This is a genomic window from Streptomyces sp. NPDC104202 (genome assembly GCF_055584185.1).
On sequence record NZ_JBVJMN010000057.1, the window covers coordinates 1 to 55,395 of the forward strand.

General features: G+C 73.7%; 52 protein-coding genes. 25 read left to right on the forward strand and 27 right to left on the reverse strand.

Features of this window, described 5'->3' with window-relative positions:
* Window positions 1–114 precede the first annotated feature (114 nt).
* The 3 genes from ACZ60W_RS29060 (at window position 115) to ACZ60W_RS29070 (ending at window position 5,243) form a co-directional block, all read left to right on the forward strand.
* Window positions 115–2,427, forward strand: coding sequence for an FG-GAP repeat domain-containing protein (locus ACZ60W_RS29060; RefSeq protein WP_469758353.1), 2,313 nt, complete (start codon window positions 115–117; stop codon window positions 2,425–2,427).
* Between the two features lie 58 nt (window positions 2,428–2,485).
* Window positions 2,486–3,136 (forward strand): HAD family hydrolase, encoded by a 651-nt coding sequence (locus ACZ60W_RS29065; RefSeq protein ID WP_469758402.1) that lies wholly within the window; start codon window positions 2,486–2,488, stop codon window positions 3,134–3,136.
* 100 nt (window positions 3,137–3,236) lie between these two features.
* Window positions 3,237–5,243 (forward strand): serine/threonine-protein kinase, encoded by a 2,007-nt coding sequence (locus ACZ60W_RS29070; RefSeq protein WP_469758354.1) that lies wholly within the window; start codon window positions 3,237–3,239, stop codon window positions 5,241–5,243.
* Here ACZ60W_RS29070 and ACZ60W_RS29075 read toward each other — a convergent pair.
* Together ACZ60W_RS29075 and ACZ60W_RS29080 are read right to left on the reverse strand one after the other, a co-directional pair.
* On the reverse strand, window positions 5,232–5,636 hold the full coding sequence (locus ACZ60W_RS29075; protein WP_469758355.1) for a Zn-ribbon domain-containing OB-fold protein: 405 nt from the start codon (window positions 5,634–5,636) through the stop codon (window positions 5,232–5,234). The two genes, ACZ60W_RS29070 and ACZ60W_RS29075, sit on opposite strands and share 12 nt — an antisense overlap.
* Window positions 5,633–6,085 (reverse strand): DoxX family protein, encoded by a 453-nt coding sequence (locus ACZ60W_RS29080; RefSeq protein ID WP_469758356.1) that lies wholly within the window; start codon window positions 6,083–6,085, stop codon window positions 5,633–5,635. The genes ACZ60W_RS29075 and ACZ60W_RS29080 overlap by 4 nt, the downstream gene beginning before the upstream one ends.
* 201 nt (window positions 6,086–6,286) lie before the next feature.
* Between ACZ60W_RS29080 and ACZ60W_RS29085 the strand changes: the two genes are divergently transcribed.
* The 7 genes from ACZ60W_RS29085 to ACZ60W_RS29115 all read left to right on the forward strand — a co-directional run bounded on the left by ACZ60W_RS29085 (window position 6,287) and on the right by ACZ60W_RS29115 (window position 14,279).
* Window positions 6,287–6,643, forward strand: coding sequence for a PadR family transcriptional regulator (locus ACZ60W_RS29085; RefSeq protein WP_393639864.1), 357 nt, complete (start codon window positions 6,287–6,289; stop codon window positions 6,641–6,643).
* Entirely contained in the window at window positions 6,640–7,413 is a 774-nt protein-coding gene (locus tag ACZ60W_RS29090) for an HAAS signaling domain-containing protein (RefSeq protein ID WP_469758357.1), read from the forward strand. Before ACZ60W_RS29085 ends, ACZ60W_RS29090 begins: the two co-directional genes overlap by 4 nt.
* A 197-nt stretch (window positions 7,414–7,610) precedes the next feature.
* Entirely contained in the window at window positions 7,611–8,852 is a 1,242-nt protein-coding gene (locus ACZ60W_RS29095) for a flavin-containing monooxygenase (RefSeq protein WP_469758358.1), read from the forward strand.
* A 147-nt stretch (window positions 8,853–8,999) separates the two neighbouring features.
* Window positions 9,000–10,343 carry an alpha/beta hydrolase gene (locus ACZ60W_RS29100; protein WP_469758359.1) on the forward strand — a complete coding sequence of 448 codons (1,344 nt, stop codon included), beginning with the start codon at window positions 9,000–9,002 and terminating at the stop codon, window positions 10,341–10,343.
* 160 nt (window positions 10,344–10,503) lie between these two features.
* The gene (locus ACZ60W_RS29105; RefSeq protein ID WP_469758360.1) at window positions 10,504–12,726 is read left to right on the forward strand and encodes an acetate--CoA ligase family protein; all 2,223 of its coding nucleotides are present in this window, start codon (window positions 10,504–10,506) and stop codon (window positions 12,724–12,726) included.
* A gap of 12 nt (window positions 12,727–12,738) precedes the next feature.
* Complete coding sequence (locus ACZ60W_RS29110) at window positions 12,739–13,527, forward strand: enoyl-CoA hydratase/isomerase family protein (RefSeq protein ID WP_469758361.1); 789 nt, start codon at window positions 12,739–12,741, stop codon at window positions 13,525–13,527.
* Window positions 13,528–13,670: 143 nt separating this feature from the next.
* Window positions 13,671–14,279: a flavin reductase family protein gene (locus ACZ60W_RS29115; RefSeq protein WP_469758362.1), complete on the forward strand. Its 609-nt coding sequence runs from the start codon at window positions 13,671–13,673 to the stop codon at window positions 14,277–14,279.
* Between the two features lie 19 nt (window positions 14,280–14,298).
* On the opposite strand, the gene ACZ60W_RS29120 is transcribed toward ACZ60W_RS29115, so the two are convergent.
* The 3 genes from ACZ60W_RS29120 to ACZ60W_RS29130 all read right to left on the reverse strand — a co-directional run bounded on the left by ACZ60W_RS29120 (window position 14,299) and on the right by ACZ60W_RS29130 (window position 17,518).
* Window positions 14,299–14,787, reverse strand: a complete 489-nt coding sequence (locus ACZ60W_RS29120) for a hypothetical protein (protein ID WP_469758363.1) — start codon at window positions 14,785–14,787, stop codon at window positions 14,299–14,301.
* Window positions 14,788–14,825: 38 nt separating this feature from the next.
* Window positions 14,826–16,136, reverse strand: coding sequence for an MFS transporter (locus tag ACZ60W_RS29125; RefSeq protein WP_469758364.1), 1,311 nt, complete (start codon window positions 16,134–16,136; stop codon window positions 14,826–14,828).
* A gap of 128 nt (window positions 16,137–16,264) precedes the next feature.
* Window positions 16,265–17,518: an MFS transporter gene (locus ACZ60W_RS29130; RefSeq protein WP_469758365.1), complete on the reverse strand. Its 1,254-nt coding sequence runs from the start codon at window positions 17,516–17,518 to the stop codon at window positions 16,265–16,267.
* A gap of 56 nt (window positions 17,519–17,574) precedes the next feature.
* Here ACZ60W_RS29130 and ACZ60W_RS29135 point away from each other — a divergent pair, with 56 nt between their 5' ends.
* Window positions 17,575–18,555 (forward strand): GlxA family transcriptional regulator, encoded by a 981-nt coding sequence (locus tag ACZ60W_RS29135; protein ID WP_469758366.1) that lies wholly within the window; start codon window positions 17,575–17,577, stop codon window positions 18,553–18,555.
* Here ACZ60W_RS29135 and ACZ60W_RS29140 read toward each other — a convergent pair.
* From ACZ60W_RS29140 to ACZ60W_RS29150, 3 genes are all read right to left on the reverse strand, one after another.
* On the reverse strand, window positions 18,516–19,730 hold the full coding sequence (locus tag ACZ60W_RS29140; protein ID WP_469758367.1) for an MFS transporter: 1,215 nt from the start codon (window positions 19,728–19,730) through the stop codon (window positions 18,516–18,518). The genes ACZ60W_RS29135 and ACZ60W_RS29140 overlap by 40 nt on opposite strands.
* Before the next feature lie 102 nt (window positions 19,731–19,832).
* Window positions 19,833–20,882, reverse strand: a complete 1,050-nt coding sequence (locus ACZ60W_RS29145; RefSeq protein WP_469758368.1) for a Zn-dependent alcohol dehydrogenase — start codon at window positions 20,880–20,882, stop codon at window positions 19,833–19,835.
* On the reverse strand, window positions 20,879–21,811 hold the full coding sequence (locus tag ACZ60W_RS29150) for an SDR family NAD(P)-dependent oxidoreductase (protein WP_469758369.1): 933 nt from the start codon (window positions 21,809–21,811) through the stop codon (window positions 20,879–20,881). The genes ACZ60W_RS29145 and ACZ60W_RS29150 overlap by 4 nt, the downstream gene beginning before the upstream one ends.
* 101 nt (window positions 21,812–21,912) lie before the next feature.
* Between ACZ60W_RS29150 and ACZ60W_RS29155 the strand changes: the two genes are divergently transcribed.
* The gene (locus ACZ60W_RS29155) at window positions 21,913–22,839 is read left to right on the forward strand and encodes a cyclase family protein (RefSeq protein WP_469758370.1); all 927 of its coding nucleotides are present in this window, start codon (window positions 21,913–21,915) and stop codon (window positions 22,837–22,839) included.
* Between the two features lie 171 nt (window positions 22,840–23,010).
* Here the strand turns inward: ACZ60W_RS29155 and ACZ60W_RS29160 are convergent, their stop codons facing one another.
* The 4 genes from ACZ60W_RS29160 to ACZ60W_RS29175 all read right to left on the reverse strand — a co-directional run bounded on the left by ACZ60W_RS29160 (window position 23,011) and on the right by ACZ60W_RS29175 (window position 27,033).
* Window positions 23,011–23,454, reverse strand: coding sequence for an ATP-binding protein (locus tag ACZ60W_RS29160; RefSeq protein WP_469758371.1), 444 nt, complete (start codon window positions 23,452–23,454; stop codon window positions 23,011–23,013).
* A gap of 355 nt (window positions 23,455–23,809) precedes the next feature.
* Entirely contained in the window at window positions 23,810–24,688 is an 879-nt protein-coding gene (locus tag ACZ60W_RS29165; protein ID WP_469758372.1) for an acyl-CoA dehydrogenase family protein, read from the reverse strand.
* 6 nt (window positions 24,689–24,694) lie between these two features.
* Window positions 24,695–25,831, reverse strand: coding sequence for an acyl-CoA dehydrogenase (locus ACZ60W_RS29170; RefSeq protein ID WP_469758373.1), 1,137 nt, complete (start codon window positions 25,829–25,831; stop codon window positions 24,695–24,697).
* Window positions 25,831–27,033 (reverse strand): amidohydrolase family protein, encoded by a 1,203-nt coding sequence (locus ACZ60W_RS29175; RefSeq protein WP_469758374.1) that lies wholly within the window; start codon window positions 27,031–27,033, stop codon window positions 25,831–25,833. Before ACZ60W_RS29175 ends, ACZ60W_RS29170 begins: the two co-directional genes overlap by 1 nt.
* A 134-nt stretch (window positions 27,034–27,167) precedes the next feature.
* On the opposite strand from ACZ60W_RS29175, the gene ACZ60W_RS29180 reads away from it, so the two are divergent.
* On the forward strand, window positions 27,168–28,679 hold the full coding sequence (locus tag ACZ60W_RS29180) for a class I adenylate-forming enzyme family protein (protein WP_469758375.1): 1,512 nt from the start codon (window positions 27,168–27,170) through the stop codon (window positions 28,677–28,679).
* Here ACZ60W_RS29180 and ACZ60W_RS29185 read toward each other — a convergent pair.
* Entirely contained in the window at window positions 28,648–29,028 is a 381-nt protein-coding gene (locus ACZ60W_RS29185) for an STAS domain-containing protein (RefSeq protein WP_469758376.1), read from the reverse strand. The two genes, ACZ60W_RS29180 and ACZ60W_RS29185, sit on opposite strands and share 32 nt — an antisense overlap.
* A 181-nt stretch (window positions 29,029–29,209) precedes the next feature.
* Between ACZ60W_RS29185 and ACZ60W_RS29190 the strand changes: the two genes are divergently transcribed.
* Both ACZ60W_RS29190 and ACZ60W_RS29195 read left to right on the forward strand, forming a co-directional pair.
* The gene (locus tag ACZ60W_RS29190) at window positions 29,210–29,791 is read left to right on the forward strand and encodes a sigma-70 family RNA polymerase sigma factor (protein WP_469758377.1); all 582 of its coding nucleotides are present in this window, start codon (window positions 29,210–29,212) and stop codon (window positions 29,789–29,791) included.
* Window positions 29,788–31,101, forward strand: coding sequence for a maleylpyruvate isomerase N-terminal domain-containing protein (locus ACZ60W_RS29195; protein ID WP_469758378.1), 1,314 nt, complete (start codon window positions 29,788–29,790; stop codon window positions 31,099–31,101). Before ACZ60W_RS29190 ends, ACZ60W_RS29195 begins: the two co-directional genes overlap by 4 nt.
* A gap of 77 nt (window positions 31,102–31,178) precedes the next feature.
* Here the strand turns inward: ACZ60W_RS29195 and purU are convergent, their stop codons facing one another.
* Window positions 31,179–32,030, reverse strand: a complete 852-nt coding sequence (gene purU, locus ACZ60W_RS29200) for a formyltetrahydrofolate deformylase (RefSeq protein WP_469758379.1) — start codon at window positions 32,028–32,030, stop codon at window positions 31,179–31,181.
* Window positions 32,031–32,157: 127 nt separating this feature from the next.
* Entirely contained in the window at window positions 32,158–32,601 is a 444-nt protein-coding gene (locus ACZ60W_RS29205; protein WP_393640118.1) for an SCO4402 family protein, read from the reverse strand.
* A 203-nt stretch (window positions 32,602–32,804) separates the two neighbouring features.
* Between ACZ60W_RS29205 and ACZ60W_RS29210 the strand changes: the two genes are divergently transcribed.
* Complete coding sequence (locus ACZ60W_RS29210; RefSeq protein WP_469758380.1) at window positions 32,805–34,106, forward strand: ABC transporter substrate-binding protein; 1,302 nt, start codon at window positions 32,805–32,807, stop codon at window positions 34,104–34,106.
* 8 nt (window positions 34,107–34,114) lie between these two features.
* On the opposite strand, the gene ACZ60W_RS29215 is transcribed toward ACZ60W_RS29210, so the two are convergent.
* Both ACZ60W_RS29215 and ACZ60W_RS29220 read right to left on the reverse strand, forming a co-directional pair.
* Entirely contained in the window at window positions 34,115–35,563 is a 1,449-nt protein-coding gene (locus ACZ60W_RS29215; protein ID WP_469758381.1) for a hypothetical protein, read from the reverse strand.
* A gap of 134 nt (window positions 35,564–35,697) precedes the next feature.
* Window positions 35,698–37,080, reverse strand: coding sequence for a transcriptional regulator (locus ACZ60W_RS29220; protein WP_469758382.1), 1,383 nt, complete (start codon window positions 37,078–37,080; stop codon window positions 35,698–35,700).
* Between the two features lie 276 nt (window positions 37,081–37,356).
* Between ACZ60W_RS29220 and ACZ60W_RS29225 the strand changes: the two genes are divergently transcribed.
* From ACZ60W_RS29225 to ACZ60W_RS29240, 4 genes are all read left to right on the forward strand, one after another.
* A complete protein-coding gene (locus ACZ60W_RS29225; RefSeq protein ID WP_469758383.1) occupies window positions 37,357–38,022 on the forward strand; it encodes a bifunctional DNA primase/polymerase in 666 nt (221 codons plus the stop codon).
* Window positions 38,023–38,096: 74 nt separating this feature from the next.
* Window positions 38,097–38,987, forward strand: a complete 891-nt coding sequence (locus ACZ60W_RS29230) for an ABC transporter ATP-binding protein (RefSeq protein ID WP_469758384.1) — start codon at window positions 38,097–38,099, stop codon at window positions 38,985–38,987.
* On the forward strand, window positions 38,984–40,633 hold the full coding sequence (locus ACZ60W_RS29235; protein WP_469758385.1) for a transporter: 1,650 nt from the start codon (window positions 38,984–38,986) through the stop codon (window positions 40,631–40,633). The genes ACZ60W_RS29230 and ACZ60W_RS29235 overlap by 4 nt, the downstream gene beginning before the upstream one ends.
* Before the next feature lie 281 nt (window positions 40,634–40,914).
* Entirely contained in the window at window positions 40,915–41,469 is a 555-nt protein-coding gene (locus ACZ60W_RS29240; protein WP_469758386.1) for a GNAT family N-acetyltransferase, read from the forward strand.
* A gap of 37 nt (window positions 41,470–41,506) precedes the next feature.
* On the opposite strand, the gene ACZ60W_RS29245 is transcribed toward ACZ60W_RS29240, so the two are convergent.
* From ACZ60W_RS29245 to ACZ60W_RS29260, 4 genes are all read right to left on the reverse strand, one after another.
* Window positions 41,507–42,046 (reverse strand): GNAT family N-acetyltransferase, encoded by a 540-nt coding sequence (locus tag ACZ60W_RS29245; protein WP_469758387.1) that lies wholly within the window; start codon window positions 42,044–42,046, stop codon window positions 41,507–41,509.
* A gap of 79 nt (window positions 42,047–42,125) precedes the next feature.
* Window positions 42,126–42,698, reverse strand: coding sequence for a dihydrofolate reductase family protein (locus tag ACZ60W_RS29250; RefSeq protein WP_469758388.1), 573 nt, complete (start codon window positions 42,696–42,698; stop codon window positions 42,126–42,128).
* 170 nt (window positions 42,699–42,868) lie between these two features.
* On the reverse strand, window positions 42,869–43,864 hold the full coding sequence (locus tag ACZ60W_RS29255) for a hypothetical protein (protein WP_469758389.1): 996 nt from the start codon (window positions 43,862–43,864) through the stop codon (window positions 42,869–42,871).
* A 158-nt stretch (window positions 43,865–44,022) separates the two neighbouring features.
* Window positions 44,023–44,436: a hypothetical protein gene (locus tag ACZ60W_RS29260; protein WP_469758390.1), complete on the reverse strand. Its 414-nt coding sequence runs from the start codon at window positions 44,434–44,436 to the stop codon at window positions 44,023–44,025.
* Window positions 44,437–44,517: 81 nt separating this feature from the next.
* Here ACZ60W_RS29260 and ACZ60W_RS29265 point away from each other — a divergent pair, with 81 nt between their 5' ends.
* Together ACZ60W_RS29265 and ACZ60W_RS29270 are read left to right on the forward strand one after the other, a co-directional pair.
* On the forward strand, window positions 44,518–45,333 hold the full coding sequence (locus ACZ60W_RS29265; protein ID WP_469758391.1) for a helix-turn-helix domain-containing protein: 816 nt from the start codon (window positions 44,518–44,520) through the stop codon (window positions 45,331–45,333).
* Window positions 45,330–45,563 (forward strand): DUF397 domain-containing protein, encoded by a 234-nt coding sequence (locus ACZ60W_RS29270; RefSeq protein ID WP_469758392.1) that lies wholly within the window; start codon window positions 45,330–45,332, stop codon window positions 45,561–45,563. The genes ACZ60W_RS29265 and ACZ60W_RS29270 overlap by 4 nt, the downstream gene beginning before the upstream one ends.
* Before the next feature lie 64 nt (window positions 45,564–45,627).
* Here the strand turns inward: ACZ60W_RS29270 and ACZ60W_RS29275 are convergent, their stop codons facing one another.
* Window positions 45,628–46,851: an FG-GAP-like repeat-containing protein gene (locus tag ACZ60W_RS29275; protein WP_469758393.1), complete on the reverse strand. Its 1,224-nt coding sequence runs from the start codon at window positions 46,849–46,851 to the stop codon at window positions 45,628–45,630.
* Between the two features lie 187 nt (window positions 46,852–47,038).
* On the opposite strand from ACZ60W_RS29275, the gene ACZ60W_RS29280 reads away from it, so the two are divergent.
* Window positions 47,039–48,244, forward strand: coding sequence for a phage baseplate protein (locus ACZ60W_RS29280; RefSeq protein ID WP_469758394.1), 1,206 nt, complete (start codon window positions 47,039–47,041; stop codon window positions 48,242–48,244).
* Here ACZ60W_RS29280 and ACZ60W_RS29285 read toward each other — a convergent pair.
* From ACZ60W_RS29285 to ACZ60W_RS29295, 3 genes are all read right to left on the reverse strand, one after another.
* On the reverse strand, window positions 48,225–49,034 hold the full coding sequence (locus ACZ60W_RS29285; protein WP_469758395.1) for a N,N-dimethylformamidase beta subunit family domain-containing protein: 810 nt from the start codon (window positions 49,032–49,034) through the stop codon (window positions 48,225–48,227). The two genes, ACZ60W_RS29280 and ACZ60W_RS29285, sit on opposite strands and share 20 nt — an antisense overlap.
* A gap of 94 nt (window positions 49,035–49,128) precedes the next feature.
* Window positions 49,129–50,202 (reverse strand): alpha/beta fold hydrolase, encoded by a 1,074-nt coding sequence (locus ACZ60W_RS29290; protein ID WP_469758396.1) that lies wholly within the window; start codon window positions 50,200–50,202, stop codon window positions 49,129–49,131.
* Between the two features lie 455 nt (window positions 50,203–50,657).
* Window positions 50,658–51,347, reverse strand: coding sequence for a metal-dependent transcriptional regulator (locus ACZ60W_RS29295; RefSeq protein ID WP_053644941.1), 690 nt, complete (start codon window positions 51,345–51,347; stop codon window positions 50,658–50,660).
* Between the two features lie 150 nt (window positions 51,348–51,497).
* On the opposite strand from ACZ60W_RS29295, the gene ACZ60W_RS29300 reads away from it, so the two are divergent.
* Window positions 51,498–52,253, forward strand: a complete 756-nt coding sequence (locus ACZ60W_RS29300; RefSeq protein ID WP_469758397.1) for an SIS domain-containing protein — start codon at window positions 51,498–51,500, stop codon at window positions 52,251–52,253.
* An 87-nt stretch (window positions 52,254–52,340) separates the two neighbouring features.
* Here the strand turns inward: ACZ60W_RS29300 and ACZ60W_RS29305 are convergent, their stop codons facing one another.
* Complete coding sequence (locus ACZ60W_RS29305; RefSeq protein ID WP_469758398.1) at window positions 52,341–53,234, reverse strand: NAD(P)-dependent oxidoreductase; 894 nt, start codon at window positions 53,232–53,234, stop codon at window positions 52,341–52,343.
* Between the two features lie 61 nt (window positions 53,235–53,295).
* Between ACZ60W_RS29305 and ACZ60W_RS29310 the strand changes: the two genes are divergently transcribed.
* On the forward strand, window positions 53,296–53,646 hold the full coding sequence (locus tag ACZ60W_RS29310) for a winged helix-turn-helix transcriptional regulator (RefSeq protein ID WP_469758399.1): 351 nt from the start codon (window positions 53,296–53,298) through the stop codon (window positions 53,644–53,646).
* Between the two features lie 112 nt (window positions 53,647–53,758).
* On the opposite strand, the gene ACZ60W_RS29315 is transcribed toward ACZ60W_RS29310, so the two are convergent.
* Window positions 53,759–55,087 (reverse strand): PAS domain-containing protein, encoded by a 1,329-nt coding sequence (locus ACZ60W_RS29315; RefSeq protein WP_469758400.1) that lies wholly within the window; start codon window positions 55,085–55,087, stop codon window positions 53,759–53,761.
* Window positions 55,088–55,395: the final 308 nt, after the last annotated feature.

Genomic DNA, 55,395 nt, shown 5'->3' on the forward strand with positions numbered 1-55,395 from the left:
TGTGTGGCGAGACGCCTCCACACCCCTCCCTCCCCCCCCCCCCCTCCTCCCCCCCCCTCCTCCCCCCCCCCCCCCCCCCCCCCCCCCCCCCACCTCTGGGGGAGGAACCTCACGTTGTCCGGAGCACGTACGTCCCGCCACCGGCTCGCCGCCGCCGTCACCGTCGCACTCGCCGTCACCGTCGGCACGCTCTCGGCCGTCCCGACGGCCGTGGCCACGACCGGCACCGCCGCCGCGTCCGCCGACGAGGCGGCGCCCGGCGGCGCGGCGGTCGAGCAGGCCCCGCTCACCATGCCGGCCGGGGCGCAGGTCTCCGGCAGCGGCCCCTCGGGGTTCCTGGCGTCGTACATGGAGGGCGCGACGCGCGTCTACGACTGGACGCGGCACGAGGACGGGACCCGGACGCGGCTGCCCGGTTCGCGCTACGGGGTGAGCCCCGGCACGGACATCGTCGTGCGCATCGAGGGGACGACGTACTCGTACGTCGACATGTCCACGGGTACGGAAGTGGTCTCCTTCGACACCAGCACGTTCGGCGGGGTCTACTCGGCGATCAAGTTCACGGGCACCACGTTCGTCGCGTCCACCTACGTGAACAGCCGGCGCGAGGTGCACCTCTTCAGCAAGGACGCACAGGGGCAGCTGGTCGACCGCAAGGTGACCGGCATCCCCGACGGCGTCTCCTACATGAAGTTCGAGACCGGCTCGCGGTCGGACGGCGCTGCGCCGGACACGCTCCTCGTCCACTACGGCGGCCGCATGGACGGCGTGATCCGGTACCGGGTGGCGCTCGTGGACGTGGCCACGGCCGCGGCCGTGGAGACCTACGACGTCATCGAGGCCGATTCGACGTCCGCCTCCGCCGTGTCGCCGACCCACGTGGCCTGGACCGAATGGCACAGCCCGAACCAGGCGACCCTCGCCGTCGCCCGCCGGGGCAGCACGGAGACCGAGCGGATGCCGCTGGGCCAGGCATACGGCATGACCGTGAAGCTGATGGGCGACTGGGTCGTCTACGGCGCGCCCGGCGGTGGCACCTCCACCCTCTCCAGCCCGTCCTACAGGATGACCGCGCGCTCGCTGAAGACCGGCGAGACGATCGGCCTCCTGGACCACGCGTCCTTCGTCACGCAGTCCGCCGACGGCTCCCTGATGGCCACGGCCGGCACCGTCGCCCAGGGCGAGGGCATCTACCGGATCGCCCTGGACGGGACCGGCAGGCCCGCCGCGGCCCAGCGGGTCGCCACCGGCGTCCCGACGGCTCTCACCCTCAAGGACGAGACCGCGCCTCCGAGCGGCGTGGTCGACCTCGACCGCAACGGCGGTTCGCTGAGGGCGTCGTGGACGTTCAGCCGCCACAACGCGAAGGTGCGCCTGGTCATCCGGCACACCGGGACCGGCAGGCAGTGGGACTCGCTCCCCCAGGCGCCGCGCACGGCGGACGAGCCCTTCGACATCACCTGGGACGGCACCTTCAACGGCACCGGCGCCGGCCTTCCCGCCCACAACGGCGACTACACCTGGACGATGACGGCGCAGCCCGCCAACGGCATCGGCCCGGACGTCGTCCGGAACGGCGCCTTCACGGTGGCCCGCGCGGTGCGTCCGCACGATTTCAACGACAACGGATCGCCGGACCTGCTGATCCGCAGCCGCCAGGGCCTCCTGAACGCCTTCGACGGCAAGCACGTCCTGAACACCGCGGAAACCAACGTCTTCCAGCCTCACGCCCTCGGCTCCGGCTGGGGCGTGTACGACGAGATCCTCACCCCCGGCGACGCCGCCGGCACCCCGTACCCCGACCTCCTCGGCCGCGACAAGGCCGGCGTCCTCTGGCTGTACCAGGGCACCGGGCGGGGTTTCTCCACGCGCGCCCGCATCGGCGGCGGGTGGCAGATCTACGACAAGCTCGCCGCCGGCAGCGACGTCACCGGAGACGGCCGAACCGACCTCCTCGCCACCGACACGGCAGGCGTCATGTGGCTCTACAAGGGCACGGGATCGACCTCCACCCCGTACGCGAACCGCGTCCGCGTCGGCGCCGGCTGGAACATCTACGACCGGGTCACCGCCACCGGCAACCTCGCCGGAGCCCCCGCGGGCGACCTCGTCGCCCGCGACAAGGCCGGCGTGCTCTGGACGTACCTCGGCAAGGGGGACGGCACCTTCGACACCCGCATCCGCGTCAGCGGCGGCTGGAGCAGGTTCGACACCCTCGTCGCCGCGGGCGACACCGACGGCGACGGCAGGAACGACCTCGTCGCCTACGACCGTGACACCGACTCCGTCACCTCCGTCATCCTGTACCGGGGAACGGGCGGCTGGAAGGCCCCCTTCGCGTCCGGCGCCTCCCTGTACAACTACCCCCTGCACACCATGGACCCGTCGGGTATCGCCCTCGGCGGATACGGCGAGACCGTCCACTGACGGGTTCCCGAAGCGGCCGGCGCCCCGGATGCGAGGACGACGTAGCATCCGGGGCGTGATCACCGAGAATCCCGCTCCCCCGCGCCCCCACTCCCACGTCCTCTTCGACGTCGACGGCACCCTCATGGACGCCGTCGCCAACCAGCGCCGCATGTGGCACGCGTGGGCCGGGCGGCACGGGCTCGACGGGGAGGAGGTGTACGCCGTGGCGCTGCGGACGCGTCCGGTGGAGACGTTCGCGGCCGTCGCCCCGGGGCTCGACCCGGACGCCTGCCTCGCCCTGATCCACGAGCTGGAGGACGAGGACGTCCGCACGGGCACGTACGCGGCGTTCGACGGGGCGGCCGAGCTGCTCGGCGCGCTTCCCGCCGGCCGCTGGGCCCTGGTGACGTCCAACTACGAGCACCGCGTCCGCGGCCGTTTCGAGCGGACGGGGCTGCCCCTTCCCGGGCTGGTCGTGGACGCGGCCTCGGTGACGGAGGGGAAGCCGTCCCCCGTCCCGTACCTGCTCGCGGCGGAGAGGCTCGGCGTCGACCCGGCCGACTGCCTGGTCGTCGAGGACGCGCCGTCCGGGGTCCGCTCGGGACGCGCCGCCGGCATGACGGTCTGGTCGGTGAACGGCCCGGAGCCGGTGGCCGGCGCTCACCGGCACTTCGCCACCCTCGCCGAGGCGGTCGGCCCGATCCTGGCGCCGCTGATCCGGACCTGACTCCTCCGCCCGGCCCTCACCGTGTGACCTCAACAACGGTGCCGCAACGAGGACTTGAGTTCCATTCAGATGGCAATCACCCTCGGCTAGGGTGTGGCCCATGCAGGGGGAACCGGAGAATCGTTCTACTTTCGAGCGCCTGAAGGGCAGCGGGGCCATGCCGCTGGAGCCGGGGGATCCCCGGCGGATCGGGGCGTTCAGGCTGCTCGGGGTGCTGGGGTCCGGCGGCATGGGCCGGGTCTACCTCGGCGCGGTGGAGGGGAAGTTCGCCGCGGTGAAGCGGGTCCTGCCCGTGCTCGCCGAGGACGTCGACTTCCTGAACCACTTCGGGCACGAGCTGGACAACCTCGCCCGGCTGCCCGCGGGCGCCAACACCCGGCTGCTCGCCAGCGACCGCACGGCGAAACCCCCGTGGTTCGCCACCGAGTTCATCCCCGGGATCACCCTCAACGAGGCGGTCCGGCTGCACGGCGGCCCCCTGCCCGGCGACGCGCTCTGGCGCCTCCTGCGCGGCGCGGCGGCGGGCCTGCGGGTGGTGCACGGCGCCGACATGGTGCACCGCGACCTCAAGCCGTCCAACGTGATGCTGACCGGGGACGGCCTCTCCCTCATCGACTTCGGCGTCGCCCGCGCGGCCGACCAGAGCCGGCTGACCAGGACCGGCATGGTGATCGGGACGCCCGCCTACATGGCGCCCGAGCAGGCCGTCGCGGACCGTCGGCTGAGCGGCGCGGCGGACGTCTTCGCGCTCGGCAGCCTCGTCCTCTACGCGGCCAACGGCCGGCCTCCCTTCGGTGACGGTTCGGGTCCGGACCTGCTCTACCGGATCGTCCACGCGGAACCCGATTTCGGGCGGCTGGCCGAGACCGAGCCCGCGCTGGCGGAGCTCGTACGGCAGTGTCTGGCGAAGGACCCCTCGGACCGGCCGACCGCCGACGACCTGGTGCGTCAGGCCGAGGGGCGGGCGGCGGACGCCGTCTGGCCCGCGGCGGTGGCCGAGCGGATCGGGGAGCGGGCGGCGTTCGCCGCGGAGGCGCCGACGGCCGCGGGGCTGGCGGCGCTGGAGGAGGCGGAGCCCGCCGAGGACGTCGCGACGGCGTCCCTGACCCCGCAGGCCGGCCGGGAGCCGGCGACGGCCTCGCCCGATCCGCTCGCCGTCACCGGCGGCCGGGACGCGCCCGACGGGCGGCGGCAGCGGCGGAACCGTTTCGTCATGCTCGCCGTGCCCGTCGTCGTGGCGACCGGCACCACCCTCACCGTCGCCCTCGGCCCGTACGAGATGGGCCGCCTGGGCGCGGGTCCGGGCACCTCCCCCACGCCCTCCGCGGTCGTCTCGCAGCCGGCGGCCGTGCCGTCCTCGGGCGGCTCCGGCACCCCGTCCGCCTCGGCCACCGCCTCGAAGCCCCCGGCCTCCACTCCGCCGGGCACCTCCCCCGGCGTCCCCGTCCCGCCTCCCGCCGACGGGGGCGGGGCCGGCGGCGCGGGAGGCGGCGGCGCCGCCGGGGGCGGTGCGGGAGGCACGGCGCCCGGCGGGTCGGGGTCCGGGTCGGGCTCGGGGTCGGGGTCCGCCTCCGGGTCGGGGGCGGGTTCGGGGTCGGGTTCGGGTTCGGCTTCCGGTGGGACGGTGACCCGTCAGCCCGCTCCCCCGCCGGCCCAGCCGACGACGAAGCCGGCGCCGCCGCCGTCCACCGGCAGCTCGACGCCGTCGGGGACGTACGCGCTGGAGAACGGATCGTCCGGCAACTGCCTGGCGGAGTACAACGCCGGCTTCGGCGACATCGTGACCGCCGCCGAGTGCGGCGCGCCGGGCAACAGCGGCGCGACCTACTGGTACTCCTGGACGTACGCGCCGGGCGCGAACGGCACCTTCCGGCTGATCAACCGGCACTCCGGCCGCTGCCTCCAGCCCGCCGGCAACACCGCCGTCACCACCGCCGCCTGCAACGGCGCCGGTCTCCAGTCCTGGAAGGTCTTCTCCAGCTCGTCGTCCGGGCGGAGCTACCAGAACGTGAGTGACGGCCGCTGCCTGACGTCCGGCTCGTTCGCCATGACCTACACCTGCGGCTCCGGCTCCGCCCAGCTCTGGCGGAACATCTCAGCCCTGTGACCGGGGCGGCCCGAACACGGGGACGGTGACCTCGCCCTCCGGGCGGAAGGCGACCGCCAGGTCCATGCCGATCCGCAGGTCGTCGTGGGGCACGCCGACGACCTGCGTCATCATGCGGGGGCCCTCGGCGAGGTCCACGACGGCGGCGACGTAGGGGACGCGGTCGCCGAACGGCGGCAGGTCGTTCCGGTGCACGACGGACCACGTGTAGAGCGTGGCGCGGCCGCTCGCCGCCTCCCACCGGACCTCCTCGCTCCAGCAGTACGGGCAGAACTCGCGCGGATAGTGATGCGCGCGGGCGCAGGCCGCGCAGCGCCGGACGAGGAGGCGCCCCTCGGCGGCGGCGTCCCAGTACGGGCGGGTGAAGGCGTCGACGTCGGGGGTGGCCGTCATCGGAAGAGTCCGATCGCGGAGTCGAGGGACCAGGTCTGCCAGGACACGGCGAAGAGCGCGACGACGGAGACGAGCGCCATCATCGCGTTCTGCCCCTGCTCGGCCCAGTCGTGGATCATCAGGACGAGGTAGAGGAGGTTGAGGAGCAGGCCGCCGACGAGGGCGACGGGTGTGAGCAGGCCCGTCACCAGGCCGAGCCCCAGTGCGAGTTCGGCGTAGACGACGACGTACGCCATCAGCCTGGGCCGCGGCGCGACGACCGCGTCGAAGCCCTTCCTCACCTGAGGCCAACGGTGCCTGCCCGCGACGTCGGCGGCCCACGCGATGCCGGTGCCGCGCTCGAACCAGCCCTTCTTGTCCTTGTGCCGCCAGCTCTCCAGCCACCACAGGCCGAGGCCGATGCGGAGGACGGCGAGCCATTCGGCGCCGGTGAGCCAGAGGGTCTGCATGGGCGTCCTCTCGACGGAGCCCGACGGACCGCGGTGGGCTCCCGAACGTATCTGACGGTACGTCAGTTCAGCGCAGGGCGGGCTCGGAGCGCAAGGGGCACGCAGGAAGGAAGGCGGGGAGGGGGCAGGGCGACGGAGAGGGGCGGCGGGGGCGGCCGCGAGGCTTGCAGGAATCATTCGTCAGCAGGTACCTTGCGACACATGGTACTGCCGGGTGGGTCGCGATCAGGAGTGAGTCAACTCCGCCGAGGAATCCTGCAGTTCTGCGTCCTGGCGCTGCTGCGCGACGGCGAGCGGTACGCCTTCGACCTGGTGCGGGAGCTCTGCGACGCGCACGGCCTCGTCACCAGCGAGGGCACCATCTACCCGCTGCTCTCCCGCCTCCGCAAGGAAGGCTGGGTCGACACGGCCTGGCGGGAGTCCGACTCCGGCCCCCCGCGCCGCTACTACACGCTGACGCCCACCGGGCGGGCGGCGCTGGACGAGTTCTCCGGCGAGTGGGGCACCTTCAAGACCACCGTCGACAACCTCCTCAACAGTGAAGGGAGCCACGGGTGACCTCGAGGCGAGACCATCTCATCGACGAGTACCTGCGCCGGTTCGACAACGCGGCCGTGTTCCTCCCCGCCGACCGCCGGGAGGAGCTCAGGCAGGAGATCGTCGAGCACATCGACGCCGGCCTGGAAGAGGCCGACGCCGTCCACTCCGCGGTGGTCCGCAGCGTCCTCGAACGCCTCGGACCCCCCGCCGACATCGTCGCGGCCGAGGTGGGCGGTCCGCGCTCGACCGGGTCCACCCCCGTGGTGATACCCGGCGCCCCGGCCGTCCCGCCGATCCCGGAGGTCCGACCGACGGCTCCCCCGGGCGCCCCGTCCGCCTCACCCGCCCCGTCGCCGGACAAGGCCGAGGGCCGGGACGGGGGCGAGGGGGCGACCGCGTCGTTCGCGTCGGCCTCCGCGCCCCCGACGACCGGGGCGTTCCCGACGGCCGGGGCGCTTCCGCCGCCGGCCTCTCCTCTCCCGCCGTCCGCCCCGGTCCCGTCCTCCGCGCGGCGCAGGACGGCCGTCCTGGTCGGGGCCGCGGCGGCCGTGGTCGTCTTCGGCGTGCTGACCCTCGGCGTCGCCCTGTCGAGCAACGACGCGGGGACGGCGCCCTCGTACGAGGCCCCCGTCGCCACCGCCACCGCGAACGAGGGCCCCGGCGACACCCCGACCTACGCGCCCACGGAGGAGGGCGCCGAGCCGACCGCCGCGCCGTCGCCGTCGTCCTCCGAGCCCACGCCGCCGCCGTCCCCGACCTCCGTCGAACCCACGGCGTCGCCCTCCTGACCTTCGCGGCCCGGGGGGGGTGTCGCGTCGATCGAGCCCGGCGCGACCGGCAGGACACCCCCGGGCCCGGGCGGCGGGTGCCGAAACCCGCCGCCGGGTCCGGTACCAGGGGTTCCGGTCGGTACGTGACCGATTCGCAACCGAAATCCCTCTTGACCGAGACCCACTACGTGTACACGTCATTACGCTCAGCGTTCATGGCCACCACCCCCCGTTCACCGCACGTCGAACCGCCCGCCCACCCCGTGTACGTCATCGGGGGCGGCCCCGGCGGGCTCGCCGTCGCCGCCGCCCTGGGCGCGCGGGGCGTCCGGGCCGTCGTGCTGGAGAAGTCCGACGCCGTCGGCGCCTCCTGGCGCGGCCACTACGACCGGCTGCGGCTCCACACCACCCGTCGGCTCTCCGCCCTCCCCGGCCTGAGGATGCCCCGTTCCTTCGGGCGCTGGGTGGCCCGCGCCGACGTCGTCCGCTATCTGGAGAAGTACACCGAGCGGCACGAGCTGGAGGTCGTCACCGGCGTCGAGGTCTTCCGCGTCGAACGGGTCGGCACCGAGTGGATCCTCCACGCCACCGGCGGCCGCCGCCTCACCGCCCGCGCGGTCGTCGTGGCCACGGGGTACAACCACACGCCCCGGATACCCGAGTGGCCGGGACTGAAGGAGTACGCGGCCGGTTCCGACGCCGCCCAGGACGCCGGTTCCGACGCCGGGACCGGCACCGAGCCCGCCGCCCCGCGGCTGGTGCACGCGCGGGAGTACCGCAACCCCGAGCCCTACCGGGGCAAGGACGTCCTCGTCGTCGGAGCCGGGAACACCGGGGCCGAGATCGCCGCCGACCTCGCCGGGGGCGGCGCCGCACGGGTACGCCTCGCCATCCGCACCGTGCCGCACATCGTGCGCCGCACCACCGCCGGCTGGCCCGCCCAGCGGACCGGCATCCTCGTCCGGCGCCTGCCCGTCCCCCTCGTCGACCGGATGGGCGGCCTCATGGCCCGCATCGCGGTCCCCGACCTCTCCGCGCAGGGGCTGCCCCGGCCCACCACCGGCCTCGCCACCCGCCAGCGCCAGGGCGCCGTCCCCGTCCAGGACGTCGGCCTCCTCGACGCAGTCAAGGCCGGCACCGTCGAGATCGTCGCCGCCGTCGACGGCTTCGACGCCGGCGAGGTCCTCCTCGCCGACGGCACCCGCATCGCCCCCGACGCCGTCATCGCCGCCACCGGCTACCGCCGCGGCCTCGAACCCCTCCTCGGCCACCTCGACGTCCTCGACGCCACCGGGCGCCCCACGGTCCACGGCGCCCGCACCGCCCGCACCGCCCCCGGCCTCCACTTCACCGGCTTCACGAACCCCATCAGCGGCATGTTCCGCGAACTCGCCCTCGACGCCGAACGCATCGCCCGCCGCATCTCGAAGACCTCGCGCCACACGACCACCACCTGACCATCCGGCCCCCCGACGGCCCCTCACCGCACCCTTCGCGCCCGTCCGTCCGGGGGGATTCCCCGGTTCCGGGGTGGGGCCGGCCACCCTCCTCGCCGGGGGGCCGTCGGATGTCCTGGCGATCGCCGGCTCCGTAGCGTCGTCGTCATGACCCAGACGACAGACCGGACGACAGACCGCACCACGGCCCGCACCACGAGCCAGGCCACATCCCGCGCCACGACGCCCGCCCGCGCGGGTCTGCCCGTGCGGTGGCGCGGTGCCCGCCGGGCACTCGCCGCCGCGACGGCCGTCGTCGTCACGGCCCTGGCCGTCGCCCCGGCGTCGGCCGCGTCCGGACCCCGTCCCGCACCGGTCCCGGCCTCCGCACACCAGGCTCTCGGGCGCGGCACCCTGCTCGGCGTCACCCTCGTGGACGACCGGAGCCGGGACGAGGTGGCGGCGTTCCTCGCGGGTGCGGGCGTCGACACGTCGACCGTGCGCCATGGCCTGCGGGGCTACCGGCTCACCTACCGGACGGTGACGCCGCAGGGAGCGCCGACGATCGCCACCGGGCTGCTGGTGCTTCCCGAGGGCGGCGGGCGACGGCTCGATCTGGTGGCGGACACGCACGGCACGATGGTCCACCGCGACTACGCACCGTCCGTGGCGGAGGACTTCGGCCGCTACGCGCCCTACCTGCACGCCGCGGCGGGCCGCGCCGTCGCCGCCCCGGACTATCTCGGGCTCGGCAAGGGCCCCGGTCTCCACCCGTACATGGACACCGCCTCCTCCGTCTCCGCCTCGCTCGACATGCTGCGGGCCTCCCGGTCCGCCGCGGCCTCCCTCGGCAGGCCGCTCACCGGGGACGTGTACGGCACCGGGTTCTCGCAGGGCGGCCAGGTCGCCATGGCGCTCGGCCGCGAGCTGGCGCGGGGCGCGGACCGGCACTTCAGGCTGCGGGCCCTCGCGCCGGTGGCCGGACCGTACGACCTCCGGGGCGCCGAGGTCCCCGCCCTGCTCGACGGCCGGGTCAACGACATCAGCGGCGTCTTCTACATGGCGTACTTCCTCACCGCGCAGAACCGTCTCCACCCCGTCTACGCCGACGCGGCCGAGGCGTTCCGGCAGCCGTACGCGGGGTACGTGGAGCAGCTCTTCGACACCCGGCACACCGAGGAGGAGATCGTCACCGAGCTGCCCGGCTCCGTGAGGGAGCTGCTGACCGACGAGTTCCTCCGCCGACTGGGCCACCCGACCGGCGGTCTCCTGTCCGCGCTCACGGCGCAGGACGGCACCTGCGACTGGAAGCCCGACGTCCCGGTGCGCCTGCACGCCGCGACCGGTGACACGGACGTGGTGATCGCCAACTCCGTCGGCTGCGCGGCCGACCTGGCCCGCAACGGCGTGAAGGCCCCCGTGATCGACCATGGGAAGGCGGACCACAACGGTTCCTTCAAGCTGGCGGGTCCGCAGATCGTGCGCTGGTTCGACCGGGTGGCCCGCGGCTAGGAGCCGCCCGGCGCCACCGACGGGTCCGCGGAGCGAGGGGGGCGGGGAGGAGGGGCTGACGCGAAGAGACCTGCGCACGAGCATTCCTGACTGAGTGTCAGTTAGGTAATCTGATGATGCGTCAGGTCAGTTGGCAGGGGCGGAAAGGTGGAGCGGAACGATGCTCGGATCGACTCACGGCACCTTCACCACCGATCTCCGCGCACGGGTGGACGCGTGCGGGGAGGGGCCAAGGGCGGCGGTGCACGGCGTGGCGGCGGCACCGGGGGACGTGGATGTCAGCGGGAGGCCGCTGCACGCGCAGGTGCCGGATCTGGACCGGTTCTTCCGGCCGGAGTCGGTGGCGGTGGTGGGGGCGTCGGACGCCGAGGGGCGCCCGAACACGGGGATCACCCGGCAGTTGATGGGGTGGGCCGAGCGGGTGGGGGCGCGGATCGTGCCGGTGCACCCGACGCGGGAGAGCGTGTTCGGGGTCGCGTGCGTGCCGTCGGTGGGCGCGCTGGCGGACCCGGTGGACCTGGCGGTGCTGCTGGTGGCCGATCCGCTGCCGGTGATCGAGGAGCTGGCCGCGTCGAAGGTGAGGTTCGCGGTGGCGTTCGCCTCGGGATTCGCCGAGACGGGGGAGGCGGGGGCGGCCGCGCAGGAACGTCTCGCCGCCGCCGTGCGCGGCTCGGGGCTGCGGCTGCTCGGCCCGAACACGAACCTGAACGCGTTCGAGCGGTTCCGGGAGGACCTGGAGGGTCCGGCGGTGGCGCTCATCACCCAGTCCGGGCACCAGGGGCGGCCGGTGTTCACGCTGCAGGAGCTGGGCGTGCGGCTCTCGCACTGGGCGCCGACGGGGAACGAGGCGGATCTGGAGACGGCGGACTTCCTGTCGTACTTCGCGGGGCGGCCCGAGGTGGGGGCGATCGCCTGTTACGTGGAGGGGCTGAAGGACGGCCGGTCGTTCCTGCTGGCGGCGGACCGGGCCGCGCGCCAGGGGGTGCCCGTGGTGGCCGTGAAGGTGGGCCGGACGGAGACGGGGGCGCGCACGGCGGCCTCGCACACGGGGAAGATGACGGGGGCGGACCGGGTCGTCGACGCGGCCATGCGCCAGTTCGGGGTGATCAGGGTCGACGGGCTCGACCAGCTCCAGGACACGGCGACGCTGCTCGCCCGGGCGCGCCGGCCGCTGGCGGACGGGGTGGTCGTGTACTCGATCTCCGGGGGCACCGGCGCCCACTTCGCGGACCTCGCGACGGCGGCCGGGCTGCGGCTGCCCGCGCTGGGGCAGGCCAGGCAGGACGAGCTGCACCAGTGGATCCCGGAGTACCTGAACGTCGCCAACCCGGTCGACAACGGCGGTCACCCGGTGGGTGACTGGCGCGGCCGCAAGATCATCGACGCGATCCTGGCGGACCCGTCGGTCGGCGTCCTCATCTGTCCGATCACCGGTCCCTTCCCGCCGATGAGCGACAAGCTCGCGCAGGACCTGGTCGACGCGGCCGAGGCGACGGACAAGCTGGTGTGCGTGGTGTGGGGATCGCCGCTCGGGACGGAGGAGGCGTACCGCACGACGCTGCTGGGGTCCTCGCGCGTGGCCACCTTCCGAACCTTCGGCAACTGCATCGGCGCGGTGAAGGCGTATCTGGACCACCACGCCTTCACCACCGGCTACCGCTCACCGTTCGACGAGGCCCCGCGCACCCCGTCGCCGTCGTTCCGCAAGGCCCAGGCGCTGATGCGGCCGGGCCGGCGGCTGAGCGAGCACGCGGCGAAGCAGCTGCTGCGGGCGTACGGGATACGGGTGCCGCGCGAGCAGCTCGTGACGAGCGCGGCGGCGGCGGTGCGGGCGGCCGGGCTCGTGGGCTATCCGGTGGTGATGAAGGCGTCGGGGGCGCAGCTGGCGCACAAGACGGAGCTCGGGCTGGTGAAGGTGGGGCTGACGTCGGCGAGCCAGGTGCGGGACGCGTACCGCGAGCTCACGGACATCGCCCGGTTCGAGTCGATCGACCTCGACGGCATCCTGGTCTGCCAGATGGTGGGGCGCGGGGTGGAGATGGTGGTGGGCGTGACCCGGGACGAGCTGTTCGGCCCGACGGTGACGGTGGGTCTCGGCGGCGTCCTGGTCGAGGTGCTGGGCGACACGGCGGTGCGGGTGCCGCCGTTCGGCGAGCCCGAGGCGCGGTCGATGCTGGACGAGCTGCGCGGGCGCGCCCTTCTGGACGGTGTCCGCGGCGCGCCGCCGGCCGATGTCGACGCGCTGGTCGAGGTCGTCCTGCGCGTGCAGCGGATGGCCCTGGAGCTGGACGGCGACCTCGCCGAGCTCGACATCAACCCCCTGATGGTGCTGCCGCGCGGCCAGGGCGCGGTCGCCCTGGACGCCCTCGCGGTCTGCCGATAGGAGTGTTCCCCGATGGCCGACGTCCTGCACAGCGTCGAGAACGGCGTCCTCTGGATCACCCTCAACCGCCCCGAGGCGATGAACGCCGTGACCTGGGACCAGCGGGAGCGGATCATCTCCCTCCTCGCCGGCGCCTCGGCCGACGCCGCCGTCCGGGCGGTGGTGGTGACCGCGACGGGCCGCGGCTTCTGCGCGGGCGCGGACCTGCGGGGCGGCCCGGCGGCGGACGGCGAGCGGGTGGCGGGGGACGTGGCCCGGATGATCCGGCTGGGCGCGCAGCGGTTCGTCGGGGCCGTGCTGGACTGCGAGAAGCCGGTGGTCGCGGCCGTCAACGGCACCGCGGCGGGCATCGGGGCGCACCTGGCCTTCGCCTGCGACCTGGTGATCGCGGCGGACTCGGCCCGTTTCATCGAGGTGTTCGTCCGGCGCGGCCTCGTCCCGGACGGCGGCGGTGCCTATCTGCTGCCGCGGCTCGTCGGCCCGCAGCGCGCCAAGGAACTGCTGTTCTTCGGCGACGCGGTGTCCGCGGCGGACGCGAAGGAGCTGGGTCTGGTGAACCGTGTCGTCCCGGCCGCCGACCTGGAGAAGACGGTGCGCGCGTGGGCCGAGCGCCTGGCCCAGGGGCCCACCCGCGCCCTGGCCCTCACCAAGCAGCTCGTCAACGCCTCCCTCGATTCCGGCCGCGCCACCGCCTTCGCCGCCGAGGCCGTCGCGCAGGAGCTCAACATGACCACCCGTGACGCCCAGGAGGGCGTGGCGAGCTTCGTGGAGCGCCGGGACGCGGTGTACGAGGGCCGTTAGGGGTGTCCGGAGGGGGCCTCGTCCGCCCGCGGGGCGGGCGGGGCCTTCCGGGTGCCCCGGGTGCTCCCGGGTCGGGAGGCCCCCGGAGCGGCGGTTCGTCCGTCGTGCCGGGGGCCTTCCTATCTGACGACTCGTCAGTTTCAATGGGTGATGTGATGGGACACGCGGGGATGGCGGCCACCGTCGTCCGACACCTGAGAGCGGCCGGTTCGCCGACGGCCGTGGAACCCTTGCCCAGGCCGGTGCTGCGCGCGGTGCGGGAGGACGAGCGGCCACCGGTCGATCCGGCGGAGTTCCGCCGGGTCCTCGGGCACTTCGCGAGCGGGGTGACGATCGTGACGGCCGTGGACGCGGAGGGGCCGGCGGGGTTCGCCTGCCAGTCGTTCGCGTCGCTGTCGCTCGATCCGCCGCTGGTCGCGTTCATGGTCGCCCGTACGTCGGCCACCTGGCCGCGGATCGCGGGCGCGGGCTCGTTCTGCGTGAACGTGCTGGGCGCCGACCAGGGCGGTCTGTGCCGGTCGTTCGCGGTGAGCGGCGCCGACAAGTTCGCGGGGGTGGAGTGGGCTCCGGCCCCGGTCACCGGTTCGCCGCGGCTGGCGGGCGCCCCGGCCTGGATCGACTGCGCGATCACCGCCGTCCACACGGGGGGCGACCACCTCATCGTGGTGGGCCGGGTCGACGCCCTGGGGGCCGCGGAGGACGGGGATCCGCTGCTGTTCCACCGGGGGCGGTTCGGCCGGTTCAGCGCCTGACGCGGCCCGGGCCCGCTCGTCAGTCCTGTACGTGCAGGACGATCCCGCCCGCCAGGAACGCGGTGACGACGCCGAGGGTGCCCCACAGGAGGAGCGTCACGAAGAATCCCTGGCGGGCATGGCGGGTGAGGAGCACCGCCACGGCCAGGGCGGTCGCGCCGGCGAGCCAGCCCCAGGCCCCGGCGAGGGGGGCGAGGAGACCGCCGGCGAGGGCGGAGAGGGCGAGCTGCCAGCGCAGGGGGCCGTTCTCGAAGCGGCGGCCGAGGTCCTCGCCGAGCAGGACGGCGGGCAGGACGAGGACGGCGGAGACCGCGAAGGCGGCCAGCACGCCGAACACCGCCATCACCGGCAGACCCATCAGGAACAGGCCGCCGCCGGTTCCGTCCTCCTCGCCGGGCGCCGGTTCCCGGCTCAGCCCGACGGTCATCAGCGCCGCCAGGCCCACCCCGGCCTCCAGGCACAGGGCCAGTGTCGAGACCCTCAGCACCCGGGCGTGCGTGCGCCCCATGTCCGGACCGCTCATCGGCGATCACCCCCTGCGGCCCATCATGCTCCTGCCGGGGAGGGAAGCTCCGTGCGGGGTCGCCGGATGACCAGGGCCATCAGGGCTGCGGCGGCGCACAGGGCGCCGGAGGCGTACCAGACGACGTCGTAGCTGCCGAAGACGTCGCGGGCGACGCCGCCGGCGAAGGCGACGACGGCGGCGCCGACCTGGTGGGAGGCGAGGACCCAGCCGAAGACGATCGCGGAGTCGTCCCCGTAGTGCTCGCGGCAGAGGGCGATCGTCGGCGGGACGGTGGCGACCCAGTCCAGTCCGTAGAAGACGATGAAGAAGACCATGGGCGGGTGGACGGAGGGGGCGAGCAGCAGCGGCAGGAAGAGCAGCGAGACGCCGCGCAGGGCGTAGTAGACGGCGAGGAGGCGGCGCGCCGGGAAGCGGTCGGTGAACCAGCCGGAGGCGATCGTGCCGACGACGTCGAAGACGCCGATGACGGCGAGGAGTCCGGCGGCGGCCGTGACGGGCATCCCGTGGTCGTGGGCGGCCGGCACGAAGTGGGTCTTGACCAGGCCGTTCGTGGAGGCGCCGCAGATCGCGAAGGTGCCGGCGAGGAGCCAGAAGGGGCCGGTGCGGGCGGCCTTGAGCAGGACGGTGACGGCGCGGCGGGCGGCGCCGGTGACGGGGGCGGGCTTCTCGGTGTACTCCCCGCCGTACGGGGCGAGGCCGACGTCCGCCGGGTGGTCGCGCAGCAGCAGCCAGACGAACGGGACGACGGCGAGCGCGGAGAGGGCGACGGTGACGGCGGCGGGACGCCAGCCGTGGTGTTCGACCAGCCAGGACAGCAGCGGCAGGAAGACCAGCTGGCCGGAGGCGCCGGCGGCGGTGAGGATGCCGGTGACGAGACCGCGGCGGCCGACGAACCAGCGGTTGGTGACGGTCGCGGCGAAGGCGAGGGCCATGGAGCCGCTGCCGAGGCCGACGAGGAGGCCCCAGTAGAGGACGAGCTGCCAGGCCGCGGTCATCCAGACGGTCAGGAGCGAGCCGGCGGAGATGACCGTCAGGGCGACGGCGACGACCCGGCGGATGCCGAACCGGTCCATGAGGGCGGCGGCGAAGGGGGCGGTGAGGCCGTACAGGGCGAGGTTCACCGAGACGGCGAAGCCGATAGTGCCGCGCGACCAGTCGAACTCGGTGTGCAGCGGCTCGATCAGCAGGCCCGGGAGGGAGGCGAAGGCCGCGGCGCCGATGATCGTGACGAAGGTGACCGCCGCGACGGACCAGGCGCGGTGGACGCGGGGCGCGCGGGCGGGGGGACGGCCGGAGGCGGGGCCGGCGGGGCGCTGGGTTGTCTGGGCCATGCCACTGAGCATCGCGTTCGGGCCACACCCCCGCCATTGGCCGGAATGACAGCTTTGCAAAGGATCGGGACACGGACGCGGGCCGGTGGCCGGCGGGCGCGCACGCCCCGGCCCTCCGGGCCCCCGCCTCACAGCCGCGGCAGCGTCCTGATCGGCCTGACGACGAGGAGGGCCGCGACCACGAGCACCGCGATCCCCGCGCCGGAGAGCAGGACCCGGCCGGTGCCGACGGCCGCGGCGACGGGCCCGGAGAGGGCTCGGCCGACGCCCATCATGAGGAGGGAGCCGGCCACGTCGTAGGCGTGCATCCGGTTGAGGGCCTCCTGGGGGACGTGGGTCTGCACGGAGGTGGACCACATCACCAGCCAGAAGGCGAAGGCGGCGCCGCCCACGAACTGCCCGGCGCCGAGGAGGGCGACGGGTGCGCCGAGGCCGAGCAGGAGGAGGTTGACGGGGAGGCCGAGGAGGGCGACGGCGCCGGAGGCGAGGGGGCGGCGGGGGCGGAGCCGGATGGCGAGGAGTCCGCCGACGGCGCTGCCGGCGCCGTTGACGGCCATGAGCACGCCGTACGCGGCCGAGCCGTGGTCCTCGGTGACCAGGCTCGCGGTGAGCGGGACCATGGGGCCGGCGACGGTGAGCCCGTACACGGTCCAGATGGAGATGACGCCCCAGAGCCAGCTGCGGGAGCGGAACTCACGCCATCCTCCGGCGAGTTCGGCGCCGAGGGAGTCGCGCCAGGCGGTGTCGGAGGGTAGGGGGACGAGGCGCATGAGGGTGAAGCAGACGGCGCTGACGGCGAAGGTGACGCCGTTGACGGCGAAGGCGGCACCGGCGTTCCACAGGGCGACGAGCAGGCCGGCGGCGGCCGGTCCGGCCATGGTCATGAGGGCCTCGACGACCCGCAGGACGGCGTTGGCGCGCTGCACGTCGGGGGCGATGCGCGGGATGGTGGAGGCGACGCCGGGCTGGAAGAGGGCGGCGCCGACGCCGCTGAGCACGGAGAGGGTGTAGACGGCCCAGAGCGGTGGGCTGCCGAAGGTGAAGGAGACGGCGAGGACGGCGGCGCCGGGCAGCCGCAGCAGGTCGGCCAGGATCATCATGCGGCGGGCGGTGAACCGGTCGGCGAGGACGCCGCCGAAGAGCACGAAGAGCGCGAACGCGGCGGTCCAGCCGCCGAGCGCGTACCCGACGGTGGAGCCGGGCCGGCCCGCGCCGAGGAGTCCGGCGGCGAAGGCGACCGGGACCATGCCCTCGCCGAAGACGGCGACCGCGCGGGCGGTGAAGAAGAGCCGGAAGTTGCGGTTCCAGAGTGCGGGCGGCTCGGCCGGGGCGGGAATCCGCGCGGCTGCCTCAGACTTGTACGTGTTGTCCGTCACGGACAAGTAGAGCTACCGGAAAGTGGTCTGGACCACCACCGAATTTCGGAGGAGTACCGCCCGTGCCCCCGCCGCACCGCGTCGCCGTCCTCGCCCTGCCCGGGCTCCTTCCCTTCGAGCTCGGCATCCCGCACCGGATCTTCGGCCGGGCCGCGGACGGCGAGGGGCGGCCGCTGTACGAGATCGTCACCTGCTCGACGGCGGCGGGCCCGGTCCCCACCGACGCCGACTTCGCGGTGTACGTGGAGCACGGCCCGGAGGTGCTGGCCACCGCCGACACCGTCGTCGTGCCCGCCTCGTACGAGCTGGGCCCGGTCCACGCCGAGGGCAGGCTCACCGAGGAGCTGGCCGCGGCGCTCGCGCACATCCGGCCCGGCACCCGGCTGGTCTCCATCTGCACCGGCGGGTACGTGCTGGCCGCGGCCGGCTACCTCGACGGCCGGCCGGCCACCACCCACTGGTCCTCGGCCGCGCACTTCCAGCGGCTCTTCCCGAGCGTCCGGGTCGACGCGGACGTCCTCTTCGTCGACGACGGCGACGTCCTCACCTCGGCGGGCGTGGCCGCCGGCATCGACCTGTGCCTGCACATCGTGCGCCGCGACCACGGCACGGCCGTCGCCAACGACGTCGCCCGCCGGACGGTGGTGCCCCCGCACCGGGACGGCGGCCAGGCCCAGTACATCGAGCGGCCCCTCCCCGAGGCCGGCACGCACACCACGACCGCGGCCCGGGCCTGGGCGCTGGCCCACCTCCACGAGCCGATCCAGCTGCGGGACCTCGCCGAGAAGGAGTCGATGAGCGTACGGACGTTCACCCGGCGGTTCCGCGACGAGGTGGGCGTCAGCCCCGGCCAGTGGCTCACCCAGCAGCGCGTCGAACGCGCCCGGCACCTCCTGGAGTCGACCGGTCTGCCGGTCGACCGGGTCGCCCGGGACGCCGGCTTCGGCACCGCCCAGTCGCTGCGGGTCCATCTGATGAGCGCGATCGGGGTGACGCCGACGGCCTACCGCCGCACCTTCCGCGCGGGCGCCGAAGCCGTCTGAAGCTCCGGCCCGGCGCCACGGGCGATCCGCCGCTCCCCCACCGCGCCGACCGCCGTCAGCAGCACGGTGAGGCCCACCCCGCAGAGGATCGCCGTCGACGGCGCCACCACCTTCAGGAGGGCGCCCGCGAGGGTGCCGCTGAGGGCGTAGCCCGCGCCGACGGCCGCGTACATCACCGAGTACCCGGCGGCGAGCGCGGCGGGCGGGAGGAGTTCGCGCAGCGCGAGGTTGCGGGTCAGCATCGCGGGCGCCATGAGCAGCCCGGAGGCCGCGAGGGCGACGCCGATGGCGGGGGCGCCGGGCAGGACGGCGATCAGGGCGACGCCCGCGGTCACGCCGGCGATCAGGACGACGGACTGCACCGGCAGCGCGCCGGGCCAGCCACCCCGCAGCCCGTACAGGAACGCCCCGACCGCCGAGCCGACCGAGAAGCCGGCGAGCAGCGGGCCCGCCCAGCCGATGCCGACGCCGCGCTGTTCGAGCAGGGCGGGCAGGATCAGTTCGGCGAGGGCGAGGAGGCTCAGAGCCCCGGCGCCCAGGACGTAGATGGGCCAGACCCGCAGGAGGGCCCGGCGCGCTTCGGCGCCCCTGACGGGCGCGGCCGCCGCCCAGCCGGCCGGCAGCAGCCACAGCCCGGCGACCGACAGGGCCATCAGGACGCCCTGGAGCAGCAGCGGGACGGCGGGGTCGACGCCGAGTGCGAGGCCGGTGGCGAGCGCGGGCGCCGCCGCCCAGATGGCGAAGGTCAGCACGGACTCCATGCTCATCGCCTGGGTGACGGCACGTTCCGGCACCAGGCTGGTCAGCATCGCCCGCAGTCCGCCCGGTACGGCGGCGGGGCCGGCCCCCGCGACCGCCGCGAGCACGGCGAGGACGACGGGGTGGGCCTGCGGGAGCGCCCCGAGTCCGGCGAAGCCCACCGCTCCGACGGCGAGTCCGGCCACCAGCTGCGGCCGGGCCCGTTCGGCCCGCATCCGCATCCCGAGGACGGGCGCGGCCACGATCTCGCCGAGCACGTACGCCGCCGCGAGCACCGCCCCGAGGGTGTACCCGCCGGGCCGCTCCCGGACGAGGAACACCAGCGCGAGCGGTGCCATGGCGACGGGGAGCCGGCCGGTGACGGTGACGGCGGACCAGGCGAGGACGGGGCGGGTGGCGAGCTCGCGGTAGGACATGTCCAGGACCGTAACGGCCGTACGGCCCTGGTGCCCAGTGTGTTTCGACCGGGGACCGACCGGGGAACGCCGGGCCGCCGGCGCCCGCTCCGCCGGGGGGGCTCAGAAGGTGAGGACCCCGCGGGCGACCCTGCCCCGTTCGGCGTCCTCGGCGGCCCGGGCGAACTCCTCGACGGGGTAGGTCCGGGTGACGAGTTCGTCGAGGAGGAGGGTGCCCGACCGGTACAGCTCGGCGTAGAGGGCGATGTCCTTCTGCGGCCGGGAGGAGCCGTAGCGGCAGCCCAGGACGGACTTGTCGAGGAACATGGCGGCCGGGAGGAAGGTCGCCTCGGCCCGGGGCGCGGTCATGCCGAGGAGGACGGCCTGGCCGTGCCGGTCGAGGAGGTCGATGGCGGTGCGGACGAGACCGGTGTGGCCGACGCACTCGAAGACGTGGTCGGCGCCGGTGGGCAGGATCGCGCGCACGTCGTCGGTGGAGGTGAGGAAGTGGGTCGCGCCGAAGCGGCGGGCGGCCTCCTCCTTGCCGGGGTTGGTGTCGACGGCGACGACGGTGAGCGCGCCGGCGATGCGGGCGCCCTGGAGGACGTTGAGCCCGATCCCGCCGGTGCCGATGACGACGACCGAATCGCCGCGGTCGACCCTGGCCCGGTTGAGCACCGCGCCGACGCCGGTGAGGACGCCGCAGCCCATGAGGGCGGCGGAGGTGAGCGGGATGTCCTGCGGGATCCTCACGGCCTGGACCGCCTTGACGACGGTCCGTTCGGCGAAGGAGGAGTTGGAGGCGAACTGGTAGAGCGGCCGTCCGTCGCGGGAGAACGGCTGTCCGGGCCGCCCGATCGCCTTGCGGCACATGGTCGGCCGGCCGCGGTCGCAGTCGGGGCAGGCCCCGCAGTTCGCGAGGGTGGACAGGGCGACGTGGTCGCCGGGGACGACGTGCACGACGCCCGGGCCGACGGCCTCGACGACGCCGGCGCCCTCGTGGCCGAGGACGACGGGCGGCGGGAAGGGGATGGTGCCGTCGACGACGGACAGGTCGCTGTGGCAGAGCCCGGCGGCGGCGACGGCCACGAGCACCTCGCCGGGTCCGGGGTCGCGCACCTCCAGGTCGTCGACGACCCGGACCTCCTTGCCGTCGAACACGACGCCCCTCATGCCGACTCTCCCCGGGTGGCGTTGGGGCGGTCCCCGGCGGCCGCGGCGCGGGCCATCTCCTCCAGCCGCGCCAGCATGGGCATGGGGTCGGTGCCGACGGTCCCGGGGAGGAAGTCGGCGATCCGCTCGGGGGTCCAGGCGGCGCCCTCGGCGTACCCGGCGCGCAGTTCGCGGGGCTGGGCCCAGACGGCGATCTTGGGGCCGGCGATCGTGTAGACCTGGCCGGTGATCTTCTCGGCGCGGGCCCGCTCGGAGAGCAGGTAGACGACGAGGGCGGCGACGTCCTCGGGCTCGCCGATCTCCTTGAGCTCCATGGGGACGTTGGCGGACATCCGGGTGCGGGCGACCGGCGCGACGGCGTTCGCGGTGACGCCGTACTTGTGGAGTCCCAGCGCGGCGGAACGGACCAGCGAGATGATCCCGCCCTTGGCGGCGGAGTAGTTGGCCTGGGCGACGGAGCCCTGGTGGTTGCCGCTGGTGAAGCCGATGAGGGTGCCGGAGCCCTGCCGGCGCATGACGGCCGAGGCCGCCCGGAAGACGGTGAAGGTGCCCTTGAGGTGGGTGGCGACGACGGGGTCCCACTCCTCCTCGGACATGTTGAAGAGCATCCGCTCGCGCAGGATGCCGGCGACGCAGACCACCCCGTCGACGCGGCCGTACTCGGCGAGGGCGACGTCGACGATCCGCTGTCCGCCCGCCATGGTGGAGATGTCGTCGGCGACGGCGACGGCCGAGCCGCCCGCCGCCTCGATCTCCTTCACCACGGCGAGGGCGACCTCGGAGGCCGGTTCGCCGCCCTCGATGGACACCCCGTAGTCGTTGACGACGACCTTCGCGCCCTCCGCCGCGCACGCGAGGGCGACGGCGCGGCCGATGCCCCGCCCCGCGCCCGTCACGGCCACGACCTTGCCAGCCAAGAAGTTCCCCACGCCCGGCCCCTTCCCGCACTTTCTGACGGTCCGTTAGATTTGTTCGTCGTCAGGATTCTACGGTCCGTCAGATACCGGAAAACAAGACCCCGGAGGCCCCGATGTCTCTCCCCGCCGCATTTCACGAGATCGCCAAGCGCGTCAACAACTGGGGCCGCTGGGGCCGGGACGACGAGATCGGCACCCTGAACCTCGTCACGGACGAGGTGGTGCGCGCGGCCGTCGCCACCGTCCGCACCGGCCGGCGCGTCCCCCTCGCCGTCGACCTGAAGCAGGACGGCGTGCAGACCGGCATGATCCCCGGCCGGGTGAACCCGCTCCACGTCATGGTCCAGGTCAACCAGGAGCTGTTCGGCCCCGGCACGGTCGCCACCAGCGACGACGCCGTGACCCTGGGCCTCCAGGCCGGCACCCACTGGGACGCCCTGACCCACGCCTCCCACTCGGGCCGCATCTACAACGGCCGCCCCGCCGCCACCGTCACCGCGCACGGCCGCTCCGAGTTCAGCGGCATCCACACCGCCCGCCATGTCGTCAGCCGCGGCGTCCTCCTGGACGTCGCCGCCGCGAAGGGCCTGGACCGGCTGCCCGGCGACCACGCGGTCACCCCCGAGGACCTCGACGAGGCCGCCGACTTCGGCGGGGTCACGGTCGGGCCCGGCGACGTGGTGCTCGTGCGGACGGGCCAGATCCGGGCGTACCTGGCGGGGGACAAGCACGGGTACGCCTTCCCGTCACCGGGGCTGTCGGTCCGCACCCCGGAGTGGTTCCACGCCCGTGACGTGGCGGCCGTCGCGAACGACACGCTGACCTTCGAGATCTTCCCGCCGGAGATCGAGGACCTGTGGCTGCCCGTGCACGCCCTCGACCTGGTCGAGATGGGGATGCTCCAGGGGCAGAACTGGAATCTGGAGGAACTGTCCACAGCCTGTGCACAAGAGCGGCGCTACGCGTTCCTGCTCTCCGCCATGCCGGAACCCTTCGTCGGTGGCACGGGCACACCGGTGGCACCGGTCGCGGTCCTCTGAGACGAGGGCGCACGGGAGGAAGGTCGACGGGCGGCGGCGCGCTCGCGCGCGCCCCGAGCACGGCACGGCCGCCGCCACCCGGCCACGACCCGCACACGCCGAGGGCACACGGCCCTCGGCTCCCCTCGCCACGAATCGCTCACACCAGAGTGGGCAAAACGCCACGAACCGTCAACAGTGCACCCGTCCGTGCGACACGACGGCCGGCACGTGCACAGGGGCCCCGGCGACCCGGTCCACCTCGCACCAGATGCTCTTCCCGGCCCCTTCGGGCTGCCAGCCCCACCGGTCCGCGAGGCCGTCGACCAGTTCCAGGCCGCGCCCGTTGGTGTCGTCGCCCTGCGCGTGCCGGGGCCGCGGCGGGCGGTCGCTCGTGTCGGCGACCTCGACCCGCACCCCGCCCTCCGCCACGAACAGCATCCGCAGCACGGCCGGGCACCCCGTGTGCACCACGGCGTTGGTCACGAGCTCCGAGATGAGCAGCACCAGCGTGTCCGCCAGCGGCTCGTCCTCGCCTATACCCGATCCGGCGAGCCGCGAGCGCGCCCACTTCCGGGCCCGCCCCACTTCGGCCGGGTCGGGCCCGACCTCCAACTGCACCTGAAGCACCTGCACCGCTCACACCATCCGAACCGGCGGACAACACACCTTCACGGAACGTGATTTCCTTGTGGGACAGCATGGTTGACGTACAGTCACCGCAACAAGCGCTTCGGGCATATTCCAGCGCGAAGGAGTACGCGTGGTCCATACTGTGCGACGCACGCTGCGGGTAGTCGAACGCCGGGTGCGAGCGCCGGGCATTCCCGGACACGGGGCCGCCCCAGGGGCGACACCGGGACGATCCGGGCCGACGAGCACTCGCATCCCACGGAGCGTACCGGAGGCGGAGGCCGACTCCGGGCCGTGACGGCCCCGCCGAAGGACACAACCAGGTATCGACATTCCGTCACTCGGACATGACGCAGCGCTACAGACTCGCCGCCACCGCCTCCTCCGCCCGGCCGGCCGTCATCCCCAGCCGCGCCCGCACCCACGCCCGCTTCAGGTGCAGATGGACGTCGGCCTCCCAGGTGAAGCCCATCCCGCCGTGCACCTGGAGACAGTCCCGCGCGTTGCCGACGGCGGCCTCGTCGGCCAGCAGCTTGGCCCCCGCGATCTCGACGGGATCGGCCGTGACGGAGGCGGCCCGGACGGCCGCCCGCGCCAGCTCCGCCCTCACCAGCATCCCCGCGCAGAGGTGCTTGACGGCCTGGAAGCCCCCGATCACCTGCCCGAACTGCTCCCGCTCCCGCGCGTACGCGACGGCCGCCTCCGTGGTCCGCTCGGCGCTCCCGACCTGCTCGGCGGCGTAGAGCAGCGCCTCCTCGGCCCCTGCCGCGGCGCACCGGCCGCCGGCGACGGGACGGGCGGGCAGTTTGTGCAGCGGCGTCAGCGGATCCACCGACCGCAGGGGCACGGCCCCCTCCACGTCCCCGGCCACCACGTCCGCCGCGTCCAGCCAGGGCACGAGCCCCTCCGAGGCGGCCGTCACCACGACGGACCCGTCCGCCGCGCCGGGCACGGTCCCGGCCGCGAGGTGCGTCGCCACCAGCGGCCCCGGCAGCAGCGCCCTGCCGGCCTCCTCGAAGAGGAGCACCGCCTCGGGGAGGCCGAGGCCCACGCCCCCCTCGTCCTCCGGCAGCCGCAGGGCGAAGAAGCCGGCGTCGCCGAGCTCCCGCCACAGGCGGCGGTCGAGCGCGGGCGCGTCCACGGCGGCCCGCAGCGCCGCGCGGTCGAAGCGGCGCGCGAGCAGCTCCCGCACGCCCCGGCGCAGCGCCCGCTGGTCGTCGGTGAGTCGGAAGTCCACGGCGGGTCACCGGCCCTTCGGCAGGCCGAGGATGCGCTCGGCGACGATGTTGCGCTGGATCTGGGAGGTGCCGGCGGCGATCGTGTACGAGAGCGAGGACAGGCGGTCGAGGGTCCAGTCGCGGCCGAGGTCGAGCGCGTCGGGGCCGAGGACGGCGGCGGCGGCCTCGTACAGCTCCTGGCGGGCGTGGGAGTAGTGGAGCTTGAAGACGGAGCCGCCGGTGCCGGGGACGCCGCCGGTGGCCTGGGCCTCGCTGACGTTGGCCTGGGTGAGCCGCCACAGCGCCTGGAACTCGGCGGCGAGCCTGCCGAGGCGGCGGCGCAGGGCGGAGTCGTCCCAGGTGCCGTTCTTGCGCGCGGCGGCGGCGAGTTCGCCCAGGAGCCGGCGGCAGGCGACGACCTCGCCGACGAAGGCGGTGCCGCGCTCGAAGGAGAGGGTCACCATGGTCACCCGCCAGCCGTCGTTCTCCTCGCCGACCCGGTTCTCCACCGGGACGCGCACCTCGTCGAGGAAGACCTCGGCGAACTCGGCGGAGCCGGCGAGGGTGCGCAGCGGCCGTACGGTGATGCCGGGCGCGTCCATGGGCAGGGCGAGCCAGGTGATGCCGCGGTGGCGGGAGGGGGCGTCGGGGTCGGTGCGGACGAGGAGTTCGCACCAGTCGGCGACCTCGGCGTGGGAGGTCCAGATCTTCTGTCCGGTGACGACGTACGCGTCCCCGTCCCGGACCGCCCGGGTGCGCAGGGAGGCGAGGTCGGAGCCGGCTCCGGGTTCGGAGAAGCCCTGGCACCAGACCTCGTCGCCACGGAGGATCGGCGGCAGCCAGCGCGCGCGCTGTGCCTCGGTGCCCTCGGCGGCGACGGTCGGCCCGGCGTGGAGGAGGCCGACGAAGTTGGCGCCGACGTAGGGCGCGCCGGCGCGCTCGGTCTCCTCCAGGAACACGAGCCGCTGGGTGGGCGAGGCGTCCCAGTGGACGTCGGCGTATCCGGCGTCGTACAGCCTGCGCTGCCAGCCGCAGTCGTAGGCGCGCCGGCCCGGCCAGTCGAGCGGGTCGGGCCGGGGCGGGAGGGTGGGCAGGGTGGCGGCGAGCCACCGCCGCAGCCGGGCGCGGAACTCCTCCTCCTCTTCGGTGCAGGTGAGGTCCATCAGGCGGGGCCGCGGTCGAGGTCGAGGCCGAGCATGCGGATGGCGTTGCCGCGCATGAGCTTGTAGACGGTCTCGTCGTCGAGGCCCCGGACGTGGTCGAGGGCGACGTCCTTGGTGTGCGGGAAGGTCGAGTCGACGTGCGGGTAGTCGGTCTCGAAGGTGGCGTTGTCGCAGCCGACGACGTCGAGCGAGGCGATGCCGTGCTTGTCGCGGAAGAAGCAGCAGAAGATCTGGCGGTAGTAGTACGTGGACGGGGGTTCGGGGATCAGGTCGCGGACGCCGCCCCAGGCGCGGTGTTCCCGCCAGACGTCGTCGGCGCGTTCCAGGGCGTAGGGGATCCAGCCCATCTGGCCCTCGCTGTAGGCGAGCGTGAGGCGGGGGAAGCGCACGAGGACGCCGCTGAAGAGGAAGTCCATCATCGAGGCCATGGCGTTGTTGAAGCTGAGGCTGGCCTGGACGGCGGGCGGGGCGTCGGGGGAGGCGGCGGGCATCTGGCTGCTGGAGCCGATGTGCATGTTGACGACCGTGCCGGTCTCCTGGCAGACGGCGAAGAAGGGGTCCCAGTAGCCGGAGTGGATCGAGGGGAGTCCGAGGTGGGTGGGGATCTCGGAGAAGGTGACGGCCCTGACGCCCCGGGCGGCGTTGCGGCGGATCTCGGCGACCGCGAGGCCGATGTCCCACAGGGGGATGATGCAGAGCGGGATGAGGCGGCCGCCGCTGTCCCCGCACCACTCCTCGACCATCCAGTCGTTGTAGGCGCGGACGCAGGCGAGGGCGACCTCCTTGTCGTGGGCCTCGGCGAAGGTCTGGCCGCAGAAGCGGGGGAAGGTCGGGAAGCAGAGGGACGCCTCGACGTGGTTGAGGTCCATGTCCTTCAGGCGGGCGGCGGGGTCCCAGCAGCCGCGGCGCATCTCCTCCCGGGTGATGCCCTCCAGGGTCATGTCGTCGCGGTCGAAGCCGACGGCGGCGATGTTGCGCTTGTACGGGAACTGGAGGTCCTCGTAGATCCACCAGTCGGTGGGCGGGCCGTCGGGGTCCATCGTGATCCGGTACTTGCCGGCGACGTAGGCGAGCTCGCCGATGCCGGCGGTGAGGGGCCGGGGGCCGCGGTCGCGGTACTTCTTCGGGAGCCAGGTGTCGAAGAGGTGGGCCGGTTCGATCACGTGGTCGTCGACGCTGATGATGCGGGGCAGTTCCGTCATGGAGCCCTCTCCCATTTCTGATGGACCGTCAGATCCGATGGAGCCAGGCTAGCCCCGCACCCCTGGACCGACAAGCGCCGGACCTCTACGCTCACCGCACCATCTGACGGAACGTCAGCCAGGAGGAGTACGGGATGAACGAGACCGCACACGCCCTCAGCGACTCCCGCACGCTCTGGGAGCTCGTCGAACGCCGCGCCGGGCTCACCCCCGACCGGCCCGTCCTGCTCCAGGGTGACCGCGTCCTGACCTTCGGGGGACTGCGCGAGCACGCCGAGCGGTGCGCCGCCGGGCTGTACGCGCGGGGCGTGCGCCCCGGCACGGTCGTCGCCTGGCAGCTGCCCACCCGCATCGAGACGGCCGTCCTCTCCTTCGCGCTCGCCCGTCTCGGCGCCGTCCAGACCCCGGTGATCCCCTTCTACCGGGACAAGGAGGTCGGCTTCGCCCTGCGCGCCTCGCGGGCCGAGTTCTTCGCCGTCCCCGGGACCTGGCGTGGATTCGACCATGCCGCGATGGCCCGGCGGCTCGGCGCACCCCACGTCCTGGAGGCGTACGACGACCTGCCGGACGGCGACCCCGCCGTCCTGCCCCCGCCGCCCGCCTCCGGCACCGACGTCCGCTGGATCTACTGGACCTCCGGCACCACCTCCGACCCCAAGGGCGTCCTGCACACCGACCGCTCGCTCCTCGCCGGCGGCTCCTGCCTCGCCCACGCGCTGCGGCTCACCGACGCGGACGTCGGCTCGATGGCCTTCCCCTACGCCCACATCGCCGGCCCCGACTACACCGTGATGCTGCTGCTGTACGGGTTCCCGGCCGTGATGTTCGAACAGTTCGCGCTGCCCGACGCCCTGGACGAGTACAACCGGCACGGCGTCACGGTGGCCGGCGGCTCCACCGCCTTCTACTCCCTCTTCCTCGCCGAGCAGCGCAGACGGCCCGACAAGCCCGTCATCCCCACCCTGCGGCTCCTCGCCGGCGGCGGCGCGCCCAAGCCGCCGGAGATCTACCACGCCGTCCGCCGGGAGCTGGGCTGCCAGCTCACCCACGGATACGGCATGACCGAGGTCCCCATGATCACCATGGGCGACCCCGACGACACCGCCGAGAACCTCGCCGGCACCGAGGGCCGCCCGCCCGCGGGCATGGAGATACGCATCACCGACGGCGGCGAGGTGCGCCTGCGCGGCGAGGCCGTCTGCCGCGGCTACCTGGACCCGGAGCAGACCGCCGCCGCCTTCGACGACGAGGGCTTCCTGATCACCGGCGACGTCGGGCACCTCACCCCGACCGGCCACCTCGTGCTCACCGGTCGGATCAAGGACATCATCATCCGGAAGGGAGAGAACATCTCGGCCAAGGAGGTCGAGGACCTCCTCCACCGCCATCCGGACGTCGGCGACGCCGCCGTGATCGGCCTCCCCGACGCCGAACGCGGCGAACGCGTCTGCGCCGTCGTCGAACAGCCCCCGGGCGCCGGCCCGCTCACCCTCCCCGCCGTCACGGCCTTCCTGCGGGAGGCGGGCCTCTCCGTGCACAAACTGCCCGAGCAGCTGGAGGTGGTGGAGGCCCTTCCCCGCAACGAGACCCTGCGCAAGGTCCTCAAGTACCGGCTCAGGGAGCGGTTCGGGTCCGCTCCCCGCTGAGCGCCTCGTCCACGTCCCCGTACACCTCGAACAGGCGCCGGACGCCCAGCGCGGACAGCACCCGGTCGACGTGGGTCTCCCCGCCCCCGTCCGGCTCGCCGGGCAGGATCAGCCGCAGGCGGCCCCCGCAGGAGCGCAGCAGCCGGCGGGCGGCGATCAGCACGCCCACCCCGCTGGAGTCGCAGAACCGCACACCCGACAGGTCGACCACCAGGTCGTGGCGGCCGACCGCGACGGCGTCGTGGACGCCGCGGCGTATCCGGGGAGAGGTGACCAGGTCCAGTTCCCCCCGGATCCGCAGAACGGTCCAGGAGCCGTACTCGTCCTCGTCCACCTCGATCGCTGTCACGGCACGGCGCCTCCCCCCTGGGGCCGCGCCGAAACCAGCTTCGTCGGGGATGACGCGTTCCTTACCATCCGGTAGCTCGTCAAGAGCGCACTTGCGGCAAACAGGCGTGCGCCGTCGGCACGGCGCACTACTTTGGAGAGGAAGGCGAAGGGACCGGGCACCAGGAGGGGCGGAAGGTCGGATGGCGATGGACACACCACCGCGCTGGGACCGCAAGATGCAGCAGCGACTCGCCCGCGGCGAGGCCGCCGCCCTCGGCGAGCTCTACGACCGGTTCGCCTCCCTGGTGCACAGCCTCGCCCACCGCGTCCTCGACGACGACGACGCGGCCGACCAGGTCACCCGCGAGGTCTTCGGCTACATCTGGGAGAACCCCGACGCCTACGACCCCAAGCAGGGCAACATGCGCTCCTGGGTCGCCCGGCTCACCCAGCGCCAGGCCGTCCACCGGCTGCGGCAGGCCGAGGCGACGGCCTACGCGGAGACCGGACTCGGCTCCGCCGAGGAGCTGGAACAGAAGGTCCGCCGCGCCAACGTCGCCGCCCGCGCCGACTACATCGTCACCTCCATGCCCGCCCCGCTGCGCGCCGCCCTCGAACTCGCCTACTTCCAGCGGCGCGACTACCGGCAGACCGCCGCCGACCTCGGCGTCACCGACGACGAGGCCCGCCGGCGCCTCCGGCTCGGCCTCCAGCTGCTCTCCACCGCCCACACCCGTCCCCTCGGCGGCTCCTCGCCGCCCGGATACGGACCGGCGCTGTGAGCGGGGCGGACGACGAAGCCGACGACGTCGCACGCGCCCCCTGGATACCCGGGCCGCGCGAGGCCGCCGACGACCACGCCGACCTCTCGGCCGCCGGCCCGCCGTGGACCGACGACCCCCGGACCGACGCCGCCCGGACCGACGGCCACTGGACCGACGGCCTCCGGGACGGCGGCCTCCGGGACGGCGGCGACGAACCCGACGTCCCCGAACTCAGCCACGCCGTGCTCAAGTCCCTCCTCGGGGCCTGGGCGCTCTCCGCGTGCTCCGGCGGCGAGACGAGGGCCGTCGAGGACCACCTCACCGCCTGCGCGCCCTGCGCCGACGAGGCGCTGCGGCTGCGCGACGCCGTCGCCCTCCTCCACGAGGACCGCGACCTCGACCTCGACCCGCTGCTGCGCTCCCGCGTCCTGGAGAACTGCCTCGGCCGCCGCCCCGCGCGCATCCCCGTCCCCGACTGGGTCACGCCCTACGACGCCGAGACCGCCCGGCTCGACGCGCTCCTGCGCGACATCGGCGAATCCGAATGGCACGCGCCCGTACGGCTCAAGTGGTACGAGGAGGACCGGGTCGTCCGCCGCAAGGCCACCGTCGCCGGGGTCATCGGCCACCTCCTCGCCGTCGACGGCCTCGTCTCCGCCGCGCTCGGCCTGGACGACCCGCTCGGCGCCGGCGTGCCCGAACTCTCCCCCGCCGAACGGACCGAGGCCTTCTGGTCCGGCCTCGACCGGCCGCCCAACCGCGCCCTGCGCGGGCCCTGGCGCGCCCAGAGCCACACCCTCATCCGCACCGTCTCCTTCGCCGGGCGCGGCGTCGCCGACCTCACCGTCACCTACAAGGACTTCGCCCTGCCGCTGAGGGACTCGCTCCTGGAGCGGGCCTTCGAGTGCTGGGTCCACGCCGACGACATCGCCACCGCGGTCGCCTACCCCTACGCCCCGCCCTCCGGCGCCCACCTCCACGGCATGATCGACCTCGCCGCCCGGCTGCTGCCCGCCGCGCTCGCCGGCCGCCGCCGCACCGGTCTCGCCTCGCCCGCCCGCGGGCTCGTCGCCGCGGGTGCGCCCGGCCGCTCCCTCCACCTGGAGGTCGAGGGCGCCGGCGGCGGCCACTGGTACATCGCCCTCGACTCCCCCGCCGCCGTCGGCTCCCCCGAACAGTCCGTCGCCCAGGTCGCCATGGACGGCGTCGAGTTCTGCCAGCTCGTCGCGGGCCACATCTCCCCCGAGGAGGCCGCGGCCGGGCAGGACGGGGACCGTGAGGCCATCCGCGACGTCCTCTCGGCCGCCGCCTCCCTCAGCCGCCTCTGACTCCACCGTGCCCACGCGGGTCCGCGGCCGCACGAGGGCGGGGGTACAGGGACCCGGCGGGGCCCCGTACGAGGGGGTCAGGCGAAGACGACCGTGCGGCGGCCGTTGAGGAGGATGCGGCGTTCGGCGTGCCATTTGACGGCCCGCGCGAGCGCCTGGCACTCGACGTCCCGTCCGATCGCGACGAGCTGGTCGGGCGTGACCTCGTGGCCGACGCGCTCGACCTCCTGCTCGATGATCGGGCCTTCGTCGAGGTCGGCGGTGACGTAGTGCGCGGTGGCGCCGATGAGCTTGACGCCGCGGGTGTGGGCCTGGTGGTACGGCTTGGCGCCCTTGAAGCTGGGGAGGAAGGAGTGGTGGATGTTGATGATCCGGCCGGACAGCTGCTTGCAGAGGTCGTCGGAGAGGACCTGCATGTAGCGGGCGAGGACGACGAGCTCGACGTTCTGCTCGCGGACCAGTTCGAGGAGTTCGGCCTCGGCGTCGGCCTTGGTGTCCTTGGTGACGGGGATGTGCCGGAAGGGCAGCCCGTAGGAGCCGACGAGTTCGGCGAAGTCGGTGTGGTTGGAGACGACGGCGACGATCTCGACGGGCAGGGCGCCGATCCGGGAGCGGAACAGCAGGTCGTTCAGGCAGTGCCCGAACTTGGAGACCATGAGGACGACCCGCATGCGCTGGTCGGCGCGGTTGATCTGCCAGTCCATCCCGTAGGAGTCGCCGACCGCGGCGAAGCTCGCCCGCAGCTTGTCCACGTTCACCGGCGCCTCGGCGGAGAAGTGGACCCGCATGAAGAAGAGACCGGTGTCGCGGTCTCCGAACTGCTGGCTGTCCTCGATGTTGCAGCCGGTGATGAAGAGGTAGCTCGACACGGCGTGCACGATGCCCTGCTTGTCGGGGCACGAGAGGGTGAGGACGTACTGGTCGGTCATGTCGGTCAGCCTGCCACACCCGGGTGTGGCGGGTGAGCCCCTGTCCGTCAGGCGGAACGGTCGGGGGCCTGTTCGCGAGCGCCTCGCGGGCGGGGCGCGAGGGGGCCGCGAGCGGGGTGGCAGCGGGTCAGGAGCGGGTCATGATCCGGAGGACGTCGAGGGGGCGCGGAGGGGTGTCGGGGTCTTCGCCGTCGGCCTGTGCCATCCGTACGTGGGCCTCGCGGGCGGCGCGGACGGCTTCGGGCCACCCGTGGTGCTGGAGGTAGGCGGAGACGGGGGCGTCGGGTCCGACCTGGTGCATGATCCGCAGGACGCGGAGGACGGCGACGTCGACGAGGGCGGCCTCGCCGGTGTCGCGGAAGATCGCGCCGACGTACTTCTCGGCGGACCAGTTGTCGAGCCAGGTGTCCTCGACCAGGCGGTAGACGGCGTCGGTGACGTCGCCGTACCCGTCCAGGCCGGCCAGCCAGGTCGTCTCGTGGAACCCGGGGTCGGAGAGCATGTGCAGCGCCGAGCGCACGTTGATGCGCCAGCGCCACCACGGCATGTCGTTGAGCGGCATGTCGCCCATGGTGGAGGAGCGACGGCCGCGACGGGAAGAGTTCACCGAACCGGAGACTGGACTGGACACGTTTCGATCGTACGTTCCCTTGCGGAATAAGCGGACTCACCCCCTCCTCATGCGGCCCTGGCTCCCGTAATTCACCTTCACGTCACCCACCGTTGAACCGTGCTCACTCCCGCGTTACCCATGAGGCGGAAATGTGCATGCCCATGACCGGTAGGCGACTGACCTCACTCCTCGCGTACGTCACGACCGCGGCGACCGGAGCGTCGCTGCTCACCGGGTGCGGCGCGCTGCCCGGGAGCACGGGGGGCTCCCGGGAGCCCGTCACCGTGATGACCTGGGCGCCCGACCAGACCCGAGCGACCAACATGCCCGGAATGCCCGCCATGGCGCAGACCTACGCACGGTGGGTGAACGCACAGGGCGGCATCGACGGCCACGAACTGCGCGTCCTCACCTGCAACGAACAGAACACCTCCGCGGGCGCCTCCGACTGCGCCCGGCGGGCCGTCCGCGAGAACGCGGTCGCGGTCGTCGGCTCCTACAGCCAGAACGGGCGCGCCTTCATGGCCCCGCTGGAGGCCGCGGGCATCCCCTACATCGGCGGCTACGGGATCTCGGAGGACGAGTTCACCAGCCCGCTCTCCTACCCCGTGAACGGCGGGCAGGCCTCCCTCATCGCCGGCCACGGCATGCAGCTCGCCGCGTCCTGCCGGAAGGTCTCCCTCGTCCGCCCCGACACGATCGCCGGCGACAAGCTGCCCGGGCTCCTCAACTCGGGGCTGCGCAAGGCGAGTCACCGCAGCGCCACCGACATCCCGGCCCTGGAGGACGCGGCCGAGTACTCCCGTCAGGCCGACCGGGCCCGCGACCAGGCGGGCCGCGAGGACGGCTGCGTCACCGCGGTGCTCGGCGAGCGCACCCAGACCTTCTTCGACTCCTTCCGCCGGCTCCCGGAGAGCGACGGCGGCAAGGGCGAGGGCGACGGGGCGAAGGGCGGCGGGGAGGGCAGGGAGGACGGCGTCCGGATCTCCTCGGTCCTCGGCAGCGTCGGCCAGCCCGTGATCGACCGCACCGGCGGCGCCCACAGCCCCTTCGAGGGCGCGTACGTCACCGGCTGGTACCCGGAGGCGGACGACAAGAGCTGGGCGCCGATGCGCAAGGTCATCCAGGAGCACGCGTTCGCCGACAACCGGGTCGACCCGGCCGACGCGGGCGTGCAGACCACGTGGATCGCCTACACGGTGCTGCGCGAGGTCGTCGAGTCGCTCGACAAGGACCGGGTCACCGCCGCGCAGATATCCCACGCCCTCGACCGCGGCGCCCGCATCGACACGGGCGGTCTCACGCCCGTCCTGCGCTGGAAGTACGAGGACCTGCTCGGCGCCCCGGGCTTCCCCCGGATCGTCAACCACGAGGTGACGTTCCAGGTCGTCCGTCAGGGCCGGCTCGTCGCGCAGAAGCCCGGCTTCGTCGACGTCGGCGAAACCGTCCTCAGCGCCCCCTAGGGCCTGGCTCAGAGCTGGGTGTAGGTCCGCTTCTCCAGTCCGTACTTGTCGGCGGTCGGGTTCCACAGCCCGGCCGCCTTCTTCTTGGCGTTGGTGGCCTCGCCGCTCTTGGCGTTCGCCTCGGCGAGCTGGCTGGTCGAGCGGGCCTTGCCGCCCTTGCACGCCTTCTTCGCCTTCATCTGGTCGGCCCAGGCCGCGTAGTGGTCGTCGGCGGACGCCGATGCCTGCCAGGCCTTGGTGAGCGCCGCCGTCAGCGCGGCGTTGTCCGGGATCTTGTCGACGGACAGCGACTGGAGCCGCGTCACCAGACCGCGGCGCTGCTCGGCGGCGCCGCGCAGGTCGGTGGCCGCCTTGTCGAGGTTCTTGCACTGCTTGATCGACTCGACCGAGCTGATCACGGTGTCGCGGCTGCTGCTGCTGGTCGCGAGCAGCTTGCTCAGCTCCTGGGCCTGCGGCTCGGCCGGGTCGGCGGGCTTCTCGGCCGGGGTCTCGCCGGCCGAGGGGGCGGCGGAGCTGGCCGCCACGTTCTGGCCGCCCTTCACGGGGTCCTTGTCCTCGTCGCCGCCGCTGAGCAGGGCTCCGGCGCCGAGGCCGACGACCGCGCAGCCGACGACGACGGCGGCGATCAGCGCGACCGGCGACTTGCGGCGCGGGGCGGGCTCGTCGTCCTCGTAGTAGGCGTCCTGGTAGGCGTACGGCCCGCCGGGCGCCTGGCCCCCCGGGCCTCCGGGCTGCTGCTGCGGGGCCGGGTAGCCCTGCTGCGGGTGCTGCTGCTGGTAGGCGGGAGGGGCGGGCTGCTGCGGGTAGCCCTGGGTGGCCTGGGGGCGCGGCGGCTGCGGCGCCTCGGTGCGGAAGAGGCTGTCGAACTCCGCCGGGGGCTGCCGCTCGCCGGGCTCCTGCGCGGGTACGGGGGCGATGTACTGGGTGGCGTCGGACGCGCCGGGGACGCCGGCGCCCGGCCCCTGCGGCGGCAGCGAGCCGGTGCCGAGGAACGGGGTCGCCTGCCCGCCGCCCTGCTGCTGCGGCGGGACGGGGGCGATGAACTGCGTGGCCTGGAGGTCCCCGGCGGCCTGCGCGGCCGGCGGCGGGTAGCCGTATCCGGGCTGCACCGGCGGCATCCCGCCCGGGACGGGCGCGATGTGCTGGGTCGCCTGAAGGTCGGCGGCCGGTCCGGGCTGCGGGTAGCCGTATCCGGGCTGCGGCGGCGCCTGGTGCGGGTAGCCGGGCGCGGCCTGCTGCGGCGGGACGGGCGGCAGGTACTGCGTCGACTGCATGTCGGCGCCGCCCGGCGGTGCCTCCGGGGGCAGGGGCTGCGCGGGCGGCAGGGGCTGCCCGCCCGGCGCGGCGCCGGCGGGACCCCAGCCGCCGTCCCACGGCTGTGCTCCCCCGTGGGCACCGTCGTGCGCGGGGGGCACCGCCGGGTACTGCGGCTCCGGACCCTGTCCGTTCTGCGTCACCGGGACTCCTACCGATAAACCTATGGAATCGTCGGCTCACGCTACCGGGTGCGCCCGGGGCTCCGCACACACGTGTGAGCCCGGTTACACAACCTTCTCGTCCGGCGGCCCGTCCCGCCGCCGGACGACACCCCTCATGCCGCGGCGAGGTCCATGCGCGCGCCGAACTCCCGCACCACCGGCTCGGCCGCGTACGGCTCCAGGCGTTCCCTCAGGTCCTCCAGGTACTCGGCGCTCCGTGACGACCGCAGGGTGCCCAGCAGTTCGAGCGCCTCCGTCCCCGTCCGGCACGCCTGTTCCACCTCGCGCTGCTGGACCCGCGCCGACGCGAGCAGGGCGAGCCCGATCGCGCGCCGGCGCACGCGGGTCGCCGGATGGCCGGCGACCGACGCCTCCGCCGCCCGCGCCGCGGCGTCCGCCTGCCCCAGGTCGCGGTGGCAGTGGGCCAGTTCGTCCGCGAGGTAGGCGTGGTCGAAGTGGGCGATCCACACCGGGTCGTCGCCCGCCTCGGGGTCGGCCTGCTCCAGGGCCTGCGCGGCGCGGCCCGCCGCCGACTCGAAGGCCACGGCGTCGCCGAGCAGCGCGTGCCCGCGGGCCTCGGCCGCGAGGAACATCGCCTCCGCCCGCGGCGGCACCTTCCCGCGCGCGCCCTCCTGCGCGGCCCGGGCCAACTGGGTGATCTCGCGCGGGTTCCCGAGCTGTGCGGCGAGGTGGCTCATGGACGCGGCGAGCACGTAGCCGCCGTACCCGCGGTCGCCGGCCGCCTGCGCGAGCCGCAGCGCCTGGACGTAGTACCGCTGCGCCAGCCCGGGTTCACCGGTGTCCACGGCCATGTACCCGGCGAGTTCGGTGAGTCGGGCGACCGCCCCGAAGAGCTGCCGGCCCACCGCCTCGCGGTACGAGCCGGACAGCATCCCCGACACCACGCTGTCGAGGTAGTGGACCACCACGGGGCGCACGTGTCCGCTGCCGAACCGCCGGTCGAGGTCGACGAGGGCGCTCGTCATCTCCCGGACCGCCGCCACGTCCGCGACCCCCACCCGCGCGCCCGCGAGCCGGGCCACGTGCGGGTCCGGGACGGTGATCAGCCAGTCCCGGCTGGGCTCGACCAGCGCCGAGGCGGCCACGGCGGACCCGGAGAGGAAGTCCCGGCGCCCGACGTCGCTGCGCCACAGCTCGCAGACCTGCTCGATCGCCGCGGGCACGGTGGGCGCGAACTGGAGGCCCACGCCGGCCGCGAGGTTGCGGCCGTTGGCCATGCCGACCTCGTCGATGGTGACCGTGCGGCCCAGCTTGCGGCCCAGCGCCTCCGCGATGATCCCGGGCGCCCGGCCGCGCGGCTGCTGCCCGCGCAGCCAGCGGGCGACCGACGTCTTGTCGTACCGGAGGTCGAGGCCGCGCTCCGCGCCGACCATGTTCACCCTGCGGGCGAGTCCGGCGTTGGAACAGGCCGCCTCCTGGATGAGCGACTGGAGCCGTTCGTTGAGCTGACGCGGAACGAGTGGCCTGGCTGCCATGAGTACCCCCTGAGGCCGTGCGGTGATCACGAGAGGAGTGATCACTGCCCGGTGGATATCCGGTCAATGCCGATGTGAACACGCGAAACCGGACACGCCGGCCACGAACCCTCCGACGCCCCCACCACTCCGTACCCACCCCCGCTCCCCACACCTCCACGCGCCCCCGCACGTGCACCCATGCGCCCCACATGCAGGATCGATGCGTCAACACGCCCGGCACCACGCCCGTAACCCCAGGTGACCGGGGAAGTTGTGCTCATCGTGGAAGAGACCATGGGAGTCACGGACGCCGCACAGATCCCCCAGCAGCGCGGCGAGCAACTGCTGGACAGCGCCGTGCGGTACGCGGAAGAGCGGCACTGGGACGTGTTCCCCGGAACCTGGCTCGAGGCCGTCGAGGGCAGGGAACGCTGCTCCTGCGGCGCGGAGGCGTGCGCCGTCCCCGGCGCCCACGCGGTCAGGCCCGACTGGTCGACCCAGGCCACCGGGAGCGGGGTCGGCGCGCGCCGCATGTGGTCCAAGACGCCGAAGGCGTCCATCCTGCTGCCGACCGGCCGCACCTTCGACGCCATCGAGGTCCCCGAGTCCGCCGGCTTCCTCGCGCTCGCCCGCATGGAGCGGATGGAGCTGACGCTCGGCCCCGTGACCTGCACCCCCGACCGCCGGATGTACTTCTTCGTGCTGCCCGGCGCCGCCGCCAAGGTGCCCGACCTCGTCCGCAAGCTCGGCTGGGCGCCCGCCTCGATCGACCTCGTGACGCGCGGCGAGGGCCACTACGTCGCCGCGCCGCCGACCCGCGTCGGGGGTTTCGGCGCCGTCCAGTGGGCCCGCCGCCCCACCCCCGCGAACCGCTGGCTGCCGGACGCCGAGGAGCTGATCAGCGCCCTCGCGTACGCGTGTGGCCGGGAAGCGGCGGAGGCCCGCGACCGCCGGGCGTGAACCCGGGAGGCGCCATGGCCTCACCCGTATGGTGGTGCCCGTACACACGGGGACCATCGAAGGGTTGACCGACCATGCCTGACCAGGCATCTGACGGAGCGTTCGACAAGGCGGGCACCGCACCGGGGGACGGTGCGGTGCCCGCGGTGCGTGTCGAGGGGCTGTGGAAGCGATTCGGCCGGCAGATCGCGGTGAACGGGATCGATCTCGTCCTGCCGGCCGGCCGGTTCATCGGACTCGTCGGGCCCAACGGCGCCGGCAAGACCACCACCCTCTCCATGATCACCGGACTGCTGCGGCCGGACCACGGGCGGGTGCTCGTCGCCGGGCACGACGTGTGGGCCGACCCGGAGTCGGTCGCGCAGGTCAAGGCCCGCATCGGCGTCCTGCCGGAGGGACTGCGCCTCTTCGAGCGCCTCTCCGGCCGCGAGCTCCTCGCCTACAGCGGGCGGCTGCGCGGGCTGCCGGGCGCCGAGGTCGACAAGCGCGCCGCACAGCTCCTCGACGTCCTCGACCTCACCGGCTCGCAGAACAAGCTGGTCGTCGACTACTCGACCGGCATGCGGAAGAAGATCGGCCTGGCCGCCGCCCTCCTCCACAACCCCGAGGTCCTCTTCCTCGACGAGCCCTTCGAGGGCGTCGACCCGGTCTCCGCCCAGACCATCCGCGGCGTCCTGGAGCGGTACACCGCCTCCGGCGCGACCGTCGTCTTCTCCAGCCACGTCATGGAGCTCGTCGAGTCGCTCTGCGACTGGGTCGCCGTGATGGCCGGCGGCCAGATCCGCGCCCAGGGCCCGCTGGCCGAGGTCCGCGGCTCGGCGCCCTCCCTCCAGGCCGCGTTCCTGGAGCTGGTCGGTGCGAACGGCCGCGAGGCGGCCGGCGACTCCCTCGACTGGCTGGGCGGCGGGGCCGTCCCCGGCGCCGGTGCGACGGGCGGGGCGGGCTCGGGCGGTACGCAGCGATGACCGCCGCCACCACCGCCACCGGCGGCTCCCCCGCCCTGCCCGACGCGCCCGCCGCCGTGCCGTCGCTGACGTCGGTCTTCGTCCGGCTCAAGCTGTCGCTGCTGCGCAACGGGCTGCGGCAGTCCGGCGGGCGGACCGCCGCGTACATCGTCTCCGTCGTCTTCGGCGCCGTCTTCGCGGCGGGCCTCGTCCTCGGCTTCGTCCTGCTGCGCGGCCACGCCGACGCGCCCACCGTCGCCATCCTCCTCATGGGCGTCCTCGCGCTGTCCTGGGCGGTGATGCCGCTGTTCATCCCCAGCGGCGACGAGACCCTCGACCCGTCACGGCTCGTGATGCTGCCGCTGATGCCCCGGCCGCTGATCCGGGCGCTGCTCGTGGCCTCCCTCGTCGGCGTGGGCCCCGTCCTCACCCTCGTCCTCGCCCTGGGCGCGGCCCTGTCCCTGGCGCACGGGGCCGCGGCCGTCGCCGTCGCCGTCGTCGCCGTGCCGCTCACCGCCGTCACGTGCGTGGCGCTGTCGCGGGCCGTCGCCGCCGCCAACGTCCGGCTCCTCACCTCCCGCAAGGGCCGCGACCTGGCGCTCCTGAGCGGTCTGGTCATCGCCGTCGGCATGCAGTTCGTGAACTTCGGCGCCCAGCGCCTGGGCCAGGCCGGCGGGCTGGAGTCCCTCGAACCGGCCACGGCCGTCGTCGGCTGGCTCCCGCCCGCGGCCGCGCTCGGCGCGGTCGACTCCGCGAGCCGCGGCGACCACGCCGTCGCCGCCGCGCGCCTGCTGCTGACGGCAGCCGCCCTGGTGGCGCTCCTCGCCTGGTGGCAGCGGAGCCTGGTGCGGCTGATGGTCGAGCCCGACGGCTCCACGATCGGCGCCGCCCCCGACTCCCGCGAGAAGTCCGGCACGGGACGGCTCGGCCGTCTGCTGCCGGCCGGGCGCACCGGCACCGTGATGGAGCGCACCCTGCGGTACGTGTGGCGCGACCCGAAGACGAAGGCGGCGTGGGTGACCTCGCTCGCCATCGGCCTGATCGTCCCGATGTTCAACGCCCTCCAGGGCCAGGGCTCGATCTACTTCGCCTGCTTCGCCTCCGGCATGCTCGGCATGCTCATGTACAACCAGTTCGGCCAGGACAGCTCGGCGTTCTGGATGGTCGCCCAGACCATCTCGACGCCCGCCGACGCCTACGCCGAACTCCGGGCGCGCGCCCTCGCGCTGCTCACCGTCACGCTGCCGTACACGGTGCTCGTCACCGCGGCCACGGCCGCCGTCCTCGGCGACTGGTCCGGGTTCCCCGAGGCCCTCGGCCTCGCGCTCGGCCTCCTCGGCGCGATGGTCGGCACGGGCGCCGTGACCACGGCGAGCTTCCCGTACTCGATCCCCCAGGACAGCGGCTACAAGAACGTGGTGCCCGGCCAGGGCGGTCTGGCCTGGATCTCGATCATGGGCGGCATGTTCGCGGCCGCGCTGCTCTGCTCCCCGCTCATCGGCGCCACGATCTACCTGCACGTCTCCGACGGGCACTCCCTGCTCTGGCTCCTGCTCCCCGCCGGCGCCCTCTACGGCGCCCTCCTCCTGAACGCGGGCCTCAGGCTCGCCGCACCCCGCACCGCCCGCCGCCTCCCGGAGATCCTCGCGGCGGTCAGCAAGGGCTGAACCGTTCCGCCGCACACCCCGACGGCCCGCACGCCCGCCCGACGAGCGGGTCGTCGGCGGGGTCAGCGCACCCGGAGACGAGCGCGGCGAGGGCGAGCGCGAGGAGGGCGCCGGCGGCGGGACGGGAGGAGAGGCGAGGCGGCATGCGTCCCCTCGTCGGTCACGGGCCCGAACCGTCGTGCGCACGGCGGGAGTCGTGACCGATCCACGGCCTCGCGCACCGGGGCCGGGCCGCGGGAATTGCCTTGCGGGGCCCGATCGCCCCGTACGATCCTCGCCCCATGACCGTCACCCAGCCGCGCCCCCTGATCGACGTCGACGCCGGTCTCGTCCTCCGTGCCCTCGACGCCGAGGCGGACCTCGCCGAGTACGTCCGGGTGATCGAGGAGTCGCTGGACCATCTGCGGCCCTGGATGCCGTGGGCCGCCGAGCACAGCCTGCAGCGGGCGACCGCCTTCCTGCGCTGCCGGGCCGAACGCTGGGAGCGGGGGACGGAGTTCACGTACGCGGTCGTCCTCGACGGGGCGATCGTCGGCTCCACCGGGCTGCACCGGTACGAGGACTCCCCGCCCGGCACCCTGGAGATCGGCTACTGGCTGCATCCGGCGGCCACCGGACGCGGGATCGCGACCCGGGCGGCCCGCGCCCTCACCGAGGAGGCGTTCCGGCTGCCCGGCGTCGACCGGGTCGAGATCGTCCACGACGCCGCCAACCACGCGAGCGGCGCCGTCCCCGCCCGGCTCGGCTTCACCCACACCCTGCGGCCCGCCCATCCCACCGCGCCGCGGGCCCCGGCGGAGACCGGAGAGGACCGGGTCTGGCACCTCACGCGATAGCCGCGCGGCCGGAGGGCCGCCGGCCCTCCCCGGCGCATCAGGCGCGCGCGGACTTCCACTCCTCGGCCAGCAGACCGAGCAGCACCTCGTCGAGGAACTCGCCCAGCACCCATGCCGAGGAGCGCAGCACGCCCTCGCGCACGAAGCCGTTCCGCTCGGCGGAGCGCAGCATCCCCGCGTTGTCGGCGAGCGTCTCGATCTGCAGCCGGTGCAGCCCGCGGACGACGAAGCCGTAGTGGCACAGCACCGCCACCACGTCCGTGCCGTAGCCCCGGCCGCGCGCGGCCGGCAGCAATCCCAGCCCGATGTGCGCGGCCCTGCTGTGGGTGTCGATCCCCCACAGCGTCGCCGTACCGATCAGGGTCCCGCCCTCCAGCTCCACCACGGAGAAGGGGACGTGCTGCTCGCGGGTGTCGTCGACCACGAGCCGGGGGTCCTTCGCCCCGGGCGAGATCGGCCGCCAGGGCCCGCTCTCCGCCCGCGACCCGTTCACCACGTCGTCGTAGAGCTCGGTCCGCAGGATCGGGATGTCGTCGTCGTGGCGGGCCCTCAGCCCGACCTTGCTGCCCCTCAACATGTGCGTCTTCCTATCGGAAGCGATCGGCGGACGACAAACCAATTCCTCCTCACGGACGCTCACATGGGGCGGTCCCCGGCTAGCGGACGACGTCGAAGACGTTCTTCTGGACGCCGTTCGCGTACGCCTCGTGCTCGACCAGCTTCAGCTTCTGCGCGTCCTTGTCGGTGGCGCTGAAGAGGCGCTTGCCGGCGCCGAGGAGGAGGGGGAAGACCAGCAGGTGGTAGCGGTCGATCAGGCCGGCGTCGGACAGGGCGTGGTTCAGGGCGGCGCTGCCGTGGACGATGATCGGGCCGCCCTCGGTCTCCTTGAGGGCGGCGACCTCGTCGAGGTTGCGCAGGATCGTCGTCTCGCCCCAGTTCGACACCAGGTCGCCGTCGGTGAGCGTCGTGGAGACGACGTACTTCGGCATGACCTTGTAGTCGGCGAACTCCTCCATGTCCGGCCACACGGGGCTGAACGCCTCGTAGCTGGTCCGGCCCAGCAGCAGCGCCGCCGCCTCCTTCTGCTCCCGCCCCTTGATCTCGAACGCCTCCGGGAGGAACTCGACCTCCTTGAACGTCCATCCCGAGTTGCGGTAGCCGGGCTCCCCGCCCGGGCCCTCCACGACGCCGTCGAGGGAGATGAAGGCGGTGCTGATGAGAGTGCGCATCTGGGGTTCCTCTGTGTCTCGGGTCGTCCGGTCTCGGTGGCTCGATGGTGCCCGCCCGCCGCTCCCGAGCGGCCGCCGCGCACCTTCCGAGAACTATGACCGGCGCCTTCCGGAAAACTCATCGCTCTTCGGAAACTTGCTCCACGCGAGTCCCACGGGACGGGGCCGGCTCACGGCGACGGCGCGGCGGCGGCCTGTTCCACGAGGGTCCGCCAGGGGGCCCGTGGCGCCCGTTCGCCCGGGTGGATCCCGTGGGCCCGGCGCGCCAGTTCCGTGCGGCAGGAACCGCACCGCGTCTCGTCGCCGACCGGACGGAAGACGTGCTCCTCGCCCAGGCCGTCACAGGTCACCAGGGCGGCGGGCGGGACCACCGGACGCCCCGGGTCCCACACCGGGGACGAGGCCGCCGACGGGCCGGGCGGTACGGCCGCCGGTGCCGGGAGCTTCTCGGTCAGCCGGTGGCGCAGGAAGCCGACGGCCGACCGGATCCCGTCGCGCGGCAGGTGCGCCGTCAGCGCGTGCCGCAGATCCGCCGCCGAGACCCCCCGCCTCAGCCACTCCGCCGCCATCTCGGCCAGCCCCCGGGCCTCCCGGACACCGAGCAGCAGATCGCGGCTCTGATGCCGCAGCGAGAGCAGGAGACGCTCGGCCTGAGCGACTTCCGGGGCCTGAGCCGCAACGGGCTCCGGGTCCTGGTCCGGGTCCGGCGCCTTGTCCCTTGCTGCGTCCGGGTCCGGGTCCCGCACGGGTTCCGGCTCCGGCTCCGGCTGGTCTTCGGTGGGTGGGTGGGGAGAAGTCTTCTCCCGGTCTTTGTCTACCGGTGTACAGGAACCGACTTGCCGGGACTTCGGAAAACCGACCGTCGGTTCCCCGTGAGCCGGAGACCCGGTCGCGGACCCCGACCTGACCGCGTCCGCCTCTTCACGCGTCAGGGTGACCGTGGAGAGCAACTGCGAGGTCGCCCAGTACCCGCGCCGGTTCTGCGACTTCCACTCGTGGAGGAACCCGCACTCGGCCAGCCCCTGCCGCGCCCGGTTGTACGCCCGCGGCTTCATGCCCAGGTCGGCCGCGTGCTCGCCGAGGGGCTTGTCGCTCTCGGACTCGGGGAGGCCCTGGACGTAGATGAGGAGGAGCTTCGCGTCGCTGTTCAGACGCGGATGACGCACGACACCGTTCGAGACCTTGGTGAAACAGCGAACGGGAGCGATAGCATGCCGAAGCATTTCTGGTGGACTCCTAAGCTTCCACTGGCGGTGAAGGCCCTCGGATGGTGTTGCCGCACCCCCGGGGGCCGCTCCAATTTTCACGGAGCGTGATGATGCGCTCACCGTAGCGCACACTTCACGGTGCGATGCAACAACCCTCCTTCCACGAACGGATCTTCGAGCGTCGGCCGCGACCTCCAGTCCAGCGGCCAGGTCGTCCCCCGCAGCGCCGGAATCCCGACGTACGACTCGCTCCGCCCGCCACCACCGCTCAACGCCCGCACCGGACCCGGCCATTCGTACTCCCCCGCCGTCCTGGGCGGCAGCAGGAAGTACAGGTTCTTCTCCCCCGTCGCCTCCCGGACGATCGGGCCCGCCTGGAAGTCCGTGAACGACATCAGGCGGTAGGCCACGTCCTCGCCCAGGAACCCCCCGATCCGTACCGCGTCGAAGTGGATCCCCGCGTGACGCAGCGCGTGCCCGGTCTCGGGCACCCAAGCGGGCTTGATGTCAAGCGACTTGCGCAGATTCATGCGGCCAGCCTGCTGTGCGTGGTTGCCTGTGACCAGGGCCGCAGTCCGGTTGTGCAGGACTGTGCACTCGGGAGGTCGGGTGTGAACAACGAGAAGAAGAGCCCCGGCGCCGCCAAGGCGTTCGGCGCGCTGCTCCGCTTCCATCGCGAGCGGGCGGGCGTCTCACAGGAGGCGCTGGGCCGGGAGACCGGCTATTCCAAGTCCCAGGTCGCCATGATCGAACGGGGAGAGCGGAGAGCCAGGGGGCGGTTCGTCGAACTCTCGGACGAGATGCTGGGTGCACAAGGTGCACTGCTGAAGGTGGCGAACGAGGTCACGGCGAGTGGCGTCGCCGCGTGGTTCGAGGACTATCTGAAGGAGGAGGCGAGGGCCGCCGGCATCCACAAGTACGAGATCCAGCTGATCCCCGGGCTGCTCCAGACCGCGGAATACGCGCGGGCCGTCTTCCACTGCGCCGTACCGGCGCTGGAGGACGAGGACATAGAGGCGGGTGTCCTCGCGCGCGTGAAGCGGCAGGAGCTGTTCTTCCGCAAGCCCCCGCCGCTCGTGACCTTCGTCCTGGAGAAGGCCGCGCTCACCAAGCCCATCGGCGGACCGGACGTCCTGCGGAAGAACCTGCTCCATGTGCGGGAGTGCGCCGAGCTGCGGAACGTGACCATCCAGGTCATGCCGGAGGACCGGTGGACCCACGCCGGCCTCGACGGTTCGTTCACCCTCCTGGAGACCGAGGAACGCCGGAGCCAAATCGTCTTTATCGAGGGACAGAGCGGCAGGTACTTTCTCAGCGAACAACCGGACGTGGGAGACGTCGCCGCCCGCTACAGCGCCCTGCGCGCACAGGCCCTCTCCCCCGAGGACTCCGCACGACTCATCGAACAGGTGGCACGAGAGCTATGAGCACCGACCTCAACTGGTTCAAGAGCAGCTACAGCGGCCCCCAAGGCGGCGACTGCATCGAGGTCGCCGTCACCTGGATCAAGTCCTCCTACAGCAGCGAGCAAGGCGGCAACTGCGTCGAGGTCGCCACCTCCCCCGCCGCCGTTCTGGTCCGCGACTCCAAGGACACCTCGCTCCCCGCGTTCGAGGTCTCGCCCGCCGCCTGGGGCGCGTTCGTGTCCACGGTGTGAGGACGCCGAGGGCCCCCACCGGTCGGGTGGGGGCCCTCGGCGTGTGCGGGCGCGGTGCCGCGGGTCAGAAGGCGCCGTTGAGGCCCCACCAGTCGCCGTCGTCGACGACGCCCGCGTTCAGGGTGCCGGTGCCCTTGCCCGTGTAGAGGAGGAGGCAGCCGACGCCGCGGCACTCGGGGGAGACGTAGCCGCTGTTGGTGATCGTGGCGACGTCGTTGCGGCCGTCGGCGTTGAAGTCGCCGACGGCGAGGAAGGAGGCCATGACGTTCCAGCCGGCGCCGATGAGGACGCGGGAGCCGACGCCGCCGGTGGCGGTGCCCGGGTAGAGCCAGAGCTTGCCGGTGGAGGGTTCGCGGGCGAGCAGGTCGGCCCGGCCGTCGCCGTTCATGTCGCCGGGGGCGACGAGCGCGTTCATGCCGTTCCAGCCGCCGGAGCCGACGAGGCGGCGGGAGCCGAGCGCGCCGGTGGCGGTGCCGGGGTACAGCCAGAGCTTGCCCGTGGCGGACTCGACGGCCATGAGGTCGGAGCGGCCGTCACCGGTGAGGTCACCGAAGGCGGTGATCTTGTTCATGGCGTTCCAGCCGCCGGAGCCGATCAGCTTCCGCGTGCCGACCGCGCCCGTGCCGGTGCCGGGGTAGGCCCACAGCTTGCCGGTGGCGGACTCGCGGGCGAGGACGTCCTCGCGGCCGTCGCCGGTGAAGTCGCCGTGGCGGGTGAGGGCGCTCATCGCGTTCCAGCCGCCGGTGCCGATGAGGCGTCCGGTGGTGTCGCCGGGCAGGAACCAGAGGCGGCCGGCCTTGTCGCGGACGAGGGCGTCGGGCTTCTTGTCGGCGTTCATGTCGCCGAAGCCGGCCGCCTTGGTGCCGGTGGCGGCGTACCACTCGGGGTAGGCGGGCAGGACGCACTCGCGCTCGGTGGGGACGAACCTGAGCGAGCTGACCGAGTTGGTGCCCGGGCCGCCCCATTCGGTGCCCGCCGGGTCCGGCGGGCTGCTGTAGACGGCGCCCGACTGTCCGTAGTGGGCGTCCTCGTGGAAGCAGACGAATGCGCTGGTGCGGTTGACGACCGAACGGAACGCGTTGTCCCAGCTCCCGAGCGTGGGTGCGTTGACGTTCGTCTTGTACATGGTGCCGGTGCCGTTGTCGGACTTCCAGGCACAGAAGTATCCGGACGGGCAGTCGCGGATCGCGGCCTGGGCCGGCGCCGCGCCCGCGCCGAAGAGGCCGAGCGAGGTGAGCCCCAGCGTCGTGGCCACGGTGGCCACGCGCCGCAGCAGGGACATGCGCATGTGTTTCCTCCCCACCGGCGCGGAGACGAGCTGCTCGACGCGCCGTGGGAGGGAACGTACCGCGCGGGGTCGGGTGCGGCGCCGCAGGGGTGGCCACTTTCCGGAATGCCCGCTTCACCCGGGCCCCCGACCCGTCCGGCGGGCAGGCCGTAGTCTCGGCCACTTGTCGATCTTGAGAGGTGTTCGGATGATCACGCTGGCCTCCGCCGTCGCGCCCCCCGTCCTGCTGAACTCGGTGCAACTGGCCTCCCCGGTCCGCGTCGGGCAGTCGTTGTACTGGGAGGTCGTCGGCCGGCACTGGTACGTGTGCCAGCGGGACACCACCACCGGCGACCAGGAACGGATCCTCGTCACCCGGTTCACCGAGAACGGCGAACTCGTGGACTCGATGCACGTGGAGCACGCCGGGCACGGGGCGAACATCGGCGTCGAGCGCACCGGCGACGCCGTGTTCCTGTGGACCGACGCGATGCCGAAGGGACACTGGGCGTCGGCCCTGGCCCGCATCCCGTACGTGCCGGGCGGCACGGTCGACGCCTCGAAGGCCGACGAGCCGTCCTCGCGGATCACCTTCCACCGGCCCCGGCCGAGCGCGTCCGTGTACCGGGTGTCCGCGACGATCGACCCGACGCGGCGGGAGCTGATCTACCGCTGGCAGTCGAACGACGACCCGTCCCACGAGGGAGTCGGCGGCATCGACCGCTATGCCCTGGACGCGGTCGTCGCCGGTACGTACACCCCGCTGGCCACGCTGCCCTTCACCGCCTCCGGCCGGACCCTCCAGGGCTACACGAGCCTCGGTGACCACGTGTACACCCTCTACGGCGTGCCGAAGGAGGAGTCCCGGGTCACCTGCACCCGGTGGGACACGGGCGAGGTGGTGCAGGACGTGGCGCTCACCGCGTTTCCGTCGCTCCCGAACCGCGAGCCCGAGGGGCTCTGCGTGTACGAGATCGCCGGCGCTCCGGCCACCCTGGCGTTCGGCATCGCGAGCGGGAGCGCCGGGGCGCACCGCTACCACGTGGGCCGGTTCCCTGCACCCGAGACCAACCCGTGGGTGCCGGTCGCCCTCGACCCCGCGCAGTACGTGCCGAGCGGCTCGTCGTACGTCCCGCAGTACCGGATCCACGGTGACCGGGTCCACCTGCACTTCTCGATCGACCGGGTGGACAGGGAGAGCCTCTGGCCGAGTACGGCGAAGCTGTTCCGGCTGCCGATGCCCGCGCGGCCGAACCGCACGCAGAGGCTGGTCGGCGTGGTCTCCGGTACGTACGTGACGGGCCAGCCCCTGACCGTACGCATGGAGGTGACGGCCGACGGCTGGGTGTCGCTCTACGACGACCGCGGCCTCAAGGGCTGGATCGGCGCCGACGTCAGCTTCTGGACCTGCTGACGGCCGCCGGGGCGGCCGACTCGATCGCCTCGGCGGCGGCCCACCGGGCCGCCGCCTCCGTCCGGCCCGGCTCGCTGAGGGCGAGGGGGCGGGGCAGGGCGACGACGCGGGCGCCGCGGACGGCGGCGGGGCGGGTGCCGATGTGGACGAGGACGCCGTGACGGGCCGGGTCCACCCGGCCCTCGCGGACGTCCCGGCGCGTGGCGTACGTGACGTCGTAGCCCTCCTCCTCCAGCCAGCGGACGACGCTCGCCTCCGCGCCCACGTCGCCGGAGAGGACGTGGAGGACGCCCGAGGGCCGGGCGGGCTCCCGGACGACGAAGTGGACGTGGGCGCGGTGTCCGCCGAGCGTGGTGAGGACCGCGAGGTGGAGGCCCGAGACCCAGTCGGCGGGGACCTCCAGGGTCCACGCCGTGCCGACGCCTTGCTCCGTGAGGAGCCGGCGGGCCCGGGCGCCGCCGTAGGCGCCGACGCGGTAGACCGACACGGTCGCGCCCGCCGTGGAGAGCCGCAGCCGCAGGGTCTCGCCGGGGGCGACCGAGTCGCGGTCCGCGTGGCCCTCGATCTCGGGGCGGGCGGGGTCCACGCCTGTGGTCTCGTCGTCGCCGATCGCCCAACCGCCGGATCCGGGCGCCCTGTTCTCCCGGACGACCGGATGGTCGCCGGTCCGCGGCGGCGGGAGGGCCGGGGCGGCCGCCGCCGTCCCGGCGAGGAGCACGGGGGCCGCGACGGCGGCTCCCGTACCGGCTCCGAGGCCGCGCAGGACCGTTCGGCGGGACGGCTGCGGCATGGTCGGCCTCCGGAACGGGCTCAGGGGACGATCATGGTACGGCCGTCCGGCGGTCCGCCGCCGCCGTTCCCGCGAGACCGCGCGGACCGGATCGTCAGGGGGTGAGCACGCCGTTCAGGAAGGGCTCGACGGCCTCGCTCCACGCCTCCGGGTGGGTGTAGTGGAGGAGGTGGCCCGCGTCGGGGATCTCCGCGTACGCCCCGTGGGGCAGGACCCGGACCATCTCCTGGGCCTCGGCACGGCCCAGTTCGCCGTCGAGGCCGCGGACGACCAGGGTGGGGCAGCGGACCTGGGCGAGGGAGTCCCAGTGGGCGTCGTGCACCCACGTCTCGCGGGAGGTCAGCATCTGCTCGGGGTCGAACACCGGTCGCCAGCCGTCCGGGTGGCGGGTCATCACCTCGGCGAAGAACGCGCCGCGCGCCGGGTTCGGCGTCTCCACCCACGGGTCGTCGGCGCCGAACCACCGGTGGACCGCGTCCAGCGACGGGAACGGCGCCGGCCAGCCGCGGAACCACTGCTGCCAGGCGCGCTGCGAGGCCGCCCCGAGCGCCGAGGCGCGCATGTCGCAGATGACGAGGGCCTTCACCAGGTCCGGGCGCTCGGCGGCCAGCTGCCAGGCCGTCAGGGCGCCCATGGAGTGGCCGACCAGCGTGACGGGGCCGAGGCCGAGCTGCTCGACGACGGCCGCGGCGTCCGCCACGTACGCCTCGCGGGTGAAGGGTCCGCCGGCGGGCTTCTCGCTCGCGCCGTGGCCGCGCTGGTCGAGGGCCACGACCCGGTGACCGCCCGTCAGACGGCTCACCGCGGGGGCCCAGTGGCCCGCGTGGCCCATCAGGCCGTGCAGCAGTAACACCCCGGGGGCCGGGGCCCGTCCGGGCTCCGGGGACGCGCCCCGCGAGGGCGGCGCGGGGCGGGGGACGGAGCCCGGCCGCCCGGCTCCGGCGCGCACGCCGGCGTCCGGTCCGGGCTGCGGGACGATGCCGGTGGCTCCGGGCACGGGGACGCGGGCGCCGGGCGCGGGCGGATGGCCGCCCGGCGCCGGCGCGCGGCCGTCGGTCACGGGCGGGTGGCCACCCGGACCGGGTGCGGTGCCGCCGGGTCCGGGTGTGTGATCCCAGGCCGCCAGCCGGACGCCGTCGGCCCCGGTGACGTCGAGTCGTCGCGCCATGGTTGCGGCACCCCCTCTTTTCCGTCGAACCTCGCCAGACTATCGAACTCGCATTCGAAAATGCGCTCCTGCCACACAACACCCCTCGTTCGAGTGACAGGGCTCAAGGATTGACGCGCGCTGCCGAGGGGAGATCTTGAGCGGGAGGCGGACCGCTCGGGGAAAAACGGTCCGAGGGGAATGACCTTGAGAGCTCGGGGCTCCAGGTCAGCACAGGGGAGGACAGGCCCCGGCGCCGGGAGGCGCCGGGGCCCTCCGTCTTCCGTAGCCCTCATGGCCCCACCCCCTCCACGCCCGGCCCTTACCAATGTGGCACGACGAGGGCGCGGGCGTAGCCATTCCGGCGTAAACGGGGCGCACGGCGAGACGGCGCGCCGCACCCCCGACGCCGGGAACGCGAAGGAGGGGCGCCCGGCACGGCCGGGCGCCCCTCGCTCACGTGCGGGAAGGAGAGGTCAGCGCTTCGCGACGAAGACGTGCGCCGCGACCTCCGCGTCCAGCTCCGCGGCCTCGCCGCTGCTGCCCACCAGGACACCGCCCGGCGACTCCGACACCGACACCACGGAACCGGGCTGCACGCCCGCCCTCCGCAGCGTGTACATCAGCTGGGCGTCCGTCTGGATCGGCTCGCCGATCCGGCGCACCACGACCGTCTTGCCGCCGCTCGCGTCCAGGTCGGCGAGGGAGACCATCGAGTCGTCGAGGAACGCCTCCGCCTCCGCCTTCTCGCCCAGCTCCTCAAGGCCCGGGATCGGGTTCCCGTACGGCGACTCCGTCGGGTGACGCAGCAGCTCCAGGACCCTCCGCTCCACGGCCTCGCTCATCACGTGCTCCCAGCGGCAGGCCTCCGCGTGCACCTGCTCCCACTCCAGGCCGATCACGTCGACGAGCAGACACTCGGCGAGCCGGTGCTTGCGCATCACGCGGGTGGCCAGGCGGCGCCCCTCGTCCGTGAGCTCCAGGTGACGGTCGCTCGCCACGGCCACCAGGCCGTCGCGCTCCATCCGCGCCACCGTCTGGCTCACCGTCGGACCGCTCTGGTCGAGCCGCTCGGCGATCCGGGCACGCATGGGGACCACACCTTCCTCCTCAAGCTCGAGGATGGTGCGGAGATACATCTCCGTTGTGTCGATCAGTCCGGACATCCGTGCCCCTCGATCAGTCGTGCGCTGGCCCTGGCACCAATTCTGACGCATCGCGCCGACAACCGGGCCTCACCGGGTGAGGCGGTATTGACAGAGCAATGGTCCAGACCGCACCGTGAGCCGCGACCACGACGAGAAGGAGCCGCCGCCATGGGCGAGAGCAAGCTGGCCGGACAGTTCTTCGACGCCGCGATCGGCCTGCTCCAGCAGGTCCGCGACGAGGACTCCGCCGAGATCGCCGCCGCCGGCGCCGCGATCGCCGAGGCCGTCGAGAACGGCAACCGGCTCTTCGCCTTCGGAGCGGGCCACTCCTCCCTCGCCGCCCAGGACGTCGTCTACCGCGCCGGCGGCCTCGCCCTCATGAACCTGCTCGCCGTCCCCGGCGTCGTCGGCGTCGACGTCATGCCCGCCACGCTCGGCTCCGCCCTGGAGCGCGTCGACGGCCTCGCCGGCGCCGTCCTGGACTCCTCCCCCGCCAAGTCCGGGGACGTCCTGATCATCATCTCCCTCTCCGGGCGCAACGCCCTGCCCGTCGAGATGGCCATGAACGCCCGCGCCCTCGGTCTGACCGTCATCGGCGTCACCTCGGTGGCCTACGCCACCGGGACGAAGTCACGCCACGTGTCCGGCACCTTCCTCAAGGACCACTGCGACATCGTCCTCGACTCCCGCATCGCCGTCGGCGACGCCGAGCTCACCCACGAGGGCATCGAGGCCCCCTTCGCCCCCGCCTCCACCGTCGTCACCAGCGCCCTCATGCAGGCCACCATGGCCGCCGCCGCCGAGGACCTCGTCCGCCGGGGCATCGAGCCGCCCCTGCTGCGCTCGGGGAACGTCGACGGCGGGCACGAGTGGAACGGACGCGTGATGACCGAGTACGGGGACCGGATCTTCTTCCGGCACTAGGCCGGAGCCGGACGGGCCGGGGTCGGGAGGGTGCGGGGCCGCGCGCGGGCCCCGTGTCCCGCACCCGCACCCGTAGGGCCTTCCGGGTCAGCCGCGGTCCAGGACCGTGGTGACGCGGGTGAAGCCGTCCGCGCCGTACCCCAGGTCCACGGCCCGGACGGCCAGCGCCTCGGCCGCCCGCATCACGCTCGCGTCGATGCCGTGGTCCTCGGCCGCGTGCACCACGTGGCCCATGGTCGAGACGGCCGAGGTCAGCGGATTGCCCTCGCCCGAGAACCCGCCGCCGTCCACGTCGTCCGCCCACTCCTCGAACAGCGGCGGCAGGATCGCCCCGATGCCCTGCGCGAACGGCGCCAGCTCCCGCGCCGAGATCCCCTCCGCACGGGCCACCGCCAGGGCGTGCACGTACCCCGTCATCGACGTCCAGAAGATGTCGAGCAGCGCCACGTCGAAGGCCGCCGCCCGGCCGATGTCCTCGCCGAGGTGGGTGTGGGCACCGCCCAGGGCGTCGAGCACCGGCGCGTGCTCGCGGTGGAGCGGCTCGGGACCGCTGTACAGGAACACCCCCGCGGGCGTCCCGATGCTCGGCGTCGGCGTCATGATCGCGCCGTCAAGGTAGCCCACGCCGTTCTCCTCCGCCCAGCGGCCGGTGTCCCGGGCCCGCACCGGGGTGTCGGCGCTCAGGTTCACCAGGGTCCGGCCCTTCAGCGCGGCCGAGACCTCGGGCTGCCGCAGGACCGCGTCCGTGGCGTCGTAGTTGACCAGGCAGATCACCGTCAGACCGCTCGCGGCGACCGCCTCCTCGGCGCTCCCCGCCAGGACCGCGCCCCGCTCCACGAGATCGCCCTCCCGGCCCGGGGTCCGGTTCCACACGGTGGTCCGCACCCCGGCGTCCAGGAACGCGCCGGCCAGCGCACGGCCCATCGGGCCGAGACCGAGCACCGTGACGGAGGCGTGAGCGTCGGATCGGGAAGAAGACATGACTGAACTCCCTTGCACATGGGTGAGATGAAGGAACGACCGTCGAAGGAGAGGAACGCGCATGACACGCCTCCGGGCCCAGGACACCGACGTCTGCGGAGTGACCGCCGCGATCGCCGTGATCGACGGCAAGTGGAAGACGTCGCTGCTGTGGCTGCTGGAGTCCGGCCCTCGCCGGCCCGGCGCACTGCGCCGCGAACTCCCCGGAATCAGCGAGAAGGTGCTGACCGAGACACTGCGGGAGATGGAGGCGCACGACCTCGTGCACCGCGAGGTGCACGACGTGCTGCCCCCGAAGACCGTCTACTCCCTGACGGCGTACGGACGTGAACTGTCCGTACTGCTCGGCCCGTTGTCCGACTGGGGCCATCGCCGGCTGGACCGGCTGACGGAGACGGCCGCCGCCTCCTGAGGCCCCGTCACTCCCTCTCGTCCGGGCCACCACCAGGTTCTCCCGGGCGCCCGGCACCCACAAGTACCCACAAAAAAGTGGGTGTCCGGGGGGGCCCACGGCCCCCGGACCCTCAGCCCTCGCCGCCCAGGTCCAGGAGCGCCGCCACCCGCGCGGCCACCGTCTCCCCGAACACCACGTCCTCACGCTCGAAGGGCGCCCGGCAGGCCGCCCGCAGGAAGGTCAGCACGCCCACCGTGCGGCCCCGCGACCGCAGCACCAGGCACAGGGCGTGCGCCGCGTCCCCCGGCCACTGGTGGGCCTCGGCCCACACCTCGGCCGTACGGCCCGCGCTCGCCCGGACCGTGCCGAGCCGGTCCCACGCCTGGAGCGCCGGATGCCTCGGCCCGTACCGCAGCGGGATGCCGCCGCCGACCACCGGGGACGACGGGCCGGGCGCACCGCCCGCGGGCGTGGCGAGGGCCCGCGTCAGACGCCGCTCCCCCGCCACCCGGTCCACCACCGCGTGGTCCGCGAAACCGGCCAGCGCGAAGTCCAGCAGCACCGTCGCCGCCTCGTCCGCGTCCTCGCACTCCGCGGCCGCCGTGCCCGCCCGGTGCAGCTGGCTCCACCGGAACCGCATCCGGTCCGCCTCGCGCGCCGCGAGCCGCTCCTCCGTCACGTCCTGGAACAGCCACGCCACCCCCAGCGGCACCGGCTCCTCCGCCATCGGCGACGCCAGCAGCAGGAACCCGCTGCGCCAGCACCGGCGCCGCTCCCCCGCGGCCGTCCGCAGCGTCACCCACACCTCGGCGGTCGCCGGCGGCGTCCCCTCCGCCAGCACGTGCTGGAAGGCCGCCTCCAGCTCCTCCGCGCCGTGCACGACCACATCGCCCAGCGGCCGCCCCAGCAGCGCCGTGCGCCCCGTCCCGAAGGACCGGGCCGCGTGGCCGTTGATCATCGCGGGCCGCAGGTCGGCGTCCACCAGCACGACCCCCCACGAAGCGTCCTGGAACAGCGCCTCGCTCAGGGCCACCGACCGCTCCAGGTCGAGCTGGACATGGACCTCGCTGAACGCGCAGTACACCCCCACCGGCGCGCCGTCGGCCCCCCGCACCCCCGCCGCCTGGCTCCGCACGAGCACCCGCCCGCCGTCCTTGCGCAGCAGCACGAACTCGTGGACCTGCCGCCCCGGGCCCTTCATCGCCCCCATCAGCCGGCCCAGCGTCTCCTCGGCGTCGGCGCTCCGCGCCGCCCACCCGCCGAACCCCCGCCGCCCGACGGCCTCACCCGCCGACCATCCGAGGATCCGCTCCGCCTCCCGGTTCCAGTGCGTCACCGTCCCCTCGGCGTCGAACGCGCACAGCGCCGCGTCCATCCCGTCCAGCAGCGCCGCCAGCAGATCTCCCCCCGCCCCCGGAACAGAAGCGGTCTCGCTCGCCGACCCCGTGAAAGCACTCATCCGGCACTCCCCCCATACTCCGGCCATTCAACTGGAACGTGATGCAGAGCACACCCCTGTTCCGCGATTTGAATAAATGGGTTGAGGCGCGCGAGGGGCGCTCCCTAGGGTGTGGGTACACGCGAAAGGAGGTGATCCGAAAAAATGGTTTCTTTTCGGACTCGTGAGGTGACTGCGGGCTGAGGCCTGCCAGTCGCACTCTGTGCACCTCGGCAGGCCTTCTGCCGAACACCAACGCAGTCACCCGACCCGTGAGTCGCCGGTAAGTCCGGCCGGCTTCTGTCCGAACCTAGGCGGACAGGGACCAG

What these genes read in the sequence shown, in the direction of transcription:
- ACZ60W_RS29070 (WP_469758354.1), top strand. Translation starts at nt 3,237, where the DNA reads ATGCAGGGGGAACCGGAGAATCGTTCTACTTTCGAGCGCCTGAAGGGC.
- ACZ60W_RS29075 (WP_469758355.1), bottom strand. Translation starts at nt 5,636, where the DNA reads ATGACGGCCACCCCCGACGTCGACGCCTTCACCCGCCCGTACTGGGAC.
- ACZ60W_RS29080 (WP_469758356.1), bottom strand. Translation starts at nt 6,085, where the DNA reads ATGCAGACCCTCTGGCTCACCGGCGCCGAATGGCTCGCCGTCCTCCGC.
- ACZ60W_RS29085 (WP_393639864.1), top strand. Translation starts at nt 6,287, where the DNA reads ATGGTACTGCCGGGTGGGTCGCGATCAGGAGTGAGTCAACTCCGCCGA.
- ACZ60W_RS29095 (WP_469758358.1), top strand. Translation starts at nt 7,611, where the DNA reads ATGGCCACCACCCCCCGTTCACCGCACGTCGAACCGCCCGCCCACCCC.
- ACZ60W_RS29100 (WP_469758359.1), top strand. Translation starts at nt 9,000, where the DNA reads ATGACCCAGACGACAGACCGGACGACAGACCGCACCACGGCCCGCACC.
- ACZ60W_RS29105 (WP_469758360.1), top strand. Translation starts at nt 10,504, where the DNA reads ATGCTCGGATCGACTCACGGCACCTTCACCACCGATCTCCGCGCACGG.
- ACZ60W_RS29110 (WP_469758361.1), top strand. Translation starts at nt 12,739, where the DNA reads ATGGCCGACGTCCTGCACAGCGTCGAGAACGGCGTCCTCTGGATCACC.
- ACZ60W_RS29115 (WP_469758362.1), top strand. Translation starts at nt 13,671, where the DNA reads ATGGGTGATGTGATGGGACACGCGGGGATGGCGGCCACCGTCGTCCGA.
- ACZ60W_RS29120 (WP_469758363.1), bottom strand. Translation starts at nt 14,787, where the DNA reads ATGGGGCGCACGCACGCCCGGGTGCTGAGGGTCTCGACACTGGCCCTG.
- ACZ60W_RS29125 (WP_469758364.1), bottom strand. Translation starts at nt 16,136, where the DNA reads ATGGCCCAGACAACCCAGCGCCCCGCCGGCCCCGCCTCCGGCCGTCCC.
- ACZ60W_RS29140 (WP_469758367.1), bottom strand. Translation starts at nt 19,730, where the DNA reads ATGTCCTACCGCGAGCTCGCCACCCGCCCCGTCCTCGCCTGGTCCGCC.
- ACZ60W_RS29145 (WP_469758368.1), bottom strand. Translation starts at nt 20,882, where the DNA reads ATGAGGGGCGTCGTGTTCGACGGCAAGGAGGTCCGGGTCGTCGACGAC.
- ACZ60W_RS29155 (WP_469758370.1), top strand. Translation starts at nt 21,913, where the DNA reads ATGTCTCTCCCCGCCGCATTTCACGAGATCGCCAAGCGCGTCAACAAC.
- ACZ60W_RS29170 (WP_469758373.1), bottom strand. Translation starts at nt 25,831, where the DNA reads ATGGACCTCACCTGCACCGAAGAGGAGGAGGAGTTCCGCGCCCGGCTG.
- ACZ60W_RS29175 (WP_469758374.1), bottom strand. Translation starts at nt 27,033, where the DNA reads ATGACGGAACTGCCCCGCATCATCAGCGTCGACGACCACGTGATCGAA.
- ACZ60W_RS29180 (WP_469758375.1), top strand. Translation starts at nt 27,168, where the DNA reads ATGAACGAGACCGCACACGCCCTCAGCGACTCCCGCACGCTCTGGGAG.
- ACZ60W_RS29190 (WP_469758377.1), top strand. Translation starts at nt 29,210, where the DNA reads ATGGCGATGGACACACCACCGCGCTGGGACCGCAAGATGCAGCAGCGA.
- purU (WP_469758379.1), bottom strand. Translation starts at nt 32,030, where the DNA reads ATGACCGACCAGTACGTCCTCACCCTCTCGTGCCCCGACAAGCAGGGC.
- ACZ60W_RS29205 (WP_393640118.1), bottom strand. Translation starts at nt 32,601, where the DNA reads ATGGGCGACATGCCGCTCAACGACATGCCGTGGTGGCGCTGGCGCATC.
- ACZ60W_RS29210 (WP_469758380.1), top strand. Translation starts at nt 32,805, where the DNA reads ATGACCGGTAGGCGACTGACCTCACTCCTCGCGTACGTCACGACCGCG.
- ACZ60W_RS29220 (WP_469758382.1), bottom strand. Translation starts at nt 37,080, where the DNA reads ATGGCAGCCAGGCCACTCGTTCCGCGTCAGCTCAACGAACGGCTCCAG.
- ACZ60W_RS29225 (WP_469758383.1), top strand. Translation starts at nt 37,357, where the DNA reads ATGGGAGTCACGGACGCCGCACAGATCCCCCAGCAGCGCGGCGAGCAA.
- ACZ60W_RS29230 (WP_469758384.1), top strand. Translation starts at nt 38,097, where the DNA reads ATGCCTGACCAGGCATCTGACGGAGCGTTCGACAAGGCGGGCACCGCA.
- ACZ60W_RS29235 (WP_469758385.1), top strand. Translation starts at nt 38,984, where the DNA reads ATGACCGCCGCCACCACCGCCACCGGCGGCTCCCCCGCCCTGCCCGAC.
- ACZ60W_RS29240 (WP_469758386.1), top strand. Translation starts at nt 40,915, where the DNA reads ATGACCGTCACCCAGCCGCGCCCCCTGATCGACGTCGACGCCGGTCTC.
- ACZ60W_RS29245 (WP_469758387.1), bottom strand. Translation starts at nt 42,046, where the DNA reads ATGTTGAGGGGCAGCAAGGTCGGGCTGAGGGCCCGCCACGACGACGAC.
- ACZ60W_RS29250 (WP_469758388.1), bottom strand. Translation starts at nt 42,698, where the DNA reads ATGCGCACTCTCATCAGCACCGCCTTCATCTCCCTCGACGGCGTCGTG.
- ACZ60W_RS29260 (WP_469758390.1), bottom strand. Translation starts at nt 44,436, where the DNA reads ATGAATCTGCGCAAGTCGCTTGACATCAAGCCCGCTTGGGTGCCCGAG.
- ACZ60W_RS29270 (WP_469758392.1), top strand. Translation starts at nt 45,330, where the DNA reads ATGAGCACCGACCTCAACTGGTTCAAGAGCAGCTACAGCGGCCCCCAA.
- ACZ60W_RS29275 (WP_469758393.1), bottom strand. Translation starts at nt 46,851, where the DNA reads ATGCGCATGTCCCTGCTGCGGCGCGTGGCCACCGTGGCCACGACGCTG.
- ACZ60W_RS29280 (WP_469758394.1), top strand. Translation starts at nt 47,039, where the DNA reads ATGATCACGCTGGCCTCCGCCGTCGCGCCCCCCGTCCTGCTGAACTCG.
- ACZ60W_RS29285 (WP_469758395.1), bottom strand. Translation starts at nt 49,034, where the DNA reads ATGCCGCAGCCGTCCCGCCGAACGGTCCTGCGCGGCCTCGGAGCCGGT.
- ACZ60W_RS29290 (WP_469758396.1), bottom strand. Translation starts at nt 50,202, where the DNA reads ATGGCGCGACGACTCGACGTCACCGGGGCCGACGGCGTCCGGCTGGCG.
- ACZ60W_RS29295 (WP_053644941.1), bottom strand. Translation starts at nt 51,347, where the DNA reads ATGTCCGGACTGATCGACACAACGGAGATGTATCTCCGCACCATCCTC.
- ACZ60W_RS29300 (WP_469758397.1), top strand. Translation starts at nt 51,498, where the DNA reads ATGGGCGAGAGCAAGCTGGCCGGACAGTTCTTCGACGCCGCGATCGGC.
- ACZ60W_RS29305 (WP_469758398.1), bottom strand. Translation starts at nt 53,234, where the DNA reads ATGTCTTCTTCCCGATCCGACGCTCACGCCTCCGTCACGGTGCTCGGT.
- ACZ60W_RS29310 (WP_469758399.1), top strand. Translation starts at nt 53,296, where the DNA reads ATGACACGCCTCCGGGCCCAGGACACCGACGTCTGCGGAGTGACCGCC.
- ACZ60W_RS29315 (WP_469758400.1), bottom strand. Translation starts at nt 55,087, where the DNA reads ATGAGTGCTTTCACGGGGTCGGCGAGCGAGACCGCTTCTGTTCCGGGG.